Origin of the sequence: Streptomyces cucumeris (genome assembly GCF_024295805.1) — a bacterium.
Classification (GTDB): Bacteria; Actinomycetota; Actinomycetes; order Streptomycetales; family Streptomycetaceae; genus Streptomyces; species Streptomyces cucumeris.
In genome coordinates, this window is sequence record NZ_JANCLX010000024.1 from 1 (window position 1) to 57,671 (window position 57,671).

Consider the following 57,671-nt stretch of genomic DNA (forward strand, 5'->3'; position numbering starts at 1 on the left):
TACGAGCTGAGCGTGGCCCAGACCGTGCTGCGGGTCCACACCAGGGTCGCCGACCTCTACAACGACCCCATGGACCAGGTGGAGCAGCAGCTCCGCCTGACCATCGAGGCCCTGCGCGAACGCCAGGAGCACGAGCTCATCAACAACCGCGAGTTCGGACTGCTCCACAACGCCGACCTCTCCCAGCGCATCCACACCCGCAGCGGCCCGCCCACCCCCGACGACCTCGACGAACTGCTGGCCACCGTATGGAAGGAGCCGGGGCTGATCCTGGCGCATCCGCGCGCCATCGCCGCGATCGGCAGGGAGTTCAACAGCCGGGGCATCTGCCCGCAGAGCGCGGAGGTGAACGGCCATGCGCTGCCCGCGTGGCGCGGGGTACCGATCCTCCCGTGCAACAAGATCCCGGTGACCGCCAGCGGGGTCACCTCCCTTCTCGCCCTGCGCACCGGTGAGGAGAACCAGGGGGTCATCGGGCTGCACCGGACCGGAATTCCCGATGAATACCAGCCGAGTCTCTCCGTGCGGTTCATGGGAATCAACGAACAGGCCATCATCTCGTATCTCGTCAGCGCCTACTATTCCGCGGCCGTCATGGTCCCGGACGCGCTCGGAATCCTGGAGAACGTGGAAATCGGTCTCTGACGGGCCGCCACACCTTCCGGTGGCCCTCGTATACGTTCCCGAATACCTACCGAAATGAGTGATGAGCACAGATGACCACTTCCGTGGAGTCCGGTGAGCAGCCGCTGAGTCTGGGCACGGCCGCCGCACGGAATCTGGCGACGACGACCAAGTCCGTGCCGCAGATGCAGGCCATCTCCTCCCGGTGGCTGCTGCGCGTCCTGCCGTGGGTGCAGGTCTCGGCGGGCACCTACCGGGTGAACCGGAGGCTGAGCTACACGGTCGGCGACGGGCGGGTGGAGTTCATCAGCACCGGGTCGCAGGTGCGGGTCATCCCGCCGGAGCTGGGCGAGCTGCCGACGCTGCGCGGCTTCGAGGACGCCTCCGTGCTGGAGTCCCTGGCCGACGCCTGCGTCCAGCGGGAGTACGCACCGGGGGACGTGCTGGTCGAGGCCGGTCGCCCGGCTGATCAGGTGTACCTCATCGCCCACGGCAAGGTCCGGCAGATCGCTCCCGGCGCCTATGACTCCGATACGGCGCTGGCGGTCCTCGCCGACGGCGAGTACTTCGGTGACTCCGCCCTCACCGGCACCGAGCGGACCTGGGACTTCACCGTCCGGGCGGTCACCCGCACCACCGTGCTGACCCTTCCCCGGCGTGCCTTCCAGGAGGCGGCCGACCGTTCGGGGGCGCTGCGCGGCCATCTGGAGGAGCGGGAGAACCGGCCGGAGCCCGCGCGGAACCGGCGCGGTGAGGCCGATATCGCGATCACCTCGGGCCATGCGGGCGAACCGGTGCTGCCGGGCACCTTCGCGGAGTACGAACTGAGTCCGCGGGAGTACGAGCTGAGCGTGGCCCAGACCGTGCTGCGGGTCCACACCAGGGTCGCCGACCTCTACAACGACCCCATGGACCAGGTGGAGCAGCAGCTCCGCCTGACCATCGAGGCCCTGCGCGAACGCCAGGAACACGAGCTCATCAACAACCGCGAGTTCGGACTGCTCCACAACGCCGACCTCTCCCAGCGCATCCACACCCGCAGCGGCCCGCCCACCCCCGACGACCTCGACGAACTGCTGGCGCGGCGCCGCAAGACGCAGTATCTGCTGGCCCATCCGCGCACCATCGCGGCGTTCGGGAGGGAGTGCAGCAGCCGAGGGCTGTATCCGCAGGGCGCCGAGATCGGCGGGGTGGCCGTGCGGGCCTGGCGCGGGGTGCCGCTGCTGCCGTGCAACAAGATCCCGGTGAGCGAGACCGGCACCAGCTCGATCCTGGCGATGCGCACCGGGGAGGAGAGCCAGGGCGTCATCGGCCTCCACCAGACCGGGATCCCTGACGAGTACGAGCCCAGTCTGAATGTGCGGTTCATGGGCATCAACGAGCAGGCCGTGACCTCGTACCTGGTCAGCGCCTACTACTCGGCGGCCATCCTGGTGCCGGACGCGGTGGGTGTCCTGGAGGACGTCGAGATCGGCCGCTGAGCGGCGCGGCCGCCGCCGTCACCGCGGGCGGGGTCAGGGGCGGACGCTGCTGACCACGTCCGCGGTGGCGGCGAGCCCCTCGGAGATGGTGGGCGCCACGCTGCTGCTGGCCAGGTAGAAGCCGAGCGTCACACAGACCAGGGCATGGGAGATACGCAGCCCGCCGCTGCGCAGGAAGACCACCGCCAGAATCAGGAGCAGCAGGACCACGGAGATGGAAATGGCCATGGGAGCCTCCTCGGCCGCTACGGAGGATCGGAATCCGGCCGTCAGTGTGGCCCAGAATCGCTGATGACCCGCCGCACCACGGTGCTCCGGACGGGTGCCGATCTGCTGTTCGGGATCGCCGCGGCGGTCTCGCGGCCATGCGGCGGTCCGCCCCGGCGCTTGCGCGCCGGGGCGGACCGCTGTCGCACGGGGTGGTCAGCCGGTGGGCGCCGGGAGGTCCACCAGCCCGGCCAGGAGCTGACGGTGGCGGCCGGGGGTGCCCAGCGCGATCTCAGCGCTCTTGGCCCGCTTGAGATAGAGATGGGCCGGGTGTTCCCAGGTCATACCGATACCGCCGTGGAGCTGTACACACTCCTCGGCGGCGTGCACGGCCACCTCCCCGCAGTACGCCTGGGCGACGGCCACCGCCACCTCGATGTCGGGGCTGTCGGTGGCGAGCGCGTCGGCGGCGTGCCGGGCGGCGGCACGGGCCGAGACCAGCTCCAGCCAGAGCGCGGCCATCCGGTGCTTCAGCGCCTGGAACGAGCCGATGGGGCGGCCGAACTGATGGCGCTCACGGGTGTGACGCACAGCCTCGGTCAGACACCACTCGGCCACCCCCAGCTGTTCGGAGGCGAGGAGTCCGGCCCCGGTCAGCAGAGCCCGCCGCAGGGCGGACCTGGCCCGGTCCGCCTCAGCCACCCGGCGCGCGGGCGCCCGGTCGAGGGTCACCGTGGCCAGCGGCCTGGTGAGGTCCAGTGAGGTGAGCGCAGTGACGGTGACACCGGGATCGGTGGCGGTCACGGCGTAGAGCCCATAGCCGCCGGGACCGTCGGCGGGGACGAGCAGCAGCTCGGCGCCCAGCGTGCCCGCGACCCCGCGGACCTCACCGCTGAGGGTCCCCTCGCGCCCGCTCCGTACGGTGGCGGGCGGGAGCTCCTCACCCGGGGTGCCGGGCAGCGGAAGAACCAGGGTTCCGGTGGTCCGTCCCCCGGCGAGCTCCCGGAGCAGCCGCGCCACGGCGTCCTCGTCGGTGTCACAGCCGAGCAGGGCGCTGACGGCCAGCACGGCGCTGGTGAGGTAGGGCACCGGGGCCACGGCACGGCCCAGTTCCTCCATCACCACCGCGACCTCGCGTGCGGTGGCGCCCTGTCCGCCCAGCTTGTCGGGGACCAGGAGACCCGCCGTGCCCATCTCGGCGCCCAGTGCCCGCCAGACGGCGGGGTCGTAGGGACGGTCGCTCTCCGCCTGGGCGAGTACGGCCGGCGCCGGGCAGCGGTCGGTGAGCAACGACCGCACGGCGGCGCGCAGATCGTCCTCGGCCTCGGAGTAGAGCAGGTCCGGGGTGCTCATCGGGGCAGGTCCTTCCACGGGAGGTCCTTGTCGGTCCGCGGCTCGGGCGGCAGGCCCAGGACGCGTTCGGCGATGATGTTGAGCAGCACCTCCGAGGTGCCGCCCTCGATGGAGTTGCCCTTGGCGCGCAGATAGCGGTAGCCCGCCTCGCGTCCGGTGAAGTCGACGTGCTCGGGGCGGCGCAGGGTCCAGTCGTCGTAGCCCAGTCCCTCCTCGCCCAGCAGTTCCAGCTCCAGCGCGCTGAGTTCCTGGTTGAGGCGGGCGAACGCGAGTTTCATGGCAGAGCCCTCGGGGCCCGGCTGGCCGAGGGCGAGTTGCTGGCGCAGCCGCTCCCCCGCCAGCCGGGCCGCCTCGGCGTCCACCCACAGCCGCAGCAGCCGCTGATGGAGGTCATGGGTCCGCAGTTCGGGCCGGTCCCGCCAGGTCGTGGCGACCAGGCCGACCATGCCGCCCTCGCGGGGGATCCGGCCGCCGCCGATGGCGACCCGCTCGTTCATCAGGGTGGTCTGGGCGACCCGCCAGCCCTCGCCGACCTCGCCGAGGCGGTGGCTGTCGGGGATGCGCACCCCGGTGAGGAAGACCTCGTTGAACTCCGCCTCGCCGGTGATCTGCCGCAGCGGCCGCACCTCCACACCGGGGTCGGTCATATCGCAGACGAAGTAGGTGATCCCACGGTGCTTGGGCAGATCGGGGTCGGTGCGGGCGATGAGGATGGCCCAGCGGGCGAGGTGGGCACTGGAGGTCCACACCTTCTGGCCGTCGACCACCCAGCCGTCCCCGTCGCGCACCGCGCGGGTGCCGAGCGCGGCGAGGTCGGATCCGGCGCCGGGTTCGCTGAAGAGCTGGCACCACACCTCCTCGCCGGTCCACAGCGGGCGCAGCAGCCGAGCGCGCTGCTCATCGGTGCCGAAGCCGAGGATGGTGGGCGCGGCCATGCCCAGACCGATGCCGATGCGCCGGGGGTCGTTGTCGGGTGCGCCGGCGGCCTCGAGTTCCGCGTCCACGACGGCCTGGAGGGAGCGCGGGGCGTCCAGGCCGCCGAGCCCGGCCGGGTAGTGCACCCAGGCCAGCCCGGCGTCGAAGCGGGCGCGCAGGAAGTCCAGCCGTCCGGTGTCGGCCGGGGGATGGGCGTCGAGGAGCGCGCGGACGCGACGGCGCAGCTCGGGGGCGTCTACGGCGGTACGGTCCCGTGCGGTGGTCATCGGGTGCCTCCCGTGGTCCGGCCGGGGACGACGACCACACGGCCGGTGGTGACGCCCTCGGCGACGCGCTGGACGGCGTCGGCGGCGTCGGCGAGCGGCACCCGTTCGCTGACCAGGGGCCGTACGGTGCCCTCGGCGGCCAGTTTGGTCAGTTCGTCGTGGCAGGAGCGGACGGCGGCCGGGTCCTTGGTGTTGTACAGGCCCCAGTGGAGGCCGAGGATCGCGTAGTTCTTGACCAGGGCGTGGTTCAGGGCCGCCTGCGGGACGACACCGCTGGCGAAGCCGACGACCACGATGCGGCCTTCGAAGGCCACGCACTTGACCGACTTGGCGAAGGCGTCGCCGCCGACCGGGTCGTACACCACATCGGCACCGCGTCCGCCGGTGGCTTCCTTGACGGCGGCCACGAGGTCGTCGGTGCGGCGGTCGAGCACGAGGTCACAGCCGATCTCACGGGCCACCCGCGCCTTGTCCGCACCGCCCACGACGCCGATCACCCGGGCTCCTGCCGCCTTGCCGAGCTGGACGGCGGCGGTGCCCACCCCGCCCGCCGCGGCGTGCACCAGCAGGGTCTCGCCCGACCGCAGCGCCGCCCGGCGGTGCAGTCCGAACCAGCCGGTCTGGTAGCCGATGTGCAGTGCGGCGGCCTCGGCGTCGTCCAGCGCGTCGGGAGCGGGGAGCGCGTTCGCCGCGTCCACGGCGACCAGTTCGGCGAAGCCCCCCGCGGGCAGGGTCGGGGTGGCCAGGATCCGGGAGCCGACCTCGCCCTCGGCGCCCTCGCCGACGGCGACGACCTCACCGCACAGCTCGACGCCCGGGGTGAACGGCAGCGGCGGCCGGACCTGGTAGTGGCCGCGGCACAGCAGGGCGTCGGGGAAGTTGACGTTGACGGCCAGGACCCGCACCAGCAGCTGACCCGGCCCCGCCACCGGATCGGGGACCTCGTCCAGGCGCATGACCTCGCGCGGCTCGCCATTGTCGTGCACTCGCCATGCCTGCATCCGGTGGCCTCCAGAAGCTGTCGGTAGCGGCGTTCCCTACGCCCAGGCGGCACATACTAACCAGTCGGTACGACCCTGGAAACCGCCTGGTCCGATGCCGTCAGCCATCCTGGCGCTCCCGTCCGGCGCGGTGGGAACTCCTGTGCAACTCTGGAGGCACTCTTGAGCCCGGCACGCCAGCAGGTGAAAGTGGCGACATGCCGGTTCGCAGTACGGCGGGCCGGCAGCCGGAACGGGACGGGAGAGACGACTGTGCCCGACAGCAAGGCGATCAGCGAGGCCGAGATGGAGGCCCGGCTGCACGGCATCTGTTTCAAGACAGGGCCGCCGCGCCGCATCGGTGTCGAGCTGGAATGGCTCGTGTACGACCCGGACGACCCCGCACGACCCGTGGACACGGCCCGGCTGGAAGCCGCCGTCACCGCGCTGCGCGGACTGCCGCTCCGGTCCGCGATCACTTTCGAACCCGGCGGTCAGGTGGAGCTGAGCTCCCTTCCGGCCGACTCCCTCACCGCGTGCGTGGAGTCCGCCGCCGCCGATCTGGATCTCGTACGGACCCTCCTCGCCGGTCTCGGCCTCGGCATCGCCGGGCACGGACATGACCCCTGGCGGCCGCCGCGCCGGTTCCTCACCACGCCCCGCTACGAGTCCATGGAGACCTATTTCAACCGCCGGGGCCCGGCGGGGCGGTCCATGATGTGCAGCACCGCCTCGGTGCAGGTGTGCGTGGACGCCGGACAGGAGGAGCCCGGTCCGCTGGGCCTGGGACGGCGCTGGCGCCTCGCCCATCTGCTGGGCGCCGTGCTGACTGCCGCCTTCGCCAACTCACCGCTGCGCGAGGGCAGACCCACCGGCTACCGCTCCACCCGGCAGGCGCTGTGGGCCGCGATGGACCCCGGCCGTGTCCTCGCCCCGGCCGACGGCAGGGAGCCCCGCACCGCCTGGACTCGCTACGTCCTGGACGCGCCGGTGATGGCCGTACGGGCCGAGCACGGGACGTGGACCGTACCGGACGGACTGACCTTCCGGCAGTGGGCCCGGACCTCGCTCCCCCGGCCGCCCACCCTCGATGACCTCGACTTCCACATCTCCACCCTCTTCCCGCCCGTGCGCCCGCGAGGTCACCTCGAACTGCGCATGATCGACGCGCAGAGCGGCGACGACGGCTGGATCGTCCCGCTCGCGGTCACCGTGGCGCTCTTCGACGACCCCGAGGCCGCGGAAACGGTTTACCGCGTGGTCAAACCGCTCGCCGAGACCGCGGGCACCCGCCCCGCCCCCTGCAATCCGCTGTGGCTCAGCGCGACCCGGGACGGTCTGGCCGACCCCGAGCTGCGGACCGCCGCCGCGACCTGTTTCGCCACCGCGCTGGAGGCACTGCCCCGGCTGGGCGCCTCCCCCGCGGTCATCTCCGCGGTCGCCGACTTCACCGACCGCTATGTGGCCCGTGGCCGATGTCCCGCCGACGATCTTCTCGCCCCCGTCCCCGGGAAGGAGGAACGGCCATGACCGCTTCCGACTCCGACCTCCTCGACCCCGAGGCGCTGCGCCGGCGCGCCGAGACCGCGCTGCGCACCGCACGTGAACGCACCCACACCCTCACCACCTGCGTGGACGACCACGACCTCACCGCCCAGCACTCCCCCTTGATGTCGCCGCTGGTGTGGGACCTGGCGCATATCGGCAACCAGGAGGAGCAGTGGCTGCTGCGCGCCGTCGCCGGACGGCAGGCCATACGCCCGGAGATCGACTCGGTGTACGACGCCTTCGAGCATCCCCGCGCCGCGCGCCCCTCACTGCCGCTGCTGGCACCGGCCGAGGCCCGGGGCTATGTCTCCGAGGTACGCGGCCGGGTGTTCGACATCCTGGACCGGATCGAGTTGCGCGGCGCCCCCCTCGTGGACGCGGCGTTCGCCTTCGGGATGATCGCCCAGCATGAGCAGCAGCACGACGAGACCATGCTGATCACGCACCAACTGCGGCGCGGACCCACCGCACTGACCGCCCCGGAGCCGCCGGACACCACCGACGGGGCCGCGCTCCCCGACGAGGTGCTGGTCCCCGGCGGCCCGTTCACCATGGGCACCTCCACCGAGCCCTGGGCGCTGGACAACGAACGGCCCGCGCACCGGCGGCTGGTCCCGCCCTTCCACATCGACACCACCCCGGTGACCAACGGCGCGTACGCCCGGTTCATCGCGGACGGCGGCTACACCGAGCGCCGCTGGTGGACCGCGGAGGGCTGGGCACACATCCAGGAACACGGGCTGAGCGCCCCCCTGTTCTGGCGGCGCGAGGGCGGGCAATGGCTCCGCCGCCGCTTCGGGGTGACCGAACCGGTGCCCGAGGACGAGCCGGTGCTGCATGTGAGCTGGTACGAGGCGGACGCCTATGCCCGCTGGGCGGGGCGCCGGCTGCCCAGCGAGGAGGAGTGGGAGAAGGCCGCCCGCCACGACCCGGCGACCGGCCGGTCGCTGCGCTACCCCTGGGGCGACGAGGACCCCTCGCCCGACCACGCCAACCTCGGCCAGCGCCATCTGCGGCCCGCACGGGCCGGAAGCTATCCGCGAGGCGCCTCTCCGCTCGGTGTCCGGCAGCTCATCGGTGATGTGTGGGAGTGGACGTCGAGCGACTTCCTGCCCTACCCCGGATTCAGCGTCTTCCCCTACCCCGAGTACTCGCAGGTCTTCTTCGGGCCCGCGTACAAGGTGCTGCGCGGCGGCTCGTTCGCCGTGGACCAGGTGGCCTGCCGGGGCACCTTCCGCAACTGGGACCTGCCGATCCGGCGGCAGATCTTCTCGGGCTTCCGCACCGCCCGCGACGCCGACCCGGAGGCCGCGTGAGGGCCGTGGCCGCGAACGCGGCCCCCATCGCCGGGGGGTGGCGCTGATGTGCCGCCATCTCGCCTATCTGGGGCCGGAGACCGCCATCGGTGAGGTGGTGAGCGCTCCGCCGCACAGTCTGTTCACACAGTCCTGGGCACCGCGCCGGCAGGCCCACGGCACCGTCAACGCCGACGGATTCGGGGTGGGCTGGTACGCACAGGACGACCCGGTGCCCGCGCGCTACCGGCGCGCCGGGCCCATCTGGGGCGATCTGTCCTTCGCCGATCTCGCCCGGGTGGTGCGCACCCGGGCGCTGATGGCCGCCGTGCGCGACGCCACCGAGCCGAGCGCGGACGGGGAGGCGGGCGCCTCGCCCTTCGCCTCCGGGGTCTGGCTGTTCAGCCACAACGGCGCGGTGCGCGACTGGCCGGACTCCCTCGCGGAGGCGGCCGCGGCGCTGCCGCCCGCCGCCCTGCTGAACCTCACCGCGCGCTGTGACTCCGCGCTGGTGTGGGCGCTGGTACTGCACCGGCTGCGGCTGGGCCACGCGCCGGGCGAGGCGCTGGCCGGGGCCGTCGAGACGGTGGCCGCCGCCGGGCCCGGTTCACGGCTGAACCTGCTGCTCCTGGACGGATCGACGATCGCCGCCACCGCGTGGGGCGACACCCTGTGGTACCGGGCCGAACCGGGCCACGCGGTGGTGGTGGCCTCCGAGCCCTACGACGACGATCCGCGCTGGACGGAAGTCCCCGACCACACCCTGCTGACCGCCACCCGTACCGAGGTTCTCCTCGCTCCCCTCAAGGAGGCTTCCGCGTGAGCCCCTTCACCATGACCCGGACCCTGCCCGTGGACACCACGACCGCCGCACTGCGCGAGGACGTGACCGACGGGCTGACCCGCACCCCCAAGCGGCTGCCGCCGAAGTGGTTCTACGACGCCCGCGGAAGCGAGCTCTTCGAAGAGATCACCAGGCTGCCCGAGTACTACCCGACCCGCGCGGAGCGGGAGATCCTCATAGCCAGGGCAGCCGAGATCGCCGCGGTGACCGGGGCGAGAACCCTGGTCGAGCTGGGTTCCGGCTCCTCGGAGAAGACCCGTCATCTGATCCGGGCGCTGCCGGAACTGCGGGCCTACGTCCCGGTGGACGTGAGCGAGAGCGCCCTGGAACTGGCCGGGCGCGCCCTGCTCAGCGAGCATCCCGAGCTGACGGTGCACGCCATGGTGGCCGATTTCATGAGCGGGCTGACCCTGCCCGAGGACTGCCCCGGGCCCCGGCTGCTGGCGTTCCTCGGCGGCACCATCGGCAATCTGCTGCCGTCCGAGCGGGCGGAGTTCCTGACCGCGGCGAGCGCGCTGCTGGCCCCGGGTGACGCGCTGCTGCTCGGCACCGACCTGGTGAAGGACGAGGCCACGCTGGTCTCCGCGTACGACGATGCGCAAGGGGTCACGGCGGCGTTCAACAAGAACGTGCTCGCGGTGCTCAACCGGGAGCTGGGCGCGGACTTCAACCCGGCGGACTTCGATCACGTGGCGGTGTGGAACGCCGAGGAGGAGTGGATCGAGATGCGGCTGCGGGCCCGCAAGGACCTCACCGCCAAGATCCCCTCGATGGATCTCGCGATCCCGTTCACGGCCGGGGAGGAGGTCCGCACCGAGGTGTCGGCGAAGTTCCGGGAGGAGAAGGTGCGGGCCGAACTGGCGGCGGCCGGACTGGAGTCCCGGCGCTGGTGGACCGATGCCGAGGGGCGCTTCGCGCTGTCGCTGGCGGTCCGTACGTAGACGGCACGAGGTCCGTCGGCAAGCGGCGCGAGGGATCTCCTCCGGTGGCCGCCGCCCGTGTCCGGGCGGCGGCCACCGCCGTCCCGGGAGAGCACACCTAGGTCCTGTCCTGTCGATCTTCGTGGATCAGGCCGCGGCGTCTGGTGCCGTAGCTCGCAAGGCGGAGGGTCGTCCTTGTACTGGGCGTACTCGGATGATCCCGACAACGCGGCGAGGTGCGGTGCCAGGCGTCGCGGGCCCACGAAGATCGGCAGGACAGGGCCTAGGCCCTGTCCTGCCCGTCTTCGTGGATCAGGCCGCGGCGTCGGATGCAGGGGGGCACCTTTCAGCGTTGGCGTCACGGGCCCACGAAGACCGGCCGGGCAGGGCCTAGCGCGGCGGGGCGGTGCTGCCGCGGGGGGCCAGCCGCGGGACGTCGTCCTGCACCCGCACCGCCGCCTCCCCGTCCAGCAGCGCGATCAGCCGCTCCGCGGCGTGCCGCCCGAAGGCCGCGGTGTCGCGCACCAGCGCGGTCATCGAGGGGTGGGTGCTGCGGCACAGCACCGAGTCGTCCCAGGCCACGATGGACAGGTCGGCCGGGACGGACAGTCCGCGCTCGGCGGCGGCGGCGAGTCCGGCGACCGCCATCACGTCGTTGTCGAAGACCAGGGCGGTGGGCGGACGGTCACGGGCGAGTACCCGGCGGGTGGCCTCGGCCCCCTGGGCGTCGGAGTAGTCGGTGGTCACCGAGGCCACCTCGGTGAGCCCGCGGCGCTCGGCCTCGGCGCGCAGCGAGCGCATCCGGCGCCGGGTGTGGGCCAGTCCGGGCAGTCCGGCGATATGGGTGATCCTGCGGTGTCCGAGGCCGTGGAGATGGCCGACGATCGAGGCCATCGCGGCGGCGTCGTCCGCCCAGAGGTTGGAGATGCCGGGGTGGGCGGGGGGTTCGGCGGCCGGGTCGTCGGTCATGGAGCCGATCACCACGGCGGGCAGGCCCAGTTCATCGAGCAGATCCGGCCGCGGGTCGTCACGGCAGGGGTCGACGACGAGGACGCCGTCCACCCGGTGCTCGGCCCACCAGCGACGGTAGGTGGCGCACTCCGCGTCCAGGTCCTCCACCACCTGGAACAGCAGACCGAGACGGCGCCGGGAGAGCGCTTCCTGCACCCCGGAGACCAGTTGCAGGAAGAACGACTCCACGCCGAGGGTGCTGGCGGGCCGGGCGAGCACCAGGCCGACGGTGGCCGAGCCCTCACCGGACAGAGCCCGTGCGGCGGTGCTGGCCTGCCAGCCGAGTTCCTCGGCCACGCGCCGCACCCGGTCGCGGGTGGCCGCCGAGACCCCGGGGCGGTCGTTCAGCGCGAAGGAGACCGCGCTCTCGGAGACCCCGGCGCGGCGGGCGATGTCCTTCATCGTGGGGCGTCGGGCCGGTGTCCGGCGCATGGGCTTCCTCCCGCTCCCCCGGACCGTGCCTTCCGGGGAGATCACTAAAGCGCTTGAGCTGGATGAAGACTAAAGCGCATTAGTTCGCGACGGAAGTCTTGACGCAACTCCCTTTCCGGGTGCAGTTTTTGATCCGCCCCCTCGCATCCCCTCCCCTCCCCTTCCTGCTCCCACCGGACCCACTCCGGCTCATCGAAGGAGCTCGTCGGCCATGCCCATATCCCGTAGAACGACCGCCGCCATCCTCCCCCTGCTGCTCTCCTCCATGGCTCTGACCGGCTGCGGCGGCGGTGATGACGGAGGCGGGTCCCGTGCGGACGGCAAGATCGAGGGAAAGATCCGCTTCCAGACCTGGAATCTCCGGGCCAACTTCAAGGACTACTTCAACGGTCTGATCGACGCTTTCGAGAAGAAGTACCCGGACGTCAAGGTCACCTGGCTGGATCAGCCCGCCGAGAACTATGCGGAAAAGCTCAGCGCGGACGCCGGGTCGGGCAATCTCCCCGATGTGGTCAATGTGTCCCCCGACCTGGCGCATCCGCTGGCCAAGGCGGGGGTGCTGATGAACCTCGACCGGGAGAAGGCCAGTTCCCGCTACCGCTCCGAGTACACCCCCGAGGCATGGCGGGGCAATGCCCTCCCCGGTCTCGACGGGACCTATGCCTTCCCCTGGTACCTCAACACCGGCCCGATGTTCTACAACAAGGCACTCTTCCGGAAGGCCGGGCTGGATCCGGCCGATCCGCCGCGCAGCTACGACGAACTGTTCAGCGCCGCGGACACCATGGCCCGCGCAACCGACGGTGAGGTGGCGACCCTCGCGGGCACCCCGTCCGTCGAGGACTTCGGCCGGTACGGCGTACAGCTCATGAACGGCGACGCCACCGCCTTCACCTACAACGAGCGCAAGGGCGTGGAGCTGCTGACCCGGTACAAGAAGCTCTATGACAAGGGCGGACTGGACGGACAGGCACTCACCAACACCCCGGAGAAGGCCGGGCAGAAGTTCCTGGAGCAGAAGGTCGCGATGAACCCGGGCAGCGCCCATGACCTGGAGACCTTCAAACGGGACGCGCCCAGCCTCTACAAGAACCTCGGCATCACCGAGGCGCCCAACAACACCGGGAAGCCCAACATGTATGTGATGGGCCTGGCTGTGAAGGAGAACAGCGAGCACAAGGCCGCGGCCATCGCGTTCGCGCACTTCGTCACCGACGGCAGGAACCAGGAGTCCTTCGCGCACCAGGTGGCCATCTTCCCGAGCACCAGGGGATCACTGGACAAGCCCTACTGGACCCACGACGACGGCACCGACGAGGGCCGGGTGCGGGTCGCCTCCGCGAAGCTGCTCAAGGGCGCGGTGAACTACACACCCGTCGTGATGAGCGATGAGATGAAGACCGTGCTCCAGAACGAGGTGGCCAAGGCCCTCCAGGGCAAGAAGTCGCCCAAGGAGGCGCTGGACGACGCGGTGGCGCAGAGCAACAAGCTGCTCCAGCAGGGTTAGGGGCACCGGATGCGCCGCCACTCCACCGCTCCCGCCTCGCGGACGCACCGGGCAGCGAGCCCTTGGCTCTTCCTGCTCCCCGGGCTCGCCGTGGTCACCGCGTTCACCCTCTATCCCTTTCTGACCACCGTCCACCAGGCGTTCACCGACACCCGGACGCTCACCGGCGGCTCCTGGGTGGGCCTGGAGAACTTCCGGACCATGCTGGACGACGAGCAGTTCACGGTGGGGCTGCGCAACAGCCTGCTGTACGTGGTGATGGTGGTGCCGTGCACCGTGCTGCTGCCGCTGCTGCTGGCCCTGCTGGTGCGCAGGCAGATCCCCGGTGTCACCTTCTTCCGGGCCGCCTTCTACACCCCGGTGGTGGCGTCGGTCGTGGTGGTCTCCCTGATCTGGGCGTGGATGCTGGACGACCGCGGCCTGGTCAACGGCATCCTCACCTTCCTCGGCGCCAGTCCCGTGGCGTTCCTCGGCGACCAGTGGCTGCTGCTGTTCAGCGCCATGGCGCTGACGGTCTGGAAGGGATTGGGCTACTACATGATCATTTACCTTGCCGCCCTGGCGAACGTACCGCCCGAACTGCACGAGGCCGCCGCCGTGGACGGCGCGGGCGCGGTCCGCCGCTTCCTCAGTGTCACCGTCCCGGCCGTGCGCTCGACGATGGTGCTGGTCGGCGCGCTCTCCTCGGTGGCCGCGTTCAAGGTGTTCTCCGAGGTCTATCTGCTGGCCGGACCCACCGGCGGCCCGGCCGGACAGGACACCACGCTCGTGATGCTGGTGCAGCGGGTGGGCACCGGACTGAACGGACGGGTGGGCTATGCCTCCGCGCTCTCGCTCGTCGTCTTCGCCATCACCCTGGTGCTGATGCTGCTGGTGCTGCGCGCCGACCGCCGGGAGGAGCCGACGTGAGACGTGCGTCCGGCTGGGAGAAGGCACTGCGCTACCTGCTGCTGCTCGCCGTGCTGGCGCTGACCGTGGGTCCCTTCCTGTGGCAGCTGTCCACCTCGCTCAAGGGCACCACCGAGGACATCTACACCTCACCGCCCGCCTTCCTGCCCGAACACCCCACGCTCGACAACTACTCGGGGGTCGCGGACATCGTGCCGGTGTGGGACTACGCGCTGAACTCCCTCAAGGTGGCGGTGGCCAATGTGCTCACCAACTGCGTGGGCGCGGCGATGGCCGGATACGCACTGGCGCGGCTGCGGTTCCGGGGCCGGAAGGCGGCGGGGCTTGCGTTCGTGATGGCGCTGCTGGTGCCCCTGGAGTCCATCATCATCGCCCAGTTCACCACCATGCGGGAGCTGGAGCTCAACAACACCCTCACCGCCGTGGTGCTGCCGGGCGCGGTCAGCGCGCTGAACGTCCTGCTGATGCGCAACGCGTTCGCCGCCCTGCCGTACGAGGTCGAGGAGGCCGCGGTGATCGACGGGGCCAATGTGTGGCAGCGGTTCCTGCGGATCGGGCTGCCCTCGGTGAAGGGCACCCTGGCGGTGGTCGCCATCTTCGCCTTCATGGGTGCCTGGGACGACTTCCTGTGGCCGCTGATCGTGCTCTCCGACTCCGACAAGTTCACCCTGACCGTCGGGCTCAACTATCTGCACGGCACGTTCGCCAACAATCCACGGCTCGTCGCGGCGGGCACCATCATCGCGGTCGCCCCGCTGATCGTCATGTTCGCCTGTCTCCAGCGGTACTTCTTCCGTGGCGTCGGCGAGGGCGCCATCAAGGGCTGAAGGGATCGATCTTTCGTGCGCTTCGGCGTCAACTACACCCCCACGCGCGGCTGGTTCCACCACTGGCTGGACTTCGACATCGACGAGGTCCGCGCCGATCTGGACTCCATCGCGGCCCTGGGACTGGACCACATCCGGGTCTTCCCGCTGTGGCCGGTCTTCCACCCCAACCGCTCCCTGATCCGTCCGCGCGCGGTCGAGCAGCTGGTCCAGCTCGTCGACGCGGCGGCCGAGCGCGGTCTCGAGGTGAACGTGGACGGTCTGCAGGGCCATCTGTCCAGCTTCGACTTCATCCCCTCCTGGACCACCACCTGGCACCGCCGCAACCTCTTCACCGATCCCGATGTGGTCCGGGCCCAGGCGGAGTATCTGCGCACGCTCGCCGCCGCGCTCGCCGACCGGCCCGCGTTCCTCGGGATGACCGTCGGCAACGAGATCAACCAGTTCTCCGCCGCGCCCCATCCCGACCCCGACCACATCACCCCCGGACAGGCCGCGGCGTGGCTGCGCGGAATGCTCGACGCCTGTGAGAAGGGGGCACCGGGACGGACCCATCTGCACGCCTCCTACGACGCCGCCTGGTACCACGAGGACCACCCGTTCACCCCCGCCCACTCGGCCCGGCTCGGCGCCGCCACCGCCGTGCACTCCTGGGTGTTCAACGGCACCGCGCAGCGCCACGGGGCCGCGGGCGCCGCCACCGCACTGCACGCCGCGTACCTCATCGAGCTGTCCAAGGCATGGGCGACGGACCCCCACCGCCCGGTCTGGTTGCAGGAGGTCGGCGCGCCCGCGCCGCACATCCCGCCCGAGCGGGCCGCCGCCTTCACCGCGGCGACGGTCGACCGGGCGCTGGACTGCACCGATGTCTGGGGCGTGACCTGGTGGTGTTCGCACGACGTGGACCGCGGGCTCGCCGACTTCCCCGAGCTGGAGTACGGGCTCGGGCTGCTCACCAACGACCGCCGGGTCAAGCCCGCCGGTCGGGCGCTCGCCCGCTGCGTCCGGGAGTGGCGGGAGCGGGTTCCCGCCCCGCGCACCACCGCGCTGGTGGCGGAGGCCGGGGAGGAGTCCGCCCGGGGGCGTACGGGGTGCGCGCCGGGCGGGGTGTTCTTCGAAGCCTGGATGCGGGCCGCCGCGCAGGGACTGCGACCGGCCGTGGTGCTGGCCGAACGGGCCACGGACGCCGCGCACTTGGCGGCGCGCGGCATCACGGAGGTGCTGACGGTCGACGCCCTCGGATGAACCGCTCACCACCACCTGACCTCCCAGCGAAGGAGTCCGGCGTGTACGACAGATCCATACGACCCGGGACCGGGACCACCCACCCCGGCCGCCGCCGTGTACTGGCCGTGGGCGCCGCCACGGCGGCGGCCACCGCCCTTCCCCCGGCCGTCGCCGGCGCGGCGGGCCGGGCACGTGGCCGCACCGCCGCGGATCCGCGGCCGTACGCCTCGTACTGGTTCCCGGACAGCCTGCCCTCCGGCAGTCCGGGGGACGGTGTCGTCTGGCGCAGCCTGCTGGCGTGGACCCCGCGGTCCGATCCGGATCTCGCGTTCAACACCGCGACCGTCCCCCTTGCTTCCCGTTTCGCCCCGGTGGCGCCGAACACCACGGCGCGCACCGGTCAGGCACGGGTGTCCGCCCTGGCCGCGTTCGCCCCCACCGCGGGCAATCCCTCCCAGGGCTCCCCGACCGCCGACTTCTACGCGCTCACCCACTGGGCCTACCTGGATGAGCTGGTGTTCTGGGGCGGCTCCTCGGGCGAGGGGCTGATCCTCGCGCCCAACGCGCCCGTGGTGGACGCCGCGCACCGCAACGGGGTCCCCGTGCTCGGCACGGTCTTTCTGCCGCCGGTGGCCTACGGCGGGCAGCTCCGCTGGACGCGCGACCTGGTCCGGCGCGGGAACGACGGCGGGTTCCCGGTTGCGGACAAGCTGATCGAGGTGGCGCGGACCTACGGCTTCGACGGCTGGTTCATCAACGCCGAGACCGACGGCGGCGACGCCCGGCTGGCCACCGATATGAAGGACTTCCTGCGCCATCTGCGCGACCGCGCCGGGGGGCTGCGGATCACCTGGTACGACGCGATGGTCGACAGTGGCGCGGTGCGCTGGCAGAACGCGCTCAACGACCGCAACTCCGCCTTCTTCCGCGCCTCCGGCACCATGTTCCTGAACTTCGACTGGAGCGGGCCGGGACTGGCCTCCTCGGGACGGCTCGCGGAGGACCTCGGCCGCGACCGCCATGAGCTGTGGGCCGGGATCGACGTGGAGTCCCGTGGCTATGACACCCCGGTGGACTGGGACGCCGTCGTCCCCGCCGACACCGCGCACACCACGTCCTACGGTTTCTACCGCCCGGAGTGGACCTGGACCAGCCTCCCGTCGGGGCAGCGCGAACCGGGCGCCTTCCACGCCCGTGACGACCGCTTCTGGACCGGCGCCTCCCTCGATCCGTCGGCACCGGGCAGCGGCACCGGAGGGTGGCGGGCGCCCGCCCTCTCCGTGGCGGACCGTTCCACCGTCACCGCGCTGCCGTTCGCCACCTCCTTCAACACCGGCCACGGGCTGCGCTGGTACGAGGAGGGCACGGTGGTGTCGGACACCGCCTGGAACCATCTGGGACTCCAGGACCGGCTGCCCGGACGCCGCTGGGTGGTGCGCACCGGCGCCGCCCGCCCCGCCGTCACCTTCGACTTCGCCGACGCGTGGCGCGGTGGCAGCAGTCTGCTGGTGGACGGCGTCCTGGGCGCGCCGACCACGGTCGAACTGCACTCGGTGCGGCTTCCGCTGTCCCCCGCCACCGTGGTGGAACTGACCCATCGCGCCGACACCGGATCGGCTGCGGTCCGGGTGGAGCTGGCCGTGGCCGTCCGGGAGCCGGACGCACCGGGTGGCGCCTACGACTTCGTCCACGTCCCCGCGGGCACCCTGCGCGCGAGCGGTGGCTGGACCACCGCCACCGTGCGGATCGGACGGCGGCTGCGCGGGCTGCGGGCGGATTCGGTGCGCGCCTTCGGGGTGCGGCTGACCTCGCCCGGCGGGGGCACCGCGCGCTGGCGGCTGGGCGGACTCGCCGTACACGACGCGGCGCCCGCGGTGCCGGACGCGCCCGGAGCGCTGACGGTGACGGCGTCCCGGCCCGGCGCCGAGGCCGGCACGGCGGCGCTGCGGCTGGCCTGGGGGCGCTCGTCCGGGGCCGTACGCCACTACGAGCTGCACCAGGTGCTGCCGGACGGCGGCCGGCGCTTCCTCGGCGGTACGTGTGGCACCGCCTTCTACGTTCCCGCGCTGCGCCGGGCGGACGGCGAGACCGCGTCCCGGATCGATGTCCGGGCCGTGGACGAGCTGTTCCGCTCCTCCCGGCCCTCCTCCGTCCCGTTCGTCTGGTAGTCCCCCGTCCGCCCGCAGCCAAGGAGTACCGCCCCATGCACAGCGACCGTGCCGTCACCGAAGCCCGGCTGAAGCGCGTCCTGGAGGAGCGCATCCGCCCGGCGGTGTACCCGGAGTCCGTACCGCTGGAGACCGGCATCTGGAACGCCCCGGGCGAACCGGTGCCCGTGGCCGAGGGGCTGGCCGCTCCCCGCGGCCCCATCGAGGTCGGCGCGGCCTGGGGGCCGCCGTGGGGCACCAGCTGGTTCACGGTGCGCGGCACGGTCCCGGAGGCGTGGGCGGGCCGGACCGCGGAAGCCGTGCTGGACCTGGGCTTCGACGAGAACATGCCGGGATTCCAGTGCGAGGGGCTGGTCTACCGGCCGGACGGCTCCCCGGTGAAGGGGCTCAACCCGCGCAACCAGTGGGTGCGGGTGGGAGCCCCGGTGGCGGGCGGTGAGGAGGTGGTGCTGCACATCGAGGCCGCCTCCAACCCGGTCGTGCTGGACTACCACCCCTTCGTGCCGACCCGGCTGGGCGATCCGGCGACGGCGGGCAGCGAACCGCAGTACCGGCTGGCCCGGATGGACCTCGCCGTGTTCGACACGACGGTGTGGGAGCTGGTGCAGGACCTCGAGGTGCTGGGCGAGCTGATGGCGGAGCTCTCGCCCGACACCCCGCGCCGCTGGGAGATCCTGCGCGCGGTCGAACGGGCCCTGGACGCCGTGGACCTGCAGGACGTGGGCGGTACGGCGGCCCGCGCCCGGGAGCAGCTGGCGGAGGTGCTGGCGTCCCCGGCCCATGCCTCGGCGCACCGGATCAGCGCGGTGGGCCATGCCCATATCGACTCGGCGTGGCTGTGGCCGCTGCGGGAGACGGTGCGCAAGGTGGCCCGCACCACCGCGAACATGACGGCGCTGCTGGAGGATGAGCCGGACTTCGTCTACGCGATGAGCCAGGCGCAGCAGTTCGCCTGGCTCAAGGAGCACCGGCCGGAGGTGTACGCCCGGGTCAAGAAGGCCGTGGCCGAGGGCCGGTTCATCCCCGTGGGCGGGATGTGGGTGGAGTCGGACACCAATATGCCGGGATCGGAGGCGCTCGCGCGGCAGTTCGTACACGGCAAGCGGTTCTTCCTGGAGGAGTTCGGGATCGAGACCGAGGAGGTGTGGCTGCCGGACACCTTCGGCTACTCGGCCGCGCTGCCACAGCTGGTGAAACAGGCGGGGGCGAAGTGGTTCCTCACCCAGAAGATCTCCTGGAGCCAGACCAACGCCTTTCCCCATCACACCTTCTGGTGGGAGGGGCTGGACGGCACCCGGGTGTTCACCCACTTCCCGCCGATCGACACCTACAACGCGCAACTGTCCGGCAAGGAGGTCGCGCACGCGGTCCGCAACTTCCGGGAGAAGGGGTCGGCGGGGCGTTCGCTGGCTCCCACCGGCTGGGGCGACGGCGGCGGTGGCACCACCCGCGAGATGGTGGCCCGGGCCAAGCGGCTGGCGGATCTGGAGGGTTCGGCCACGGTCGCCTTCGAGCGTCCGTCGGCGTTCTTCGAGAAGGCCCGGGAGGAGTACGGACACGCCCCGGTGTGGATGGGCGAGCTGTATCTGGAGCTGCACCGGGCGACGCTGACCAGCCAGGCCAGGACCAAGCAGGGCAACCGGCGCGCCGAGCACCTGCTGCGCGAGGCCGAACTGTGGGCGGCGACGGCGGCGGTGCGGACCGGTTTCCGCTATCCGTACGAGGAACTGGACCGGCTGTGGAAGACGGTGCTGCTGCACCAGTTCCACGACATCCTGCCGGGGTCCTCGATCGCCTGGGTGCACCGGGAGGCGGAGCGCACCTACGCCCGCGTCGCCGAGGAGCTGGAAGGGATCGTCGCGCAGTCGCTCGCCGCGCTGGCCGGGGACGGTGACGCGGAGCTGGTGTTCAATGCGGCGCCACACCGGCGGGCCGGGGTTCCGGCGGGCGGCGCCGCACCGGTCCGGCCGGGCCCGGACGACGCCCCGGTGCACAGCGCACCGCGCGAGGGCGGCGGCTTCGTCCTCGACAACGGGCTGCTGCGGGTCGGTATCGACGGCCACGGGCTGGTGGTCTCGGTGTACGACCTCGTCGCGGACCGCGAGACGGTGGCCCCCGGAGAGGCGGCCAACCTCCTCCAACTGCACCCGGACTTCCCGAACATGTGGGATGCCTGGGACGTCGACCACTTCTACCGGAACACGGTCACCGATCTCCGGGACGTCCGGGAGCTGGCGTGGGTGGACGGTTCGGTGCGGGTGGTGCGCGTCTTCGGCTCCTCCCGGGTCGAGCAGCGGCTCACGCTCCCCGCGGGCGAGCGGCGGCTGGAGATCGACACCGAGGTGGACTGGCACGAGACGGAGAAGTTCCTCAAGGCGGCCTTCCCGCTGGACCTGCGCAGCGACCGGATCGCCGCCGAGACGCAGTTCGGCCATCTCCACCGGCCCACGCACACCAACACCAGCTGGGACGCGGCGAAGTTCGAGGCGTGCCAGCACCGTTTCGTCCAGGTGGAGGAGCCGGGGTGGGGCACCGCACTGGTCAATGACGCGACCTACGGCTACGACGTCACGCGGACCGCGCACACCACGACCGTCCGGCTGTCGCTGCTGCGCGCCCCGCGCTTCCCGGATCCGCACACCGACCAGGGGACGCACCGCTTCCGCTACGCGCTGGTGCCGGGGGCGACGGTCGGGGACGCGGTGCGGGAGGGGTACCGGATCAATCTGCCCGAGCGGCGGGTGCCGGGCGCCGCGGCCGTGGCGCCGCTGGTGTCGGTGGCGGACGACGCCGTGGTGGTGACGGCGGTCAAACTGGCCGATGACGGCAGTGGCGATGTGGTGGTGCGGCTGTACGAGTCGCGGGGCGGCCGCGCGCGGACCCGACTGACCGCCGGATTCCCGCTGTCCGGCGCCGTGTTCTGCGATCTGCTGGAGCGGCCGACCGGGCCGGCCGCCCCTGAGGGTGCGAACTGCCCGCTGGTACTGGGCCCGTTCGAGATCGTCACCCTGCGTCTCTCGCGCACCACCGAGTGAAATGATGTGATGCACATCACATACCGGAGGGAGGGTCGCAGCACAGCGCCACGCGGCCCTCTTTCCGGGTCAACTCCCTCTTGTTGTGGCCGAATCGGGCCCCTTATGTTTGGCGCGCCCGGCAGTCGCCGCACCGGCATCAGGAGAAGGAGCCGTCCATGCCCTTACGGGGACGCCACCGCCGTCCGAAGCCCCACCGGATCTCCCGCGCCTCGCTGAGTGTGACGGCGGGCGGCGCCGGACTCGCCCTGCCACTGGTCGGCGCCACGGGCGCGCACGCGGCCTCGGAGGGCACCTGGGACAAGGTCGCCCGGTGCGAGTCCACCAGTACCTGGGACATCAACACCGGCAACGGCTTCTACGGCGGACTCCAGTTCACCCAGAGCACCTGGAAGGCATACGGCGGCACCGCATACGCGGCACGGGCCGATCTGGCCACCAAGGACCAGCAGATCGCCGTCGCGGAGAAGGTCCTCGACGCCCAGGGGCCCGGTGCCTGGCCGGTCTGCTCCGGCAAGGCCGGGCTGAGCCGGGACGCCGCCGAGCCCCGGAGCGCTCCCGAGACCCTCAAGGCGGCCGCGCGGCAGACCGAGCGGAAGCAGCCCCCGCACAGCAAGCCCACACCCACCCGGCTGCCCGGCCAGGCGCCGTCCGGCTCCGGCCGCTATGTGGTGGTCGGCGGCGACTCGCTCTCCGGGATCGCCGACGACCACAACGTGCGCGGCGGCTGGCGGACCCTGTACGAGACCAACCGGCAGACCATCGGCGATGATCCGGACCTGATCCATCCCGGTCAGAAGCTGGCCCTGAGCGGCAGCGGCAGAGCCACGCCCGAGAGATCCGCACCGAAGGCGGACACCACGCCGAAGGCCAAGCCCAGGCCGAAGCCCGAGACCCACCACAAGGCCAAGCCCAAGCCGCAGCCGGAGAAGCAGCACCCCAGCCGCCAGCGGTCCACCGCCAAGCCCGCCACCGGTGCCGGGTTCAGCGCGCCGGTCAGCGGGGTCACCCCGACCACGGCGTACCGCGCCTCCGGGTCCAGCTGGTCCAGCGGACACCACACCGGCGTGGACTTCCCCGTGGGCGTGGGCACCTCGGTGAAGGCCGTCAGCACCGGCCGGGTGGTCTCGGCCGGCTGGGCCGACGCCTACGGGTACGAGGTGGTCATCCGGCACCCGGACGGCCGGTACAGCCAGTACGCCCACCTCTCCCAGCTGTCGGTGCGGGCGGGCCAGAGCGTCAACGGCGGTCAGCAGGTCGGCCGTTCCGGCTCCACCGGCAACACCACCGGTCCGCATCTGCACTTCGAGATCCGCACGGGCCCCGGCTACGGATCCGACATCAACCCGTTGGCCTATCTGCGCGCCCACGGCGTCCGGATCTGAGGCGGACGGCCGTCAGGGCGCCCCGTACACCGGCTCCGGGGGCTCGGCCGCGGCGAGCAGTTCCGTCACGGCCTCCCCCGCCCCGGCGGGGGACCAGCGGGCGCCCTTGTCGGCCGTCGGCCCCCGGCGCCAGCCGTCCATCACGGTGATCCGCCCGCCATCGGCCTCGAAGACGCGGCCGGAGACCCCGGCGCAGGCGGCGGAACCGAGCCAGACCACGAGCGGTGAGACGTTCGCGGGAGCCATCGCGTCGAAGGCTCCGGGCCGGTCGGGGGCGGCCATGGTGTCGGCGAAGGTGGCCTCCGTCATCCGGGTGCGGGCCGCCGGGGCCACCGCGTTCACCTGCACGCCGTAGCGCTCCAGTTCGGCCGCGGCGACCAGGGTGAGGCCGAGGATCCCGGCCTTGGCCGCCGCGTAGTTGCCCTGGCCGACACTGCCCATCAGCCCCGCGCCGGAGCTGGTGTGGATCACGCGGGCAACCGGTGCGCGCCCGGCCTTGCTTTCGGCACGCCAGTGCGCGGCGGCGTACCGCAACGACAGGAAGTGGCCGGTGAGATGGACACGGAGCACCGCGTCCCAGTCGTCCTCCCCGAGGTTGACGAGCATCCGGTCGCGGAGGAAACCGGCGTTGCTGACGAGGGTGTCGAGGCGGCCGTAGACGTCAAGGGCGGTGGCGATCAGGGAGGCCGCGCCGTCGGCCGAGGCGATGTCCCCGGTGTGGACGACGGCCTCGCCGCCGGCGGCCCGTATCTCCGTCACCACCTCCTGGGCCGGGTCCGCCGACCGTCCGGCGCCGTCGGGACCCGCGCCGATGTCGTTGACGACGACCTTCGCGCCCTCGGCGGCGAACGCGAGCGCGTGGGCGCGGCCGAGGCCGCGGCCCGCTCCGGTGACCACGGCGACGCGTCCCTGGCACAGTCCGCTCATCTCACTCCTCCTGGGTGGTGGTGCCCTCGGTGGGGCCCGATGGGGCGGCGTCCGCCGCCGCGTTCGCCGTGGCGGCGTCGAGGAAGGCCGGGCGCTCCCCGCCACCGTGCACGGCGAGGCTCGCCCCGGTGATGTAGCGGGCGAGTCCGGAGGCGAGGAAGACACAGGCGTCACCGGCCTCGGCGGGTTCGGCCAGCCGTCCGAGCGGCACGGTGCGCCCGACGGCTGCGATCCCGTCCGCGTCCCCGTAGTGCAGATGCGACCGTTCGGTGCGGACCATGCCGAGGACGAGGGTGTTCACCCGCACCGCCGGAGCCCATTCCACGGCCAGGGTGCGGGCCAGGTTCTCCAGGCCCGCCTTGGCGGCACCGTAGGCCGCCGTACCCGGTGAGGGCCGGGTGCCGCTGACGCTCCCGACCATCACGATCGACCCGCCGGTCTCCTGACGGCACATCAGCCCGTATGCGGCCAGGGCGACGGTCATGGGCGCGGTCAGATTCAGCTCCAGCACCCGGGCGGCACGGCGCGGACCGTCGGCGGCGATCAGACCGTAAGGGCTGCCTCCGGCGTTGTTGACCAGCAGGTCCAGGTGTCCGTGGGTGTCGCGCAGCGAGCGGAAGAAGCCCTCGACGGCGTCGGGGTCCGTTACGTCGAGCGGCTGGAAACGCGCGGTGCGCCCGGCGGCCCGCACCGGCCCGCCGGGGGCGCGTCGGGCACAGACCACCACCTCGGCCCCCGCGGTGAGCAGGGAACGGGCGATACCCGCACCCACCCCGCGCGTTCCTCCGGTGACCACGGCGACCTGCCCGGCGAGGTCGATGGTGACGGCCACATGACACCTCCCGCTGCGCGCTGTGCGCTGCTACCTTCTCGCCTAACAAATGTTTGGTGGAAAGGTAGCGGATCTGCTCATGGGTGTCTCCACCACCGCCCCGGAAGCGGGCGTAGCCGTCGTCACCGTGGACTTCCCACCCGTCAACGCCCTTCCCGTGCACGGCTGGTACGCGCTGGCCGCCGCCGTGCGCGGCGCGGGCGCCGACCCCGCGGTGCGCTGTGTGGTCCTCACCGCCGAGGGCCGGGGGTTCAACGCGGGCGTGGACATCAAGGAGATGCAGCGCACCGAAGGACACCAGGCGCTGCTCGGCGCCAACCGGGGCTGCGCCGAGGCGTTCGCCGCGGTCTACGACTGCCCGGTGCCGGTCGTCGCGGCCGTGCAGGGTTTCTGCCTCGGCGGCGGTATCGGTCTGGTGGGCAACGCGGACGCCGTCGTGGCGAGCGAGGACGCGGAGTTCGGGCTGCCGGAGCTGGACCGCGGCGCGCTGGGCGCGGCCACCCATCTGGCCCGGCTGGTGCCGCAGCATCTGATGCGGGCGCTGTACTACACCGCGCGTACCGCCACCGCCGAGGAGTTGCACCGGCACGGCTCGGTGTGGCGGGTGGTGCCGCGCACCGGTCTGCGTGCCGCGGCGCTGGAGCTGGCGCGGGAGATCGCGGCCAAGGACGGTGAGCTGCTGCGGCTGGCCAAGGCGGCCATCAACGGAATCGATCCGGTCGATGTGCACCGCAGCTACCGCTTCGAACAGGGCTTCACCTTCGAGGCCAACCTCGGCGGACTGTCCGACCGGCACCGCGACGCCTTCCTGGCACGGGGCGGTGAGCGGCGGTGAGCCCGGGCCTGGACAAGCGGATGAGCGCGGCGGAGGCGGTCGGCCGGATCGAGAGCGGTATGACGGTCGGCATCGGCGGCTGGGGTTCCCGGCGCAAGCCGATGGCGCTGGTACGGGCCCTGCTGCGGACCGATGTCACCGATCTGACGGTGGTCTCCTTCGGCGGGCCGGACGTGGGGCTGCTGACCGCCGCCGGGAAGATCCGCAAACTGGTGACCGCGTTCGCCACCCTGGACTCGATCCCCCTGGAGCCGCACTTCCGGGCGGCTCGCGAGAGGGGCGCCCTCGAACTGGTGGAGCTGGACGAGGCGATGGTCATGTGGGGGCTGACCGCCGCGGTGCACCGGCTGCCCTTCCTGCCCGTCCGCGCGGGTCTCGGCTCGGACGTGATGACGGTCAACCCCGGTCTGCGGACGGTCCGTTCGCCCTACGAGGACGGCGAGGAGCTGGTGGCGGTACCGGCGCTGCGGCTGGACGTGGCGCTGGTGCACCTCAACCGCGCCGACGCCGCGGGCAACGGTCAGTACCTGGGACCGGACCCGTACTTCGACGACCTGTTCTGCGAGGCCGCCGGCCACGCCTACCTCTCGTGCGAACGCGTCGTCGACACCACTGAATTCGCGGCGGCGGGCGGTCCGGGGACCCTGCTGGTCTCCCGGCACAGCGTGGCCGGTGTGATCGAGGCGCCGCACGGCGCCCACTTCACCTCCTGCGTCCCGGACTACGGACGTGACGAGGCGTTCCAGAGCGCATACGCCAAGGCCGCGGCCGACCCCGGGGCGTGGCGGGAGTTCGCCGCGCGCTTCCTGTCCGGGGACGAGGACGCGTACCGGGCCGCGGTGGCGGAGTTCGGGAGGGAGGGCCGATGGCCGCTCAGGTGAGCCGGGCCGAGTACTGCGTGGTGGCGTGCGCGGAGGCGTGGCGGGGCGACGGGGAGATCCTGGCCGCCCCGATGGGTGTGGTGCCCCGGATCGGCGCCCGGCTGGCCGGACTCACCTTCGAGCCGGGGCTGCTGCTGACCGACGGTGAGGCGATGCTCGTCGGCGACGATCCGGAGGTGGTGGAGGGCTGGCTGCCGTACCGCCGCCACTTGGCACTGGTCGCCGGCGGCAAACGCCATGTGATGATGGGCGCGAGCCAGCTCGACCGCCACGGCAACCAGAACATCTCCTGCGTCGGTGACTGGAAGCGGCCCCGGCGGCAGCTTCTCGGAGTACGCGGAGCACCCGTCAACACCCTGAACAACCCCACGAGTTACTGGGTGCCGCGGCACTCCCGGCGGGTGTTCGTGGAACGCGTGGACATGGTGTGCGGTGTCGGACACGACCGGGCCGCGGCGGCCGGGCCGTCGGCGACCCGCTTCCACGAACTGCGGCGGGTGGTGACCGATCTCGCCGTCCTCGACTTCGCCACGCCCGACCGCACGCTGCGGGTGCACTCGCTGCATCCGGGGGTCACCGCCGGGCAGGTGCGGGAGGCCACCGGCTTCCCGCTGACCGTCGCCGACGACGTCCCCCGCACCCGTGAGCCGAGCGCGGCCGAGCTGCGGCTGATCCGGGAGGTCATCGATCCGGAGGGGCTGCGCGAGCGGGAGGTGCCGTCCTGATGGACACCGCGCTGACCGCGCTCGCCGGGGTCCGCCACCCGATCGTCCAGACCGGGATGGGGTGGGTCGCCGGGCCCCGGCTGGTGTCGGCGGTGGCCGAGGCCGGGGCGCTGGGCATCCTCGCCTCCGCCACCATGTCCCCGGACCGGCTGCGGGCCGCGGTGCGGGAGGTCGCCTCGCGCACCGACGCGCCCTTCGGCGTCAATCTGCGGGCCGACGCGGGGGACGCCGGGGAACGGGTGCGGATCATCATCGAGGAGGGCGTCCGGGTGGCGTCCTTCGCGCTGGCCCCCACCCGGGAGCTGATCACCCGGCTGAAGGACGCGGGGGTGGTCGTCATCCCGTCGGTCGGCGCGCGGCGGCACGCGGAGAAGGTGGCGGCCTGGGGCGCGGACGCGGTGGTGGTGCAGGGCGGTGAGGGCGGGGGCCACACCGGCGAGGTGGCCACCAGTGTGCTGCTCCCCCAGGTCGTGGACGCGGTGGACATCCCGGTGGTGGCCGCGGGCGGTTTCCACGACGGCCGGGGCCTGATCGCCGCGCTCGCCTACGGAGCGGCCGGGATCGCGATGGGCACCCGCTTCCTGCTGACCTCCGACAGCACGGTGCCGGACGCCGTGAAGGCCCGCTACCTGGCCGCCGCGGTCACCGATGTCACCGTCACCACGGCGGTCGACGGACTGCCGCACCGGATGCTGCGCACCGAACTGGTCGACGCCCTGGAGCGCTCCGGGCGCACCACCGCCCTCGTCCGGGCCGTACGCCACGCCGCCGCCTTCCGTCGGCTGTCCGGGACGGGCTGGGTACGGATGGCGCGCGACGGGCTGGCCATGCGCCGCGGCCGGGAGCTCACCTGGAGCCAGGTGCTGCTGGCCGCCACCACCCCGATGCTGCTCAAGGCGGCGATGGTGGACGGCAGGACCGACACCGGGGTGATGGCCTCGGGCCAGGTGGCGGGGGTGATCGCCGATCTGCCGAGCTGCGCGGAGCTGGTGGACCGGGTGATGGCACAGGCCGAGGCGGTACGCGCCCGGCTGCCGGCCTAGGGTCGGGCCCGGCACCACCGGGCGGGAGCGGTCGTACAGTGGGGAGAAACGCGTGACGGCGCCATGTGCCGCCGCCGCGCCGGGGCCCGGTGGACCGGGTCCCACCGGCCAGACCAGGACGCGGGTATCGGAGGCCGTGATGGCCGACCCGAAGGGTTTCCTCACCACACCCCGCCGCCTTCCGCCACGCCGCCCCGTGGCCGAGCGGGTGCGGGACTGGGACGAGGTCTACGAGCCGGGCGGACTGCTGCCGATCATCGGTGCCCAGGCGGACCGCTGCATGGACTGCGGGATCCCGTTCTGTCACCAGGGATGCCCGCTGGGCAACCTCATCCCGGAGTGGAACGACCTGGTCTCACGGGACGACTGGGCACGGGCGATCGAGCGGCTGCACGCCACGAACAACTTCCCGGAGTTCACCGGGCGGCTGTGCCCGGCCCCGTGCGAGAGCGCGTGTGTGCTCGCCATCAACCAGCCCGCGGTCACCATCAAGAACGTCGAGGTCACCATAGCCGACCGGGCGTGGGAGAGCGGCCGCGTCCCGCACCGGCCCCCGGAGCGGCTGACCGGCCGGACCGTCGCGGTGATCGGTTCGGGTCCCGCGGGTCTCGCCGCGGCCCAGCAGCTCACCCGGGCGGGGCACACGGTGGCGGTGTACGAACGGGACGACCGGGCGGGTGGTCTGCTGCGCTACGGCATCCCCGCGTTCAAGATGGAGAAGCACCACCTGGACCGGCGGCTGGCCCAGATGAGCGCCGAGGGCACCAAGTTCCGCACCGGGGTGGGGGTCGGCACCGATCTGGACGCCGCCGAGCTGAGATCGCGCTATGACGCCCTGGTGATCGCGGTGGGCGCGCGGGCCTGGCGGGAGCTGCCGGTGCCGGGCCGGGAGCTGGCCGGGATCCACCAGGCGATGGAGTTCCTGCCGATGGCCAACCGGGTCCAGGAGGGCGACTACCTCCGGCCGCCGATCACCGCCGAGCACAAGCACGTCGTCATCGTCGGCGGCGGGGACACCGGCGCCGACTGTCTGGGCACCGTCCTGCGGCAGGGCGCCGCCTCGGTGACCCAGCTGGACATCCACCCCCGGCCGGGCGACGAGCGGGACGAGGGTGAGCCCTGGCCCATCTATCCCAGGATCTACCGGATGTCCGCGGCACACGAGGAGGCGCGGGAGCTCGCCGCCGCCCCGGAGGCGGATGTGGACGCCCGGGTGTTCTCGGCCACCACCGTCCGCTTCGAGGGCACCGCACCGGACGCGACGCGTCCGCACGGCAGTGTCCGGGCGCTGCGGCTGGTCGGGGCGGAGTGCGAGGGGCGGCCGGAGCCGGGCGGCGAACGGGTGCTCCCGGCCGATCTGGTGCTGCTCGCCCTGGGGTTCCGCGGTCCGGAGCACGACGGGCTCTTCGACCAGCTCGGGCTGACGGCCGACGCCCGGGGGAACATCGCCCGGGACGCGGACTTCGACGCCGGGACGGACGGGATCTTCGTGGCCGGGGACGCCGGCCGCGGCCAGTCGCTGATCGTCTGGGCCATCGCCGAGGGGCGGTCGGCCGCGGCGGCCGTGGACCGCTATCTGACGGGGTCCACGACGCTTCCGGCACCGGTCGGAGCGGGCGACCGGCCGCTCACGGCGTAACGCCCCGGCCGCGACCGGGGGCCCGGCACCACCGATGGCGCGATGTCTGCGTGGTGCGGAGCGGCACCCGGAATACTGGCGTCCATGATCTCGCAGCCGCCGCTCACGACCCTCGCCGACGGAGTCCACCTGTGGTCGCCCACACCGAGCACCGGATGGGGGCTGGCCAACTGCGGTCTGATCGTCTCCCCCGACGGCGAGGCCGCCTGGGTGGACACCCCCTACGACCGCCGGATGGCGCTGGACTTCCTGGAGCGCAGCCGGACCCTGCTGCCCGCGGGCGGCCGGATCGGACGGGTGATCGTCACCCATGCCAACGGTGACCACCTCTGGGGCGCGGAGGTGCTGCCGGACGACCCGGAGGTCGTGGCCACCCGTGAGGCGCTCGGCCATATCGCCTGGGAGCCCGCACCACGGCAGTTGCATGCCCTGGTGCACGGCGGCGATCCGGAGACCCCGCTCGGCTGGTATCTCAAGCGCCACTTCGGACGCTTCGACTGGTCCGCCACCGATGTGGTCGAGCCGACCCTGACGTTCACCGGTGAACTCGACCTGCGCATCGGCCAGGTACCGGTCCAGCTCTTCGCCCTGCCCTCCGCGCACACCACCGGCGATCTGATCGCCTATCTGCCGCGCCAGCGCGTGGCGTTCACCGGCGATGTCATCTTCGCCTCCGGCCCGGAGGACCCCGGTGACCACCCGGTGCACTGGGCGGGGCCGCTCGGCCAGGTGATCGCCGCCTGCGAACGGGTGCTGGCCACCGGAGCGGAGATCATCGTCCCCGGCCACGGTCCGGTACTCGGCCCCGAGGGCGTCCGCGCCCATATCCGCTATCTCGAACACCTCCGGGACCGCGCCCACGAGCTGCACTCGACCGGGGTCCCCGCCCTGGACGCGGCCCGCGCGCTCATCGCCGAGAACACCTTTCCGCTGCTGGGCCTGGCCGAGCGCATGGTCATCACGGTGGCCACCGAATACCGCCACCTCGAAGGCGCGGCGGACGGTCCGGACATCCTCGCCGTGATGGCCGATCTCGCCCAGGTCGCCTGGGAGCGCCGGGACATGACGGTGGCGGACTGACACCGGCCGTCCCGTCCGACGGGCCGTCCCGGTCGGGTCCGGGCCGCCGTCAGGGGCCGTGGAGTTCGGTCTCCCACGGCTCGAACGGCGGCTCGACCCGGTAGTCCGGGTCGCAGTGGGCGCGGATCCACTGGGCGGCCCGGACCTGCGCCTCTCCGTCGTTCAGCACCTGCCCGTCCTCGTCGACCTCCAGGACGTTGCCGTAGATCGCGAAGACCTGCTCCAGGGCGGAGCCGTACCGGAAGAGGGCCGGCCGGTAGTCGACACCGTCGAGCAGCTCGGTGTCGAGGGTGCCGTTCGCGAGGTAGAAGGCGAAGAACCGGAGCGAGGCACGGACATCGGCAGGAAGGTGTGGCATCCGCCCATCATGCGGGTCCGCCGCGTGGCCCCCGGCCCGGGGGTCCCGACGCCGCGTCGATCACCTCGTCCAGGACATCACGCGAGCGGACCAGATCGCCGATCATCCGGTCGATGCGGTCCCGTTCCCCGACGAGTTCCTCGACCAGCCGCTGGGTGGCGATCTCGGACGGGCCGCCGTCCCCGTCCCGCATACAGGGCAGCAGCCGGGCGATCTTCGCACTGTTCAGCCCCGCGGCCAGCAGCTCCTGGACGTGGACGACCCGGTCGACGGCCCATTCGCCGTACTCGCGGTGGCCACCGGGGGTGCGCTCGGCCCGCAGCAGACCCTGCTGTTCGTAGTAGCGCAGCGAACGCTCGCTCACCCCGCTCCGCCGGGCCAGTTCACCGATGCGCATACCCCGCCTCCCGCACCGCCGCGCGACGTACGGCGACTTGAATCTGACATGGATGTCAGCTTCTACCGTACCGGCATGACCCACACACCAGCGCAGTCCCCGCTCTTCACCCCTGCCCGCCTCGGCCCGCTCCCGCTGCCCAACCGCCTGGTGATGGCACCGCTGACCCGTAACCGGGCCGGAGCCGACGGGGTGCCGGGCACCATGATGACGGCGTACTACGCACAACGCGCCGACGCGGGGCTGATCATCGCCGAGGCGGCCACCCCGAACGCCGTGGGGCAGACCTATCCGAACATCCCCGGGATCCACACCGCCGCGCAGGTGGCCGGCTGGCGGCGGGTGACCGACGCGGTACGGGCCGCCGGTGGCCGGATGTTCCTGCAACTGCAGCACGGGGGACGGGTCGGCCACCCCGATACCCATGGCATGATCCCCGTCGCTCCTTCCCCGGTCCCGCTCCCGGAGACGGTGCACACCCCGCGGGGGCGTCAGCCCGCCGTGGTGCCGCGCGAGATGACCACCGATGACATCCGCGCCACCGTGGCCGACTTCGCCACCGCGGCGCGCAACGCCGTCGACGCCGGGTTCGAGGGCGTCGAGGTGCACTCGGCCAACGGCCACCTCCTCCACCAGTTCCTGTCCCGCAACACCAATCACCGCAGGGACGGCTACGGCGGCCCGGTGTCCGGACTCATCCGCTTCACGGTGGAGGTGGTGCGGGCCGTCACCGGGGCGATCGGCCCGGAGCGGACCGGTCTGCGGGTCTCCCCCGGGAACACCGTCAACAGCATCGAGGAGGGGGACACCGGGGCGATCTACCCGGCGCTGGTCCAGGAGCTGTCGGAAGCCGGACTGGCCTATCTGCACCTGGTGTTCGCCGACCCCGGCCGGCCGCCCTACCGGGAGATCCGGCGGATATGGCCGGGCACCCTCATCGCCAATCCCGCACTGGGGAAGGGCCCGTTGCCCGCCGACGGCGGCCGTCGCGCGGGCGAGCGGCTGCTGACCGCCGGAGCCGATCTCATCGCGCTCGGCCGCGCGTTCATCGCCAACCCCGATCTGGTGACACGGCTGCGCCTCGGCGCTCCCCTCAATCCGGTGCGGGACCGCTACGCGATGTACACGGGGGGCGCGACCGGCTACCTCGACTACCCGACGCTCGCCACCACTCCGGGCGACACCATGTCACCGTGCGGTGTGGCGCCCTGAACCGGGTGGCGGACACCGAGGACACCCTCCGGGGCCGGACTCCCGTTGTCGTACCCCGCCGATAACGTATGTGGTGCGGGGGAAGAAGACAGGCCACCTGCCGAGGGAGCGTCATGCTCCCCGGCCGGTCGGTCCTGTCCTGGTTCCCCGCGCCCTGTGAGTGCCGAGGAGAGGACCAGGCCAGATGACCGGTTTGCCGCACCGACCCGCGTTCGGGCCGCTGCTCGACCGCGGCCGTCCGCAGGACGTGGGGGCGCTGCTCGAACGGACACCGGATCTGCTGAAGCCGGTGGTGACCTCGGGCGAGCGGATCCCGGCGGCGCTGGTGGACGCGGTGGTGGCCGACGGCGGGCGGTGGCTGGAGCTGCTGGCCGGGAACCACGACGCGACCGCGGCCGATCCGGCGCTGCGGGCGCGGCTCGCGGCGTCCGGGCATCCGCTGGTGGCGGCCCGGGCGGTCCATGACGACGCCTGGACACTCACCGAGCTGCGCACCCTGCTGGCGGCGGCGGACCCGGCCGACCGCCTCTGGTTCGACAAGCCGGGCCCGGCGGCCGGGCTGCTGATGGTGCGTCCTTCCCCGGCCGGTCACCGGCGGCTCGCCCTGCGGGCCGCGGTGGTCTCCCCGTTCCCCGATGTGGTGGCGCACGCGCTGGACACCCTGCTGCCCGTCGGGGCGCTGACGCGTGGCGAGTCGCTGCGGGGCCTGCTCTCCGTCGTCACCCACGGCGGCCCGGCCCGGCTGGCGGAGCTGCTGGACACGAGAGGCCCGGAGGACGGGGAGACCGTCCGGCTGGGCCGCGCCGCCGTGGCCGGTCCGGAGGGTGTGGAGGCGCTGCGCGCCGCCGTGGCGGCCGCCGAGGGTCCGGCCGGACTGCTGGACGAGGTCTACGGCCCGGCGGAGAGCGTGCCGGAGGCACTGGGGCTGCGCACCGGACTGGACTGGGCGGGCCTGGTGCGCGCGCACCGCTCCCGGCCGCTGGCACCGGGCGTGGTGGCCGCGCTCATCACCAGGGACGAGTGCCCCGCCGAGGCACTGCCGGTGCTGTGCGCGGGACACCCCGACGCCGCGAAGCTGCTGACGGACCTCGGCCGGCCGGTGCCGCTCACCGTGCTCGACGCGCTGCCCGCCAAGGACACCCGGAAGCTGCTCCCTGTGCTGGTGCGCGAGGGGCTCGGCCGGACCGTGTCCGCCGATGATCTGCTGGGGCTGCGCCCGGCGATGGCGGCGCTGGCCCCGGTCCTCCCGGTGACGGCGACCCGTGAAGGGCGGGAGCGGGCCGCGGAGTTGACGGGGAAGCTCACGGCCCTGGTGGCGGAGAAGCTGGGCGACCAGGTGGCCGCCTGGCGTGTGGTGCGGGCGCGTCTCGCCCGGTTCCGGGGCACCGTGGCCGAGTTGCTGGACGACGCCATGGCCAGGGCGGCGCGCGGGGAGGGCGCCGACGAGCCGTGGCCGGAGGCGGCCGGGCGCCCGGCGTTCACCGAGGCGGTGACACCCAAGGGCGCCCGTGCGGCGTTCCTGATGCTGCTCGACGCCGCCGACACCGCGGCCCAGTGGCGTCTGCTGCCGCATCTGGACGCCCGTACCGCCTACGACCTGCTGGTGCTCGGCCGGTGGCGGGCCGAGTGGCTGGACCGGGCGCTGGCCGCCGGGGGACACGAGGAGCGGGTGCTGCTCGCCCGCCGCCGGGACCTTCCGGCGGAAGCGGTGACGGCGCTCGCGGCCCTGGACGATCCGGCGGTCAACGCGGGCCTGGTCTATCAGCGCACGGCCACCTGGGAGCAGCGGCTGGCGCTGGTCACCGGCAAGCCGTTCACACCGGGACGGACCGGGCGGCTGCCGGTCGACGAGGCGCTCCGCGCGGACCTGGAGCGCAGCACCCGCCGGGACCAGAAGGTGTGGTTCGCACCCTGGACCGCCAGTGGCGACCCGTGGATGACCGAATGGGTGCTGGCGCGGGTCGCGCTGAACTCCCTGCACCTCCAGTGGCGGTTCGCGCTCGGCCTGTGGGAGCGGCAGGGTCCGGAGAAGGTCGCGGAGCACCTTCCGGGCTGGTTCCGGCCCACCGTGTGCGACACGGTCGCGGAGCTGCTGGCGGACCCCGACCGGGATGCTGCGCTGGAGCGGCTGCGGGAGCTGGCGCGGAAGGCCGGTTCGGCCAAGCAGCTCGCTGGACGGCTCCGCCATCCGATGATCGACCGCGCGCTGGACTGGCTGCTGGCCGAGGGCTTCGTCTGGGACTGGGACACCCTGCTCGCCGAGCATCTGCGAGCCCCGCTGCCCGCCTACTACCTCTCGGAGCTGACCGAACTCGACGGCTGCCCGGAGCTGTTGCGGCTCGCGGTCGGACGGATGTCCCGGTCGGAGCAGACCGCCTACCGGAAGCTGGCGGAGGGCGGTGACCCCGCACGGGTACTGGCCAAGGCCACCCTCTCCACACCGGACGACGGGGTGTCCTGGGTGGAGCTGGCGATCCGGCGGGATCTGCTCACCCGTGCCGAGGTGGTGCACAGCGCCAAGCCCGCACGCTCGGTGCTGACCCTGGTGGACGAGGCGGAGCGGCGGGGCGAGGCGGACGGCGGCGGGAAGCAGGTGGAGGCGCTGGTCCATGAGCACCTGGACGGCGGGGCGGAGGCATGGACGCTGGTGCTGCGTCTGCTGCCGGATTTCACCGGCACCCTCCCCGAGCTGCTGCGGACCGCGGCCCTGGCCGCCCTCGCCCCCGCCGGGGCCGGAGCCGGCCGGGAGGGCGCGGTATGACGCAGGTGGCGGGGCGGAGCCGGCACACCCCGGCGCGCCCGGTGGTGGACTTGGCCGACCGGCGGGCCCTGCTGGCCTGTCAGGTGGACGATCCGGAGGTGGCGGAGGAGGGCCGCAGACTCAAGGAGGCGGCGCTGCTGGACTTCGGGGTCAAGGACAGCGTGGTGTCCTCCTGGCTGTTCGCCAAGTGTCACCACCAGATCCCCACCGCGGCGGTGGACACCGCGGCGGTGGTGGCCACCGGCGACGGCACCTGTCTGCTGCTGTACAACCCCGCGTTCTTCGTGGCCATCGGGGCCGGTGGAGTGCGGTTCGTACTGTTCCACGAGGCGCGGCATCTGATCCACCGCCATCTGTACGTGGAGGAGGAGCTGCGGGCCGATCCGGTCTTCGATCTGGCCGCGGAGGTGGCGATCAACCATGTGGTGCTGATCCGGCTGGGGCGTACCGAGCTGCCGACTCGCGCGGTGCCGGACGGCTCGGGAGGCACCCGGCGGGAGCCGGTGGGGGTCGATCCGCGCGAGGTGCACCGGATGTACCAGGAGGACCTGCGGGAGCAGGGTCTCCAGCCGCTGTCCTACGAGGACTTCACCGTGACGGACCTGACGGTCTACGGAGAGCTGAAGCGGATGCGCAACCCTCCGGTGCCCCCGGTGATGTGCGTCCACCTGGGCACGGACGGCGACGGGACGGGACGTGTGCCGATGGACCCGGAGACGGTGTCCTCGGTGGTGGAGGAGACACTGGCCGAACTGATGCGCCGGGCGCTGCGCGGCGAGGAGCTCGCCCGTGAGGAGCTGCTGAGCCTGGCGGACCGCAGCACGGACGGCGGCAAGCGGCTGGAGCGGATGTGGGGCCGGATGGGGCTCGGGGCGCTGCGCGGGGAGACCCAGCGGACCCGCCGGGTGGAGTGGTGGCGGCGCTGGCTCCACGATGTGCTGGCCTCCAAGCTGCGGGAGGGCGAGCGGCTGGTCTACCCGAAGAAGCAGGGCGCGGTGCTGCTCGCGCTGGGCCATGACCCGATGCTGTCCCGGCGCGGCGCCGAGCGCACCAAGGTGGTGGTCGTGGCGCTGGACACCTCGGCATCGATGCCCCAGGAGGTGGTCGAGTGGATCACCTCGCTGGTGGGCCGGACCGAAGGGGTGGAGAGCCACTGGCTGAGCTTCGACGGGACGGTGATGCCCTTCGTTCCCGGGGAGCGGGTGCACGGCGGAGGCGGCACCAGCTTCCAGTCGGTCGTGGACTACGTGGAGGGGCGGCTCCCGGTGAACGGACGCCGGTTCGAGGAGCGGGCCGACGCGGTGATCATGGTCACCGACGGCTACGCCCCCACCGTCACCCCGGAGCGTCCGGACCGGTGGATCTGGCTCATCACCGACGGCGGCGACGACTGGCCGGAGCGGCATGACCCGCCGATGGCCTGCCATCGCGTGGTCACCGGCGACGGCTGAACCTGCACGACCAGAACACTTCCCCGCGGCCGGGCGCCCGGGGTCGGCGAACAACGAACGACCGGAACGGGATGAGGGATCAGGCCACCGTGAGCAGTGTGGACACCACGACACCCGCGGGGGACGCGGCGACGGATCAGCGGCGGTCGGCGGGGCGGCGGACCACCGGCACCGGGTCACGGACCACCGATGCGAAGACCACCGGCGCCACGGGCGCCGGGGGCGGGAGCGGCAGGCGTGGCGCGCCGCGCTCCGACGGCGCCCGGACCGGCTGGCGGGCCACCGCCACCTACCCCGAACCGCCCCGGCGGACCGGTGCGGCCAAGGGCGGGCCCCGTCTCGAGCGGTTCATCAGCGCCATGATCACCATGGGGCAGACCGGGCAGGTCTTCGGTGAGCACGGCATCGGGAAGACATCGACGTTCCTGTCGCACATCCCGCGGGCGCATCCGGGCACCGAGGTCGTCCTGGTCCCCGCGGCCAATCTGACCCCGGACGACCTGCTGGTCAACGCGCCCGTCCGGGACGAGCGCACCGGGGAGCTGGTCCTCATCCAGCTCATCATGCGTCAGCTCACCCCGGGCAGGCCCTTCGTGCTGCTGATCGACGACTCGTTGCAGGCCGGGGAGACCATCCAGTCGCAGCTGATGCAGATCGCGTGCAACTGGACGCTGGGCGAACACGATCTGCGCGCGCTGGGCTGTGTCGGGGTCTTCCTCGCCGACAACGAGTCGCTGGCCGAGACCAGCGCTCGCCGCAGCGATCTGGCCGTCCTGGACCGGATGGTCACCCTGCGGATCACGGCCAATGACACCGCCTGGCGGGAGAAGCTGGCCGAGCGCTACGCGGACTGGGACCTGACCGAGGTGTTCCGGGTCTGGGCGGGGCTCTCCCCGTATCTGCGGTCGCTGCTGTCCCCCCGCACCCTCGAGCACATCCTGGACTGCGCCCGCGCCGAGTTCCCGCTCGTCTGGGGACTGCCCCTGGTGAGCGGCGCACGGCTGCGGCTGCGGGACCGCAAGGCCGACGGCACACCGGGACCGGACCGCACCACCGAGCTGCTGGACGCCATCGCCGGTGCGCTGGGCCGCCCCAACCCCGCCTCCGTTCCCGACCCGGTGCGCCGGATCCTGCGCGCCGCGGTCCGGGAGAACTGGTCCGTGCTGCTCCAGGGTCCGCCCGGCTGCGGCAAGACGGAGATCACCAAGGCGGTGGTGCGCGAGGAGACCGGCGCCGATCCGGTGTACTACTCCCTGCCGGTCACCAACGTCGAGGATCTGTGCGTCCCGGTCCCCACCCCCGATGGAACGCTGGACACCCTGCTCAGCCGGTCCCTCACCGGTCCCGAGCCCAAGGTGATCGTCTGGGACGAGTACAACCGGCCCAAGGACAAGGCCACGTTCGCCAAGCTGATGGAGATCACCCAGGAGTGGTCCCTCGCCGGGAGGCCGATCCCGGGGCTGCGCGCCCAGGTCGCGCTCCAGAACCCGCCGTACCATCTGGGCCGCAAGCTGTTGGTGAGCAGCAACAACGTGGCGCAGGCCAGCCGTTTCACGATCAGTTACGAAGTCCGGCCGGAGGACATACCCGCCAATGAGTGGCTGATCTCCACCTACGGGGAGGTGGCGGAGACGGTGCTCGACTGGTGGAAGAACGACATCGACGACGAGGGCCGGGACTGGATCACCAAGCGCACCCTGGAACGGCTGATCAAACTGCATCTGGCCGAACAGCCCCTGGAGACAGGGCTGATCTACCTCGGCGAGGGCGAGTACGCCCCGGTGCCGCTGTCCCGGCTCGAGGCCCGGCTCGCCGACGACGCCGCGCAACGGGTCATCGGGCTGCGGGAGATCGCCCGGGAGGTCGACCGCTGGGAAGCCCGGCTGGCCGCGGCGTCCGAGACCTCCGCCGAGGGCACCAATGACACCGATCTGGTGCACCAGGCATTCGCCAACGCCGAGGTGTCCCAGCTGAAGCGGCATGCCGAGGCGGTCGCACGGCTGCTGCGCCATCTGCCGCCCAAGCTGCGCGCCACCCATCTGGTCGGCCAGACCCCGGAGCGGCAGCGCTTCTGGGTCGCCGCCCTGGCGCGGATGGCCGAGCTGGGCACCGACTGACCGGGCCCGTCTCCCGCACTCCCCCACCCCTCACCTCTCCTCCTTCCCGTCCTCCGTCAGGACGGGAAGGAGACCGGACGATCGGAGCACCCCCGGCGTGGCGCCTCTCCCCGAAGCCGTACTGTCGGCCGTCCTCGGACTGGCCGGACGATCCCTCGCGCCCGGCCTGATGGCACGGTTGCGAGAGGAGGCCATCGCCGTGCTCCGCTCCGCGGTGCCCCTGCCCGGTCATGTGGTGAACCAGGTGATCGCCTCCGGCGACCGCGAGCTGCTGGTGGCCCTGGCCGAAGGAGCTCGTACCCGCCAGGTGCCGGTGCTGCTGCGGCTCGCGGCGCTGGGCGATCCCCGGGTGGCCCGGGCGCTCTACCGGCAGCGGCTACGCCATGACCTGGAGCAGGAGCTGCGCCGCGCGGTGCTCGCGGGCGCCGCGCGTCGCCTGGACGACCCCGGGTGGCACGCCCCCGACGGTCTGGTGAACGCCCTGCTGATCAACCCTCTGCCCCCTGATCTCATCCCGGCGCTCGGGGCCCCCTTCCCCGAGGTGGTGCGGCACGCCGTGGAGCTGGTCGGCGTCCAGGCCGGATTCCCCGGCCAGCTCGAGGCCTGTCGCGCGGTGCTGCGGTACGGAGGAGTGGACGAGCTCACCACCCTGGCCGCACTGCCCGCCCTGCGACCGGAGGTGGCGGAGCTGGCACGGCGGGCGGTGGCCGCACCGGACCCGGCCGCCGTACTGGATGCCTTCTCACTGGACCGGGCGGGCCGCCCCGCGGGCGCACCGGCCCTCATCGGCGAGGAGTTGGTGCGGCACCTGAGGGAGACGACGAGCCGGGCCCAGGTGTTCGCGCTGGACGGGGTCGACGTCGACTGGGAAGGGGTTCTGGCCGAACAGCGGGATGTGCCCTTCCCACCCGGGGCACTGGCCACCCTGGCCTCCCGCCCGGACTGTCCGGGAGAGCTGGTGAGGGCGGCGTACCGGGCATGCCGGGGATGGGCCGAGCAACCCCGCATCTCCTGGGCGCTGTTGCGCGCCATCGACTGGGCGGACGACCCCGCACCGCACGATCTGCCGCGGCTGCTCGAGCGCGGTGTCACCGACGGACGCTATCCGGCCGACGGCGTGCTGGCGGAGGTCCGGCCCGCCCGACTGGTGCTGACCGGGCTCCCCTTCCAGAAGGAGACGGTCCGTGCAGCGACGGCGGAACTGGTCCGCCCGCTCGGGGCGGACTTCGCCACCTGGCGCGCGCTGTACACGCTGCTGCCCCGGTTCGACGGCACGGCCACGGAGCTGGTGGCCGCGGCGGTGGCGCAGTCGGGCAGGCACCGGGGCAAGAGCTGGCCCCGGCCGCTGGGCCCCGAGTTCCCCGCCAAGCACCCCGAGGGCAGCCGTGCGGCCTTCCTCCACCTGCTCGCGCAGGCGTCGGAGGACGTCCGGTCGGCGCTGGTGGAGCATCTGGACCTCCGGTCCGTACAGCACATGCTGCTCTTCCACCCGCCGTCGCCCGTCATCCGCGACCGCGTGGTCGCGCTCCACGGCCGGTCGGTGCTGGCCGCCGTGGCGTCGCGCTGGGACCTGCCCGCGGAGCGGATCCGGGAGCTGATCGTGCTGGACGACCCCGAGATCAACACTTGTCTCTACGTCCACACCGATCTGACCGACGAGCAGCGCAGGGGCATCCTCGCGGGCAGGCGCTTCGGGACGGACGGGGAGCCGAAACCACTGGCGATCACCGACGAGCTGGTCCAGGAGCTCGAGGCCAGCGGACGCCGCCACTGGCTGCTGCCCATCACCGAGTCCGGCGACCCCCGGCTGGCCCGGATCCTGCTGGGCAAGGTCAGACTGCACACGCTCGCCGCGCAGTTGCTGCTCCTGGTCCGGGTCTGGGAGGAGCACGGCGCACCGGAGGTGGCGGCGCTGCTGGACGAGACCGAGTTCGGCGGCCGCGCGCGGCGCCGGCATCCGCTGCCCGCCACCGTGCACGAGCTGACCCGGAAGGCGCTGGAGTCACCGGACGGTCTGGCCGTGCTGCGCGAGGAGTTGACCCGCGAGCGGACACCCGCCACCTTGGCCGGGCTCCTCCGCGAGCTGAACGAGGGGAGCGCCGTACCGGTCGACACGGCGCTGGACCGGCTGGCCGAGGAACTCGGCCCCGCCTGGGAAGGACTGACCGCGGAGCACGACCGGGATCCGCTGCCGGACGACGTCCTCGTCCAGCTCGCGGGACGGGAGAACTGCCCGGAGGAACTGCGCCGCCACGGCACCCCGGCCCAGCTCCGGCTGCGGCACCACGCGCATCCGGATGAGCGCACCGGCCCCCGCCCCGGCGCCCTGGAACTGCTGCGTCACCACCCGCTCCCCCGCTACGCACCGGACGCATGGCTCGCCCTGGCACTCGACCATCAGCAGCTGTCCCTGCTGGACGTGGTGCGCGAGGGACGTCCCGCGCTGATCGCCGCGCACTGTCTGACCTGCCGGGCGTCGGCGGCACCGGACCGGGCGAACGTTCCGGCGTTCCGGGAGCTGAAGGAGCTGGCCGCCACCCATCTGGGTGATGATCCGGAGACCTGGGCGGTGGCGCTGCGGCTGCTGCCCGACTTCTCCGGCACCCTCCCGGAGCTGCTGGCCACCGCCGCCCTGGTCGTCACCTGACGCCCGGCCGACGTCTGGCCCCGAGCCCGGTTTCACATGAAACCACTCTGCATATCCTCATACATCACAGGAAACGGGGCCGCTCCGCTCACATGTTGACCATGTGTCCCGCCAGTCCGTGGACCGCTTCCTTGACGGCCTCGCTGAGGGTGGGATGGGCGTGGATATTGCGGGCCACCTCGTGCACGGTCAGATCCCACTGCTGCGCGAGGGTCAGTTCCGGGAGCAGCTCGGTGACCTCGGGGCCGATGAGATGGCCACCGAGCAGCTCACCGTGGCGGCCGTCGCTGATGAGCTTCACGAAGCCGACGGGTTCGCCCAGCCCATGGGCCTTGCCGTTGGCGCTGAACGGGAACTTGGCCACCCGGACGTCGAAGCCGCGCTCCCGGGCCTGGGCCTCGGTCCAGCCGAAGCTGGCGATCTGCGGCTGGCAGAAGGTGGCGCGCGGGATCATGACGTAGTCCAGCTCCATGGTCTCCGCCCCGGCGATGGTCTCGGCCGCGACGATGCCCATGGCCTCGGCCGCGTGCGCGAGCATCAGCTTGGCGGTGACGTCCCCGACCGCGAAGATATGCGGCACGCTGGTGCGGCAGCGGCCGTCGACGTCGATCGCGCCGCGCTCGGTGAGCCGGACCCCGGTGTGCTCCAGACCGTAGCCCTCGACCCGGGGGCGGAAGCCGATCGCCTGGAGCACCTTCCCGGCCTGGAGGGTCTGCCGCTGGCCACCGGTGGTGACCATGACCTTCACGGCGGGACCCGAGTCGTTGATCGCCTCGACCCGGGTGGAGGTCAGGACGTGGATGCCCAGCTTGCGATAGCGGCGCGCCAGCTCGGCCGAGACCTCCTCGTCCTCCAGCGGCACGATCCGGTCCAGGAACTCCACCAGCGTCACCTGCACCCCGTAGCTGTGCATGATGTAGGCGAACTCCACGCCGATGGCGCCCGCGCCCGCGATCAGCACACTGCCGGGCAGGTCCGGGGAGAGGATCTGCTCCTCGTAGGTCACCACGCGCTCGCTGAGCGAGGTACCGGGCAGCAGATTGGTGCCGGCCCCGGCGGCGATCACGCAGTGGTCGAAGCTCAGGTTCTCCACACGGCCGTCGGCGAGGGCGACCCGCATCGTATGGGGGCCGGTGAAGCTGCCCCGACCGTCGTACTGGGTGATCTTGTTCTTCTTCATCAGGTAGTGGATGCCGCGCACCCGGCCGTCCGCCACCTTCCGGCTGCGTTCGAACGCCGCCCGGTAGTCCAGTGTCACATCGCCGGTCAGCCGGAACCCGAAGGTTGCCGCCTCATGGGTGAACAGATGGGCGAGCTCCGCATTGCGCAGCAGCGCCTTGGACGGGATGCAGCCCACGTTCAGACAGACGCCGCCCCAGTACCGCTCCTCCACGATGGCCGCGGTCAGACCGAGCTGAGCGGCACGGATGGCCGCGACATAGCCGCCCGATCCCGCCCCCAGGATCACGACGTCGAAATGTGCGCTCATGCGTCGCACCTTAGACATTAGAGTCGGAGTATGGCTTCTGATGAGGGGTCCGTACGGGTGGACAGCTGGATCTGGTCCGTGCGGCTCACCAAGACGCGTTCGATGGCCGCCTCGGCCTGCCGCGCCGGTCATGTGCGCGTCAATGGCGAGCGGGTCAAGCCCGCCCAGGCGGTGCGCGCCGGGGACGAGGTACGGCTGCGCCAGGGCGGACGGGACCGGGTCGTGGTGGTCTCGCGCGTGGTGCGCAAGCGGGTCGGGGCGCCCGTGGCGGTGGAGTGCTACGTGGACAACAGTCCACCGCCGCCACCACGCGAGCACGCGGTGCAGATCGGACTGCGCGACCGGGGCACCGGACGGCCGACCAAGCGTGACCGCCGGGAGATGGAGCGGCTGCGCGGGCTGTGAGGCGCGCGGGAGGACCGTCGCCCCCGCTTACGGGCCGGGGCGGCTCGTCCGGCATGCGCCGGACGGGTTCAGTCCGCGGTGATCAGCACCGGTCCGCCGTACGGGTCGGCCGCGACGATCCAGTCGGTGGGGAGGTGGAGCGGCCGGGCGGGTGCCACGGTGCGCAGCACCCGCCGCCGGTACAGCGTCCGGCCGTCCTGGCGGACGGTGAGGGCCGGCCGGGTCAGGAAGGCGGCGGTGCGCAGGGTGAACCGCTCCAGCGGCGGACGGGGGCCGTCGGGGTCGATGCGGTTGGGGGCGATCCAGCGCAGGGGCGCGGCGACGCGCACCGGCAGCGGATCCGCGGGCCACGGTGCGTCGGCCAGATGGCGCAGGACGGGTCCGGCCGCGAACCGGCCGTCCAGGGCGGCCACATCGGCCGTCTCGACGGGGTGCAGCAGGTTGCCCACGGCGAACACCCCGGGCTCCGCGGTGCGGAACCCGGTGTCCACGGCGGGGCCGCGGGTGCCGTGGTCGAGGGCGATTCCGGCGCTCCGGGCCAGTTCATGGTCGGGGATCCAGTCGCCGGTGAACACCACGGTGTCACCGGGGATGACCGCGGTCCTGCCGTCGCGGTGGCGTACCCGCACCCCCTCCAGCCGTCCCCGTCCGGTCAGTCCGGTCACCGTGGTGTCGGTGAGCAGCGGGAAGGGGTGGCGCAGCCGGGCGCCGAGGTCGAACGCGCGGAAGGTCTGGTGGCTCGGGAGGTCGGTGACCATCGCCGCCACCTCCGCCCCGGCGTGACGGAGGGTGAGGACGGCGGAGTAGCTGATGTGTTCGGCGCCGATCACCACCGCGCGACGGCCCACGGGTCGGCGGTGTCCGTGGACGGCCCGCTGGAGCTGGCCGGTGGTGAGCACCCCCGCGGGCCGGTCTCCGGGCACCAGCCGGGCCGCGCGCGGGCGTTCTCGGGCGCCGGTGGCGAGGACCACGGCCCGCGCGGTGATCCGCTCCAGACCGCCGGGGCCGGTGGTGTCCAGGGTGCGCGGGCCCGCCCAGCCGGTGGCGGTGACACCGGTGCGCAGGGCGACCCCGGCGCGCAGGGCGGTGGCGATGAGGTGGCGGGCGTAGTCCGGGCCGCTCATGAGCCGACGCAGGTCCCGCAGGCCGAATCCGGTGTGGTGGCAGTGGCGGGGGACACCGCCCGCGTGACGTTCGCGGTCCAGTACCTCCACGCCCGCCCCCGCGGCGGCCAGCCGGGCGGCGACGGCGAGTCCGGCGGGTCCCGCACCGACCACCAGCACGTCGACCGTGCGCGGGCGGCGGCCGGGCGCGGCGGTGGGCTCGGAGTCGGCCGGGGTGGTCATCGCCGGACCTCCACGGACGGTGTGCCGGACGCGCCGTGCCCGTCGAACTGGGCGCGTACCTCGGCTCCGCAGGAGAAGCCCTGGCAGCGGCCGCCCAGCGCACGGGTGCGGCGCTGGAGGCCGCCGAGGGAGCCGGGCGGCACGGTGCTGGTGAGCGCGTCGCGGATCTCACCGCGGGTGACGCGTTCGCAGTGGCAGACGATCGTGCCGTAGGCGGGGTCGGCGGCGATGAGTTCGGCCCGCTGGTAGGGACGCGGGAACGCCTCGCCGAGGTTGGGCATCCGTACCGGTTCGAGGTCCCGCGCCGGGCCGGTGTCCAGACCGCATCCGGTGAGGAGTCCGGCCACATGGGCGGCGATCGCCAGGGAGGCGGTCAGTCCGGTGGAGCGGATACCGCCGACGGACACATAGCGCTGGGCGGGGTGGGCGCGGATCCGGTAGTCGCCGTGTTCGGTGGCGGCGCGCAGTCCGGCGTAGACCGCCGTGATCTCCTCGTCCAGCAGCTCGGGCATGATCCGCGCGCCCTTCTCGCGGAGGAGGGCGAGCCCTTCGACCGTCGAACCGGTGGCGCGCTTGTCGTGCAGGTCCTCGGCGGTGGGGCCGAGCATCACATTGCCGTAGACGGTCGGCGCGACGAGCACCCCCTTGCCGAGGGCCGTGGGCACAGGCAGCAGGATGCTGTTCACCAGGCCGCGGGCGAACTTGTCGAAGACGATGAGCTGGCCGCGGCGCGGGGTCACCGTGAAGTCGGTGTGGCCGAGCAGCCGGTCGATCGTATCCGCGTACAGGCCCGCCGCGTTGACCAGGTGGCGGGTACGCAGCGGACCACGGGTGGTGACCACCCGGTGGGGATCGCCGGGCACGATGTCCCGTACCGCGGAGTGCAGATGGAGGTGGACACCGGACCGCACCGCCTGCGTGGCGTAGGCGAGGGTGGTCGTCCAGGGGCAGATGATGCTCTCGCCGGGGACGTCGAGGGCGCCCAGGGCACCCGGTCCCAGACGCGGTTCCCGGGCGTAGACCGCGTCGGTACCGAGGATCCGGGTCTGGTGGTAGCCGTTGCGCGCGGCCTTGTCGGCGAGCGCCGGGAGCGCGGCGAGCTGTTCGGTGTCCCAAGCCACCAGGAGGGCGCCGAGTGGCTCGACCGGGATGCCCGTCTCGGCGGCGTAGGCGTTGAGCCGGTGGTAGCCGTCGCGCACCAGCCGGGCTTCGAGGGTGTCGGGGGTGGCGTCGAAACCGGTGTGCAGAATCGCCGTGTTGGCCTTCGAGGTGCCGTCGCCGACATCGTCGGACGCTTCGATGAGCGCGATCCGCAGCCGGTGTCCGGCCAGTTCGCGGGCGATGGCGGTGCCGACCACCCCGGCGCCGACGATGGCCACGTCGTAGACCTCGTCCGGGAGGTTCCCCGTGGTCGTGACGGTCATGCTGGTCCTTGCTCGCTTCCTCGCGGCGGCGGGTGTTCGCATGCGGGTGCGGGTCACCGGCGGTCCGGTGGCGATCTCATCCGGCACCGGGCGCGGTGGCCGGTGGTACGGGGTCCGGCAGCGCGGCCACGGCAGCGCGGAACCGCGCCAGCCGCTCGGCGGCCCGGTCGGGGCCGATCCGCGGCTCGTACACGGCCGACGGTTCCCAGGCCGGGACGGCCCGTTCGACCTCGAGACCGGGGTCGAGTCCCAGCCGGGCGGCGGCGGCCACGCCCAGCGCGGTGACATCGGGCAGCGCGGACACCTCGACGGGGCGTTGCAGCAGATCGGCCTGGGTCTGCATCAGGAGGGCCGAACGGGTCAGCCCGCCGTCCACCCGGAGGCTCGTCAGGGGCGCGCCCAGATCGGCGGAGGCGGCGGTGGCGATCTCGGCGACCTGGGCGGCGATGCCCTCGCACAGGGCGCGCACCAGATGGCCCGCGGTGGTGTCCAGACCCAGTCCGGTGAGCGATCCCCGTGCGTCACCGCGCCACCAGGGCGCGGCGAGTCCGGCCAGCGCGGGGACGAAGGTGACTCCCCCGGTGTCCGGCACGCTCGTGCCCACCGGATCGAGGTCCCCGGGGCCGCCGATGACACCCAGGTCGGTGAGCCAGCGCACCGCGGAGGCGGCGGTGTACACCTGTCCGTCCAGGCAGTAGCTGGTGCGCCCGCGGAGCCGCCACGCCACACAGCTCACCAGGCCGTGGCTGCCGCGCCGGGGCCGGGGACCGGTCTGGGCGAGGAGGAACGCGCCGGTGCCGTAGGTGCACTTGGCGGTACCCGCCCGGGTCACCCGCTGGGCCAGCAGGGCAGCCTGCTGGTCGACGAGCAGTCCGGTGAGCGGGAGCTCACCGCCGAAGGCGGTGGTGGTGCCGACCGCGGTGTCGGAGTCGACGACGCGCGGCAGCCGCTCGGCGCTCAGTCCGAAGAGGTCCAGGGCCTTCGGGGACCACTCCACCCGGTCCAGGTCGAGCAGTTGGGTGCGGCCCGCGGTGGCGGCGTCGGTGACGAACGCGCCGGTGAGCCGGTGGACCAGCCAGACATCGCTGGTCGTGACCACGCCCTCGCCGGTGAGATGGCGGCGGATCCACGCCATCTTGGGGGCCGCGAAGTACGGGTCGAGCGGCAGTCCGGTCAGTTCGCGCAGGGTGTCCGCATGGGGCGCAAGTCCGGCGCACACCGTCTCGGCCCGCCGGTCCTGCCACACCAGCGCGTCGGTCAGCGGTGTGCCGGTGACGGGGTCCCAGGCGAGCACCGTCTCCCCCTGGTTGGCCAGACCGACCGCCACGACCGGTTCACCCGCGTCGGCCAGTGCCCGGCGTCCGGCGTCGACGACCGAGCCGAACAGCGCGGCGGGATCGGCCTCGACCAGTCCGCCGGGGAGGAAGCGGGGGCGCACGGCGGCGGCACCGGTACCGATCACACCGCGCTCGGGGCAGACGACCAGCGCCTTGGTACCGGAGGTGCCCTGGTCGACGGCGAGCACCGGGCCGTCCGGAGTGACGGCCGGGGCGGCCGCACGGCGCTCTGCTGACGTCATATCCCGTTCTCCACAGGGGAGTTCGCCGATCGCGTTCGCTCGATCGAGACGCGCCGATCGACAGGCCGGTCGAAGGTGGTGATGGAGTGGTGGTCGCGGTGATCGCGCGTACGAGCCTGGTGGCAGCCGCCGGGTGGCGTCAAGGGCACCCGCGAACCGGCGCCATTTCTCCACACCACCGGCCCAGCACGGCCGGACGCGGGAGAGGCGGTCATGTACCGGACACGGACATGCCCTAGGATCCCCCACATCCATCAGACTGCCGAGCACACCCGGAAGCGGGATTCTCGGCGCACCCGGTTTTCATGACGCTCCATCAATTGTCGCTCACGACACGCACCTTCAGCAGGTCCCGTCAGCTCCGCACGAAAGTCATCCGATGGCCGAGGAAGAGTTCCGCCCCGTCTACCACCCGGCGGGTCATGACGACGGGTTGCGCATCGCCCTGCAGGACCTGAGGACCGGCCGCTGGATCTCGATGCGCAACCTGCTGGCGGAGACTCCGACCTGGGCCCTGTGGACCCAGCGCACCCAGGTGCTGGCCGCGGTGGCCGCCGGATCCACCGTGGTGGACACCTGGCGGGCCGAGGAACCGCGCAGCGTGGCGGCGCTGGTGATGCACACCCGGGTCGTGGTGGAACGGGCGGTGCGCGCCCACCGCGAGGGACACCGGCGCACCCAGGAGCTGTGGCAGGAGGCGTGGGAGTCCTGCCGGATGGCCGCGCACAACTCCGCGGCGGATCCGGTGCCCTGGGTGTGTCTGCTGGCCCTGGCACAGCTCGACACCCGGCAGCGGATGGCGGAGCACCGGGCGGATCCGCCGGGGCCGCTGCTCTTCCCCGGCCCCTGGGGGCTGCTGGCCGAGGCCGACCGGCGCGATCCGTACAACCGCGAGGCGTACCACCGGATGCTCCAGTTCGTGTACATGCGGCGGGCGGGCGGTTCACTCGCCGAGGCGGTCAACTTCGCCCAGTGGGTGGCCTCGGGCGCGCCCGAGGACTCGCCGCTGCACGTCCTGCCGCTGTATGTGCACGTCGAGCGGTACCGGGAGGAGCGCGGTTTCGAGAAGGCACTGGACCTGCACTGGGCCACCGAGGACGCGACCCGGGACGCCAACCGCGCGCTGCACGGGTGGTTCGACCACACGGACCCGACGACGGGGTCCCTGCTGGACCTCAACCATCTGGCGCACGCCCTGTGGGGCGCACTGCAATTCCCGGACGCGGCAAGGGTGTTCGAGGCTCTGGGGCCGTACTTCACCACGCTTCCCTGGGCCTGCCGCACGCCCGACCCCTCGGACCGCGCGCCGGCCGAGGACACCTTTCTGCGCGCCCGGACCCGCTGTCTGGCGGGCGCCCGGGGGCCGAGACCCGGGCCGAACGGCTGAGCGCCACCGCTCGGTCCCTCCACCTTCCGTCGAACGTTCTCCGCTTTCCGATTCCGGAGGTAGCTTCATGTCCACGGCACGGTCGCAGTCGGGGCCCGCCCCGCGGCGGGACGAAGAGCAGCGGCTGCGGGAGCTCGGCTATCAGCCGGTCCTGGCCCGCCGGATGGGCGGCTTCGGCAACTTCGCCATCAGTTTCTCGGTGATCTCGATCCTCTCCGGCTGTATGACGCTGTACGGCTTCGGCATGGGCACCGGCGGTCCGGCGGTGATGCTGTGGGGCTGGGCCGGGGTCGGTCTGTTCGTCCTGTGCGTCGGGCTGGCGCTGGCGGAGGTGACCAGCGCGTACCCCACCTCCGGGGCGCTGTACTACATGGCCGACCGGCTGGGCGGCCGGGCCTGGGGCTGGTACACCGGCTGGCTCAATCTGCTGGGCCTGCTGGGGGCGATCGCCGGGATCGACTACGGCGCCGCGCTGTTCACCGGGGCGCTGTTCCAGCTCCAGTGGGGCTTCGATCCCACCCCGGAATCCACCATGCTGATCTTCGTCTGCATCCTGGTGCTGCACGCGGTGCTGAACCTCTTCGGGGTGCGGCTGGTGAGCCTGCTCAACTCGATCAGCGTGTGGTGGCACCTGGGCGGTGTGGCCGTGATCGTCGGGGCGCTGGCGATCGTCCCGTCCCACCACCAGTCGCCGGAGTTCGTCTTCACCGAGTTCGTCAATGACACCGGCTGGTCGAACCCCCTGTACGTGGCGGCGATCGGGCTGCTGCTCGCGCAGTACACCTTCTCCGGGTACGACGCCTCCGCGCATCTGTCCGAGGAGACCTCCAACGCCTCGGTGTCCGCCGCACGCGGGATCGTCCGGGCCATCTGGGTGTCCTGGGCCGCCGGTTTCGTCCTACTGGCGGGGCTGACCTTCGCCATCCAGGACTACGCCGGGGCCCAGGACAGTGAGACCGGAGTGCCCCCGGCGCAGATCCTCATCGACGCCCTCGGCACCGGCGGAGCCACCGCCATGCTGCTCGTCGTCATCGTGGCGCAGCTGTTCTGCGGCAACGCCGAGGTGGCGGCGGCCAGCCGGATGGTGTTCGCGTTCAGCCGGGACGGGGCGCTGCCGGGGTCCCGGCTCTGGCAGCGGGTCAGCTCCCGTACCCAGACCCCGGTGCACGCGGTGTGGCTGTCGGTGGCCGTCGCATGTGTCCTCGCGCTGCCTTCGCTGTACTCCAAGACCGCCTATGGCGCGGTGACGGCCATCAATGTCATCGGCATCACTCCCGCCTACGCCATCCCCATCTTCCTGCGGCTGCGCGCCGGGGACCGTTTCCGTCCGGGGCCCTGGCAACTGGGCCGCTGGAGCAAGCCGGTGGGCTGGGTGGCGGTGGTGTGGGTCGCCTGTGTGACGGTGCTGTTCTGTCTGCCGCAGTCCAGCCCGGTGACGGTGGACTCGATGAACTACGCCTCCATCGCTCTGGCCGTGGTGCTGCTCCTGGCCACCGTCTGGTGGTTCATCGCCCGGCGCTCTTACCAGACGCCCACCGGCTACGGAACCGCCCGTGAGCAGGCGGAGATCGCGGAGGGCATCGTCTGAGCGCTCCGGATCCCGGTCCGCCGTCCGCGGTGCCGCCGCGCCGCCCCCTCCGGTTCAGTCCGGACGGCGCAGCGACACCGCGGGCGGGCGCTCACGCATCGCACCGTAGGCGAGGAAGTACGCGGGGGCCCGCTTCAGCCAGGGCGCCTTGGTGAGGAGGTCGGCCAGCCGCAGGGCGCGTACCTCCTTCCCGGCCGGTGAACGCCCGCTGAGCAGCGGTTCGATGACCCGGGCGTGGGCCGTCCGCTGGAACGCCTGGGTCATGGCCGTGGTCGGCCAGCGGCGGCGCTGCACCGCACGGACGTCGCCCAGCCCCACCCTGCCCTCACGGAGCGGCTCGACGAGGTGGCGGGCGGCGGCGACGGCGTCCTCGACGGCGAGGTTGATCCCGATCCCGAAGACCGGGGACATGGCGTGCGCGGCGTCGCCGATGCACAGCAGCCCGGGGCGGTGCCAGCGGCGGAGCCGTTCGATCCGGACGTCCAGCAGCTTCACCTCGTCCCAGGACTTCAGTTCCGGTTCACGGTCGGCGATCCACGGGGCCACCCGCGCGAACTCCTCCAGGAACCGGTCGAGACCGTCGGCGCGGCGTTCCTCGTCGGCACCCTTGGGGATGAGGACGGCGCACTGCCAGTAGTCACCACGGTCGATCATCGCGGTGATGAAGCGGTCGCCCGCGGTGCCCACCACGCCCTGGGGATCGGACTCGCGCCGCGGCAGCCGGAACCACCAGGCGTCCATCGGGCAGGGGAAGGAGCGCAGTCCCAGTTCGGGCAGGGCCCTGGCCAGCGAACCCCGGCCGTCACAGGCCACGGTGAGATCGGCGCGCAGTTCACCGGTTTCGCCGTCCGGGGTGCGCTCGCGATAGCGCACCCCGGTGATCCGTCCGCCCTCGCGGAGGAAGGAGGTGGCCTCGGTGTTCATCCGCAGCCGGAAGGAGGGCTCCCGCGCCGCCTCGTCGGCCAGCAGGTTGAGCAGATCCCACTGCGGCACCATGGCGACGTAGTTGTACGGGCCGGACAGCGCGCTGAGGTCACCCACGGTGAACAGTTCGCCGTCCGGTCCGATGGGGAGCTGGACGGTGTGCACATGCCGCTGGGGCAGCGCCGCGAACCGCTCCGCCAGCCCCAGATCCTCCAGCAGGGCCAGGGTGCTCGGGTGGACCGTGTCACCACGGAAGTCGCGCAGGAAGTCCCCGTGTTTCTCCAGGACGGTCACCTCGACGCCGGCCCTGGCCAGCAGCAGACCGAGGACCATTCCGGCGGGGCCACCGCCCACCACACAGCATGTGGTCCGTTCCATCGCATGCGCTCCCTTCGGTGTGTCAGGAGACAGGGCAACACCTCAGGATCGGTACCCCGGGGAGCCACGCCCTATCACCACTCGTCACGGGGACGGACGGACCAGTGAAAACACTGATGCGCGGCTCCGGGTGCGCCCTGTCCTTGAGACGTCCCGGTCTTCCGTCCGTATGTCCGCCTGACGGTGTGGGGCGCAGAAGGAGGTTGTATGGCAGCCGAGTACGAACCCGGCCGGCGGACCGGCCGCCGGACGGACCGGCCGGACGGCACCTACCGTTCGGTCCCCGCGCCCGGACCGGCCCCGGCGCCCCGCGGTGCCCAGGGTCCGGGCGCGGGGACCGGCCCTCCGGTCGAGGGGTGGATGGAGGATCTGCATCTGTTCCGCCCGCCCGGTGACCCGCTGCCGCCGGGCGCCCATCAGGTGGCCGAGGCCGACACCCAGGAGATGGAGCTCCGGCCCGGGGGCCCGGGGTCCTGGGACGCGGCGTCCACCGCCGCCCTGTCGATGCCCGAGCCCCTTCCGTTCCCCGGGCCCGGCACGGGCGCGGTGGTGCGGCGCCGCTCCCGGGCCGCGCTGCTGCTGGTGGGCGGGTTGAGCGCGGGGGTCGCACTGACGCTGGTCCTGGTGCTGCCCCGGGACGCGGCGACGGGCGCGGCGCCCCCGGTGACGGGCGGGGTGAGTTCACCCCCGGCGGCCGGGGGCGGCGCCGCTCCCCCGGTGCCCGCCACACCCTCGGCACGGACACCGGACGGGCAGTGGCAGCAGAACGCCCATCCGAACATCCTGACGCTCGGGGACAGCGGTCCGCCGGTCACCGAACTGCAGAACCGGCTGCTGCGGATCCCGGACGTGTACCAGGGCGGACAGGTCAACGGGCAGTACGACCAGAGCCTGGCGGAGGCCGTGTCCCGCTTCCAGATCCTGAACGGGATCCGCGGGGACGCCAACGGGGTGTACGGGGACGCCACCCGGCGCATCCTGGAGTCGCGCACCTGAGCCATCCCGTCCGTCAGACGGCGCCGAAGACCTGGGTCCAGTAGGTACCGGCCCGGCTGCCGATGGCGTAGCCGACGCCGATATGGGTGAAGTCGGGCTTGAGGATGTTGGCCCGGTGGCCCGGACTGTCCATCCAGCCGCGGACGACCTCCGCGGCGGAGCGCTGGCCGCAGGCGATGTTCTCGCCGATGCCCCGGTGGCCGGCGCCGGCGGCCCTGGCCCGGTCCCAGGGCTCTCGCCCCTCGGGCCCGGTGTGGGAGTAGAAGTCGCGCGCGACCATGTCGTCGCTGTGCCGCTGGGCGGCCGTGGTCAGCCGTGGCTCTGCGGCGAGCGGGGCAAGCCGGGCGGCGGCCCGCTCCGCGTTGGTGAGCGCGATGACCTCGGAGGTGAGCCGCTCCAGACCGTCCGAGGTGAACGGCTTGGCCCACACCGCCGTCCAGAAGACATCCCCGCCGGGACCGACCGCCCGGCCGAGCCCGAGGTGAGCCACCGCCGGGTCACCGAACGGTCCGCGGCGCTCCGCCCCCGACAGGCAGTAGTCCACGAACTCCTCGGGGGTGCGCGGTCCGGAGACCAGATGCTCCTCGACCGTCAGACAGCGGTAGCCCGTGGCGGCGATGCGCTGGAACAGGGAGACGCCGTCCGGTCCCTCCACGGCGAGCCGCCCGGCCGACGCCATGGCCGCGGCATGTGCCTCGGCAGCGGCGGTCAGCCGGGTGTCCAGGGTGAGCAATGGCGCTCCGGCCCGCGCCCGGGCTGCATTCACCACCGCCACTGGCCCTCCCGCCGCGGCACCCGGCTCCTGCGCCGGGGGCGGAGCAGGAGCCGGTGCGGTGGGCGGGGGCGGTTCATCGGCGACCTCGACCCCGAAGTCCCGTGCCACTCCGGCCAGTCCGTCGGCGTACCCCTGGCCGAGGGCGCGCACCTTCCACCGGTCGCCCCGCCGGTAGACCTCGGCGAGCAGCAGCACGGTCTCCTGGGCGGGGCGCGGCGGGGTGAACCGAGCGAGCGGCGCGCCGCCGTCCGCCGAGACGGTCAGCGCGGGCACCGGCAGCCGGCCGAGCGGGGTGGCGGGGTCGGCGGGGCTGATGACGACGGTGATCCGCTCGGCGTCCGGGCGCAGCCGCCGGGGGTGAAGGGTGAGGGTGTCGCCGTGCAGCCGCGCGCCGGGCGCGGAGGGCTGGTTGAAGAAGACGAAGTCGGCGTCGCCCGCGACCCTTCCGTCCGCACCCGTGATCAGCGCGGACAGATCGAACGGGCCGGGCACCCGGATCGTCAGCGCGCCCTCGGGCAGCGCCAGATTGCCGCCGGGGACCAACTCGCCCATGTCCGCTCCTCACCACCGGGTTCATGGGGGCAACGCCCCGGCCGGGCCAGTGGTTCCACGACGAGGCCGCGCCCGCCCCGGCCGTGGGGCCGGGACAGGCGCGGGGGCGGCGGTCGGTCGCCGTTCCGGTCAGACCGGGACCGCGACGTACTTGTACTCCAGGAACTCGTCGATGCCGACCCGGCCGCCCTCACGGCCGAGTCCGGACTGCTTGACGCCGCCGAAGGGGGCGGCCGGGTTGGAGACCAGTCCGGTGTTGAGGCCGACCATGCCGACCTCGAGCCGTTCGCTCATGCGCAGCGCGCGGTTGAGTTCCCGGGTGAACACATAGCCCACCAGACCCCATTCGGTGGCGTTGGCCGTGGCGACGACCTCGTCCTCGTCGTCGAAGGTGAGGATGGCCGCGACCGGTCCGAAGATCTCGGTCTCCATCAGCCTGCTCGCGGTGTCCACCCCGGTGAGCACCGTGGGCGGGTAGAAGCAGCCGGGCCCGTCCGGGGTGCTGCCGCCGACCAGGACCTCCGCGCCGCGGGCCACCGCGTCGGCGACCAGCTCCTCGACCTTCTCCCGGCCCGCCCGGTCGATGAGGGGACCCACGTCGACACCGGGACGGCTGCCGGGGCCCACCTCGAGGGCGCCCATCCGGCGGGCCAGCCGGTCGGCGAACTCGGCGGCCACGGACCGGTGCACGAAGAACCGGTTGGCCGCGGTGCACGCCTCCCCCATGTTGCGCATCTTGGCCATCATGGCGCCCTCGACCGCGACATCGAGGTCGGCGTCGTCGAAGACGATGAAGGGGGCGTTGCCGCCGAGTTCCATCGAGGTGCGGACGACGGCGGGCGCGCACTGGGCCAGCAGGGTACGGCCGACCTGGGTGGAGCCGGTGAACGAGAGCTTGCGGATCTGCCCGCCGGTCAGCAGCGGCTCCACCACCTCCCCCGCCCGCGAGGTGGTCACCACGTTCAGCACACCGGGCGGCAACCCGGCCTCCTCCAGGATCCCGGCGAGCGCGAGACTGGACAGCGGGGTCTGGGGCGCGGGCTTGAGCACCATGGTGCAGCCCGCCGCGATCGCCGGGCCGATCTTGCGGGTGCCCATGGCGAGCGGGAAGTTCCACGGGGTGATGAGGAGACAGGGACCGACGGGCCGGCGCATGAGCAGCATGCGGTTCCTGCCGTCCGGCATCGTGGCGAAACCGCCGTCGATCCGGACGGCCTCCTCGGAGAACCAGCGGAAGAACTCGGCGGCGTAGGCGGCCTCACCGCGCGCCTCGGCCAGCGGCTTTCCCATCTCGGCCGTCATCAGGGCGGCGAGCGCGTCGGCCCGCTCCAGGATCAGTTCATAGGCGCGGCGCAGGATCTCACTGCGGGCCCGGGGCGCGGTGGCGGCCCACTTCTCCTGGGCGTCCTCGGCGGCGGCCAGCGCCCGCCGGCCGTCCGCGGGGCTGGCGTCGGCGACCTCGCACAGCGTCTCGCCGGTGGCCGGATCGTCGACCGGCATGGTCAGGCCACCGGCCGCGTCGGACCAGGATCCGGCGATGTAGAGCTTCTTGGACACCGTGGCGAGCACATCGGCCGCGGCGGGGAACGAGGGGGTGGACATGGCGGCAGTCTCCTTCGATCCGGGGCGCGTCAGGAGCCCGTACCGGCGCTGACGGCGGCGGACCAGGCACGCAGACCCTCGTCGATCGCCGCTTCGTCGACGACCAGGGCGGGGATCATCCGGACCACATGGTTCCAGGCTCCGCACAGCAGCAGCAACAGTCCCTCGTCCACCGCGGCCTTCTGCACCCGGGCGGCGGTGGCCGGGTCCGGCTCGCCGTCCTCGGTGACGAACTCGCTCGCCTGCATCAGACCGAGGCCGCGGACATCGCCGATGGCCGGGGTCTTCGCTGCCAGGTCCTCCAGGCCGCCGCGCAGCCGCGCGCCCATGGCCTCGGCGTTGGCGACGAGGTTCTCCTCCCGCACCACGTCGAGGGTGGCGGCCGCGGCGGCGCACGCCACCGCGTTGGCCCCGTAGGTGCCGCCCTGGGAGCCGGGCCACGCCTTGCTCATCAGCTCCTCGGAGGCCGCGATGCCCGACAGCGGGAAGCCGCTGGCCAGGCCCTTGGCGGTGACCAGGATGTCGGGGCGGACACCGAAGTGGTCATGGCCCCAGAACCGGCCGGTGCGGCCGACACCGGTCTGCACCTCGTCCAGGATGAGCAGGAAGCCGTGCCGGTCGGCCCGCTCGCGCAGGCCCTGGAGGAAGCCCTCGGTCGCGGGGACGTAGCCGCCCTCGCCGAGCACCGGTTCGACGATGACCGCGGCCGTGTCATCGGGGTGGGAGATGCTCTGCAGGACGTAGTCCAGCTCGCGCAGGGCGAACCGCGTCGCGGTCTCCTCGTCCCATCCGTACCGGTAGGCGGTGGGGAACGGGGTCACCACGACCCCGCTCATCAGGGGCGAGAAGCCGGAGCGGAAGCGGGTGCCGGAGGTGGTCATGGAGGCGGTGGCGACGGTACGGCCGTGGAAGCCGCCGTGGCAGACCAGGACGTTCGGCCGGCCGGTGGCCTGACGGGCGAGCCGCAGGGCCGACTCGACCGCCTCGCTGCCCGAGTTGGCGAAGAACAGACTGTCGAGTCCCGGGGGCAGCACCTCGCCCAGCTTCTCGACCAGCCGCCGCAGCGGCGGGTGCATCACGGTCGTGTACTGGCCGTGGATGAGGGTGCCCACCTGCTCCTGCGCCGCGGCGACGACCCGCGGGTGGCAGTGGCCGGTGCTGGTGACACCGATGCCCGCGGTGAAGTCGAGATACCGCCGGCCGTCCTCGCCATGGACGTGGACGCCCTCCCCACGGACGGCTACCACCGGAGTGGCCTGGCGAAGCTGCGGCGACAGATTGGTCATGTTCTCTCCCACACCCAACAGGTCGGCGATTGCGCGGACCCTTCGAGACTGCGGGAGCGGACCGGGCGAGGACAATGATC

General features: G+C 72.6%; 44 protein-coding genes and 1 pseudogene. 28 read left to right on the top strand and 17 right to left on the bottom strand.

Annotated features, from left to right (window positions below):
* Positions 1 to 645: family 2B encapsulin nanocompartment shell protein (locus NMK44_RS28630; RefSeq protein ID WP_302888755.1), on the top strand; the 645-nt coding region annotated here is incomplete at its 5' end.
* 71 nt (positions 646 to 716) lie between these two features.
* The gene (locus tag NMK44_RS28635; protein ID WP_254748414.1) at positions 717 to 2,105 is read left to right on the top strand and encodes a family 2B encapsulin nanocompartment shell protein; all 1,389 of its coding nucleotides are present in this window, start codon (positions 717 to 719) and stop codon (positions 2,103 to 2,105) included.
* A gap of 33 nt (positions 2,106 to 2,138) precedes the next feature.
* On the opposite strand, the gene NMK44_RS28640 is transcribed toward NMK44_RS28635, so the two are convergent.
* The 4 genes from NMK44_RS28640 to NMK44_RS28655 all read right to left on the bottom strand — a co-directional run bounded on the left by NMK44_RS28640 (position 2,139) and on the right by NMK44_RS28655 (position 5,868).
* Complete coding sequence (locus NMK44_RS28640) at positions 2,139 to 2,333, bottom strand: hypothetical protein (protein ID WP_069860708.1); 195 nt, start codon at positions 2,331 to 2,333, stop codon at positions 2,139 to 2,141.
* 195 nt (positions 2,334 to 2,528) lie between these two features.
* The gene (locus tag NMK44_RS28645) at positions 2,529 to 3,665 is read right to left on the bottom strand and encodes an acyl-CoA dehydrogenase family protein (RefSeq protein ID WP_254748416.1); all 1,137 of its coding nucleotides are present in this window, start codon (positions 3,663 to 3,665) and stop codon (positions 2,529 to 2,531) included.
* Entirely contained in the window at positions 3,662 to 4,867 is a 1,206-nt protein-coding gene (locus NMK44_RS28650; protein WP_254748418.1) for an acyl-CoA dehydrogenase family protein, read from the bottom strand. Before NMK44_RS28650 ends, NMK44_RS28645 begins: the two co-directional genes overlap by 4 nt.
* Positions 4,864 to 5,868, bottom strand: coding sequence for an NADPH:quinone oxidoreductase family protein (locus tag NMK44_RS28655; RefSeq protein ID WP_254748420.1), 1,005 nt, complete (start codon positions 5,866 to 5,868; stop codon positions 4,864 to 4,866). Before NMK44_RS28655 ends, NMK44_RS28650 begins: the two co-directional genes overlap by 4 nt.
* Before the next feature lie 252 nt (positions 5,869 to 6,120).
* On the opposite strand from NMK44_RS28655, the gene egtA reads away from it, so the two are divergent.
* Genes egtA through egtD form a run of 4 tightly spaced genes read left to right on the top strand, consistent with a single transcriptional unit; the run spans position 6,121 to position 10,475 of the window.
* A complete protein-coding gene (egtA, locus tag NMK44_RS28660; RefSeq protein ID WP_254748422.1) occupies positions 6,121 to 7,377 on the top strand; it encodes an ergothioneine biosynthesis glutamate--cysteine ligase EgtA in 1,257 nt (418 codons plus the stop codon).
* A complete protein-coding gene (gene egtB, locus NMK44_RS28665) occupies positions 7,374 to 8,711 on the top strand; it encodes an ergothioneine biosynthesis protein EgtB (RefSeq protein ID WP_254748424.1) in 1,338 nt (445 codons plus the stop codon). Before egtA ends, egtB begins: the two co-directional genes overlap by 4 nt.
* Before the next feature lie 46 nt (positions 8,712 to 8,757).
* Positions 8,758 to 9,513 (top strand): ergothioneine biosynthesis protein EgtC, encoded by a 756-nt coding sequence (egtC, locus tag NMK44_RS28670; RefSeq protein ID WP_254748426.1) that lies wholly within the window; start codon positions 8,758 to 8,760, stop codon positions 9,511 to 9,513.
* The gene (egtD, locus tag NMK44_RS28675) at positions 9,510 to 10,475 is read left to right on the top strand and encodes an L-histidine N(alpha)-methyltransferase (protein WP_254748428.1); all 966 of its coding nucleotides are present in this window, start codon (positions 9,510 to 9,512) and stop codon (positions 10,473 to 10,475) included. Before egtC ends, egtD begins: the two co-directional genes overlap by 4 nt.
* A gap of 369 nt (positions 10,476 to 10,844) precedes the next feature.
* Here egtD and NMK44_RS28680 read toward each other — a convergent pair whose 3' ends face one another.
* Complete coding sequence (locus NMK44_RS28680; protein WP_254748430.1) at positions 10,845 to 11,897, bottom strand: LacI family DNA-binding transcriptional regulator; 1,053 nt, start codon at positions 11,895 to 11,897, stop codon at positions 10,845 to 10,847.
* A 211-nt stretch (positions 11,898 to 12,108) separates the two neighbouring features.
* Here NMK44_RS28680 and NMK44_RS28685 point away from each other — a divergent pair, with 211 nt between their 5' ends.
* From NMK44_RS28685 to NMK44_RS28715, 7 genes and pseudogenes are all read left to right on the top strand, one after another.
* Positions 12,109 to 13,404, top strand: a complete 1,296-nt coding sequence (locus tag NMK44_RS28685; RefSeq protein WP_254748432.1) for an ABC transporter substrate-binding protein — start codon at positions 12,109 to 12,111, stop codon at positions 13,402 to 13,404.
* A 9-nt stretch (positions 13,405 to 13,413) separates the two neighbouring features.
* Positions 13,414 to 14,313, top strand: a complete 900-nt coding sequence (locus NMK44_RS28690) for a carbohydrate ABC transporter permease (protein ID WP_254748434.1) — start codon at positions 13,414 to 13,416, stop codon at positions 14,311 to 14,313.
* Positions 14,313 to 15,140: pseudogene (locus NMK44_RS28695) on the top strand (carbohydrate ABC transporter permease); the annotation flags it as partial. The gene NMK44_RS28690 and the pseudogene NMK44_RS28695, both read left to right, overlap by 1 nt.
* 15 nt (positions 15,141 to 15,155) lie before the next feature.
* Entirely contained in the window at positions 15,156 to 16,385 is a 1,230-nt protein-coding gene (locus NMK44_RS28700; RefSeq protein ID WP_254748438.1) for a glycoside hydrolase 5 family protein, read from the top strand.
* A gap of 41 nt (positions 16,386 to 16,426) precedes the next feature.
* Entirely contained in the window at positions 16,427 to 18,535 is a 2,109-nt protein-coding gene (locus tag NMK44_RS28705; protein WP_254748440.1) for an endo-beta-N-acetylglucosaminidase, read from the top strand.
* A 35-nt stretch (positions 18,536 to 18,570) separates the two neighbouring features.
* Positions 18,571 to 21,570 carry an alpha-mannosidase gene (locus tag NMK44_RS28710; protein WP_254748442.1) on the top strand — a complete coding sequence of 1,000 codons (3,000 nt, stop codon included), beginning with the start codon at positions 18,571 to 18,573 and terminating at the stop codon, positions 21,568 to 21,570.
* A 158-nt stretch (positions 21,571 to 21,728) separates the two neighbouring features.
* Positions 21,729 to 22,955: a transglycosylase family protein gene (locus tag NMK44_RS28715; RefSeq protein WP_254748444.1), complete on the top strand. Its 1,227-nt coding sequence runs from the start codon at positions 21,729 to 21,731 to the stop codon at positions 22,953 to 22,955.
* A gap of 12 nt (positions 22,956 to 22,967) precedes the next feature.
* Here NMK44_RS28715 and NMK44_RS28720 read toward each other — a convergent pair whose 3' ends face one another.
* Complete coding sequence (locus NMK44_RS28720) at positions 22,968 to 23,882, bottom strand: SDR family oxidoreductase (protein ID WP_254748446.1); 915 nt, start codon at positions 23,880 to 23,882, stop codon at positions 22,968 to 22,970.
* 1 nt (position 23,883) lies between these two features.
* Entirely contained in the window at positions 23,884 to 24,714 is an 831-nt protein-coding gene (locus NMK44_RS28725) for an SDR family oxidoreductase (RefSeq protein ID WP_254748448.1), read from the bottom strand.
* A gap of 79 nt (positions 24,715 to 24,793) precedes the next feature.
* Here NMK44_RS28725 and NMK44_RS28730 point away from each other — a divergent pair, with 79 nt between their 5' ends.
* The 6 genes from NMK44_RS28730 (at position 24,794) to NMK44_RS28755 (ending at position 30,917) form a co-directional block, all read left to right on the top strand.
* Positions 24,794 to 25,549, top strand: coding sequence for an enoyl-CoA hydratase family protein (locus NMK44_RS28730; RefSeq protein WP_254748450.1), 756 nt, complete (start codon positions 24,794 to 24,796; stop codon positions 25,547 to 25,549).
* A 20-nt stretch (positions 25,550 to 25,569) separates the two neighbouring features.
* Positions 25,570 to 26,430: a CoA transferase subunit A gene (locus NMK44_RS28735; RefSeq protein ID WP_254748635.1), complete on the top strand. Its 861-nt coding sequence runs from the start codon at positions 25,570 to 25,572 to the stop codon at positions 26,428 to 26,430.
* On the top strand, positions 26,415 to 27,155 hold the full coding sequence (locus NMK44_RS28740; RefSeq protein ID WP_254748452.1) for a CoA-transferase subunit beta: 741 nt from the start codon (positions 26,415 to 26,417) through the stop codon (positions 27,153 to 27,155). Before NMK44_RS28735 ends, NMK44_RS28740 begins: the two co-directional genes overlap by 16 nt.
* Positions 27,155 to 28,198 (top strand): NAD(P)H-dependent flavin oxidoreductase, encoded by a 1,044-nt coding sequence (locus NMK44_RS28745; protein ID WP_254748454.1) that lies wholly within the window; start codon positions 27,155 to 27,157, stop codon positions 28,196 to 28,198. The genes NMK44_RS28740 and NMK44_RS28745 overlap by 1 nt, the downstream gene beginning before the upstream one ends.
* 139 nt (positions 28,199 to 28,337) lie before the next feature.
* Positions 28,338 to 29,837: a glutamate synthase subunit beta gene (locus NMK44_RS28750; RefSeq protein WP_254748456.1), complete on the top strand. Its 1,500-nt coding sequence runs from the start codon at positions 28,338 to 28,340 to the stop codon at positions 29,835 to 29,837.
* Positions 29,838 to 29,921: 84 nt separating this feature from the next.
* Positions 29,922 to 30,917 carry an MBL fold metallo-hydrolase gene (locus NMK44_RS28755; RefSeq protein ID WP_254748458.1) on the top strand — a complete coding sequence of 332 codons (996 nt, stop codon included), beginning with the start codon at positions 29,922 to 29,924 and terminating at the stop codon, positions 30,915 to 30,917.
* 49 nt (positions 30,918 to 30,966) lie between these two features.
* Here the strand turns inward: NMK44_RS28755 and NMK44_RS28760 are convergent, their stop codons facing one another.
* Both NMK44_RS28760 and NMK44_RS28765 read right to left on the bottom strand, forming a co-directional pair.
* Positions 30,967 to 31,275: a DUF7677 family protein gene (locus NMK44_RS28760; protein WP_254748460.1), complete on the bottom strand. Its 309-nt coding sequence runs from the start codon at positions 31,273 to 31,275 to the stop codon at positions 30,967 to 30,969.
* Between the two features lie 7 nt (positions 31,276 to 31,282).
* The gene (locus NMK44_RS28765) at positions 31,283 to 31,672 is read right to left on the bottom strand and encodes a MerR family transcriptional regulator (RefSeq protein ID WP_254748462.1); all 390 of its coding nucleotides are present in this window, start codon (positions 31,670 to 31,672) and stop codon (positions 31,283 to 31,285) included.
* Positions 31,673 to 31,747: 75 nt separating this feature from the next.
* Here NMK44_RS28765 and NMK44_RS28770 point away from each other — a divergent pair, with 75 nt between their 5' ends.
* The 5 genes from NMK44_RS28770 (at position 31,748) to NMK44_RS28790 (ending at position 41,860) form a co-directional block, all read left to right on the top strand.
* The gene (locus NMK44_RS28770; protein WP_254748464.1) at positions 31,748 to 32,884 is read left to right on the top strand and encodes an alkene reductase; all 1,137 of its coding nucleotides are present in this window, start codon (positions 31,748 to 31,750) and stop codon (positions 32,882 to 32,884) included.
* Positions 32,885 to 33,068: 184 nt separating this feature from the next.
* Positions 33,069 to 35,645: a hypothetical protein gene (locus tag NMK44_RS28775; RefSeq protein WP_254748645.1), complete on the top strand. Its 2,577-nt coding sequence runs from the start codon at positions 33,069 to 33,071 to the stop codon at positions 35,643 to 35,645.
* Positions 35,642 to 37,096 carry a DUF2201 family putative metallopeptidase gene (locus NMK44_RS28780; RefSeq protein WP_254748466.1) on the top strand — a complete coding sequence of 485 codons (1,455 nt, stop codon included), beginning with the start codon at positions 35,642 to 35,644 and terminating at the stop codon, positions 37,094 to 37,096. Before NMK44_RS28775 ends, NMK44_RS28780 begins: the two co-directional genes overlap by 4 nt.
* A gap of 359 nt (positions 37,097 to 37,455) precedes the next feature.
* Positions 37,456 to 39,213 (top strand): ATP-binding protein, encoded by a 1,758-nt coding sequence (locus NMK44_RS28785; protein WP_254748637.1) that lies wholly within the window; start codon positions 37,456 to 37,458, stop codon positions 39,211 to 39,213.
* A gap of 97 nt (positions 39,214 to 39,310) precedes the next feature.
* The gene (locus NMK44_RS28790; protein WP_254748468.1) at positions 39,311 to 41,860 is read left to right on the top strand and encodes a hypothetical protein; all 2,550 of its coding nucleotides are present in this window, start codon (positions 39,311 to 39,313) and stop codon (positions 41,858 to 41,860) included.
* A gap of 88 nt (positions 41,861 to 41,948) precedes the next feature.
* Here the strand turns inward: NMK44_RS28790 and lpdA are convergent, their stop codons facing one another.
* On the bottom strand, positions 41,949 to 43,349 hold the full coding sequence (gene lpdA / locus NMK44_RS28795) for a dihydrolipoyl dehydrogenase (RefSeq protein ID WP_254748471.1): 1,401 nt from the start codon (positions 43,347 to 43,349) through the stop codon (positions 41,949 to 41,951).
* A 30-nt stretch (positions 43,350 to 43,379) separates the two neighbouring features.
* On the opposite strand from lpdA, the gene NMK44_RS28800 reads away from it, so the two are divergent.
* Complete coding sequence (locus tag NMK44_RS28800; RefSeq protein ID WP_254748473.1) at positions 43,380 to 43,754, top strand: RNA-binding S4 domain-containing protein; 375 nt, start codon at positions 43,380 to 43,382, stop codon at positions 43,752 to 43,754.
* 68 nt (positions 43,755 to 43,822) lie between these two features.
* On the opposite strand, the gene NMK44_RS28805 is transcribed toward NMK44_RS28800, so the two are convergent.
* The 3 genes from NMK44_RS28805 to NMK44_RS28815 form a co-directional block, all read right to left on the bottom strand.
* Positions 43,823 to 45,100 (bottom strand): NAD(P)/FAD-dependent oxidoreductase, encoded by a 1,278-nt coding sequence (locus NMK44_RS28805; RefSeq protein ID WP_254748475.1) that lies wholly within the window; start codon positions 45,098 to 45,100, stop codon positions 43,823 to 43,825.
* Entirely contained in the window at positions 45,097 to 46,524 is a 1,428-nt protein-coding gene (locus NMK44_RS28810) for an NAD(P)/FAD-dependent oxidoreductase (RefSeq protein WP_254748477.1), read from the bottom strand. The genes NMK44_RS28805 and NMK44_RS28810 overlap by 4 nt, the downstream gene beginning before the upstream one ends.
* 76 nt (positions 46,525 to 46,600) lie before the next feature.
* Complete coding sequence (locus tag NMK44_RS28815) at positions 46,601 to 48,103, bottom strand: FGGY family carbohydrate kinase (protein WP_254748480.1); 1,503 nt, start codon at positions 48,101 to 48,103, stop codon at positions 46,601 to 46,603.
* Positions 48,104 to 48,482: 379 nt separating this feature from the next.
* Here NMK44_RS28815 and NMK44_RS28820 point away from each other — a divergent pair, with 379 nt between their 5' ends.
* On the top strand, positions 48,483 to 49,490 hold the full coding sequence (locus NMK44_RS28820; RefSeq protein WP_254748482.1) for a hypothetical protein: 1,008 nt from the start codon (positions 48,483 to 48,485) through the stop codon (positions 49,488 to 49,490).
* A 67-nt stretch (positions 49,491 to 49,557) separates the two neighbouring features.
* On the top strand, positions 49,558 to 51,078 hold the full coding sequence (locus tag NMK44_RS28825) for an amino acid permease (RefSeq protein ID WP_254748484.1): 1,521 nt from the start codon (positions 49,558 to 49,560) through the stop codon (positions 51,076 to 51,078).
* A gap of 54 nt (positions 51,079 to 51,132) precedes the next feature.
* Here NMK44_RS28825 and NMK44_RS28830 read toward each other — a convergent pair whose 3' ends face one another.
* Complete coding sequence (locus NMK44_RS28830) at positions 51,133 to 52,380, bottom strand: FAD-dependent oxidoreductase (RefSeq protein WP_254748486.1); 1,248 nt, start codon at positions 52,378 to 52,380, stop codon at positions 51,133 to 51,135.
* A 207-nt stretch (positions 52,381 to 52,587) separates the two neighbouring features.
* Between NMK44_RS28830 and NMK44_RS28835 the strand changes: the two genes are divergently transcribed.
* Positions 52,588 to 53,376, top strand: coding sequence for a peptidoglycan-binding domain-containing protein (locus tag NMK44_RS28835; protein ID WP_254748488.1), 789 nt, complete (start codon positions 52,588 to 52,590; stop codon positions 53,374 to 53,376).
* 13 nt (positions 53,377 to 53,389) lie between these two features.
* On the opposite strand, the gene NMK44_RS28840 is transcribed toward NMK44_RS28835, so the two are convergent.
* From NMK44_RS28840 to NMK44_RS28850, 3 genes are all read right to left on the bottom strand, one after another.
* Positions 53,390 to 54,703, bottom strand: a complete 1,314-nt coding sequence (locus tag NMK44_RS28840) for a CAP domain-containing protein (protein WP_254748490.1) — start codon at positions 54,701 to 54,703, stop codon at positions 53,390 to 53,392.
* 129 nt (positions 54,704 to 54,832) lie between these two features.
* Complete coding sequence (locus NMK44_RS28845; RefSeq protein ID WP_254748493.1) at positions 54,833 to 56,305, bottom strand: NAD-dependent succinate-semialdehyde dehydrogenase; 1,473 nt, start codon at positions 56,303 to 56,305, stop codon at positions 54,833 to 54,835.
* Between the two features lie 29 nt (positions 56,306 to 56,334).
* Positions 56,335 to 57,591 (bottom strand): aspartate aminotransferase family protein, encoded by a 1,257-nt coding sequence (locus NMK44_RS28850; RefSeq protein ID WP_254748495.1) that lies wholly within the window; start codon positions 57,589 to 57,591, stop codon positions 56,335 to 56,337.
* Between the last annotated feature and the right edge of the window lie 80 nt (positions 57,592 to 57,671).

Excerpts from the sequence above, each read along its gene's own strand:
- NMK44_RS28635 (WP_254748414.1), top strand. The coding sequence starts at position 717 with ATGACCACTTCCGTGGAGTCCGGTGAGCAGCCGCTGAGTCTGGGCACG.
- NMK44_RS28640 (WP_069860708.1), bottom strand. The coding sequence starts at position 2,333 with ATGGCCATTTCCATCTCCGTGGTCCTGCTGCTCCTGATTCTGGCGGTG.
- NMK44_RS28645 (WP_254748416.1), bottom strand. The coding sequence starts at position 3,665 with ATGAGCACCCCGGACCTGCTCTACTCCGAGGCCGAGGACGATCTGCGC.
- NMK44_RS28650 (WP_254748418.1), bottom strand. The coding sequence starts at position 4,867 with ATGACCACCGCACGGGACCGTACCGCCGTAGACGCCCCCGAGCTGCGC.
- NMK44_RS28655 (WP_254748420.1), bottom strand. The coding sequence starts at position 5,868 with ATGCAGGCATGGCGAGTGCACGACAATGGCGAGCCGCGCGAGGTCATG.
- egtB (WP_254748424.1), top strand. The coding sequence starts at position 7,374 with ATGACCGCTTCCGACTCCGACCTCCTCGACCCCGAGGCGCTGCGCCGG.
- egtC (WP_254748426.1), top strand. The coding sequence starts at position 8,758 with ATGTGCCGCCATCTCGCCTATCTGGGGCCGGAGACCGCCATCGGTGAG.
- NMK44_RS28680 (WP_254748430.1), bottom strand. The coding sequence starts at position 11,897 with ATGCGCCGGACACCGGCCCGACGCCCCACGATGAAGGACATCGCCCGC.
- NMK44_RS28685 (WP_254748432.1), top strand. The coding sequence starts at position 12,109 with ATGCCCATATCCCGTAGAACGACCGCCGCCATCCTCCCCCTGCTGCTC.
- NMK44_RS28690 (WP_254748434.1), top strand. The coding sequence starts at position 13,414 with ATGCGCCGCCACTCCACCGCTCCCGCCTCGCGGACGCACCGGGCAGCG.
- NMK44_RS28710 (WP_254748442.1), top strand. The coding sequence starts at position 18,571 with ATGCACAGCGACCGTGCCGTCACCGAAGCCCGGCTGAAGCGCGTCCTG.
- NMK44_RS28715 (WP_254748444.1), top strand. The coding sequence starts at position 21,729 with ATGCCCTTACGGGGACGCCACCGCCGTCCGAAGCCCCACCGGATCTCC.
- NMK44_RS28720 (WP_254748446.1), bottom strand. The coding sequence starts at position 23,882 with ATGAGCGGACTGTGCCAGGGACGCGTCGCCGTGGTCACCGGAGCGGGC.
- NMK44_RS28730 (WP_254748450.1), top strand. The coding sequence starts at position 24,794 with ATGGGTGTCTCCACCACCGCCCCGGAAGCGGGCGTAGCCGTCGTCACC.
- NMK44_RS28735 (WP_254748635.1), top strand. The coding sequence starts at position 25,570 with ATGAGCGCGGCGGAGGCGGTCGGCCGGATCGAGAGCGGTATGACGGTC.
- NMK44_RS28740 (WP_254748452.1), top strand. The coding sequence starts at position 26,415 with ATGGCCGCTCAGGTGAGCCGGGCCGAGTACTGCGTGGTGGCGTGCGCG.
- NMK44_RS28745 (WP_254748454.1), top strand. The coding sequence starts at position 27,155 with ATGGACACCGCGCTGACCGCGCTCGCCGGGGTCCGCCACCCGATCGTC.
- NMK44_RS28750 (WP_254748456.1), top strand. The coding sequence starts at position 28,338 with ATGGCCGACCCGAAGGGTTTCCTCACCACACCCCGCCGCCTTCCGCCA.
- NMK44_RS28755 (WP_254748458.1), top strand. The coding sequence starts at position 29,922 with ATGATCTCGCAGCCGCCGCTCACGACCCTCGCCGACGGAGTCCACCTG.
- NMK44_RS28760 (WP_254748460.1), bottom strand. The coding sequence starts at position 31,275 with ATGCCACACCTTCCTGCCGATGTCCGTGCCTCGCTCCGGTTCTTCGCC.
- NMK44_RS28765 (WP_254748462.1), bottom strand. The coding sequence starts at position 31,672 with ATGCGCATCGGTGAACTGGCCCGGCGGAGCGGGGTGAGCGAGCGTTCG.
- NMK44_RS28770 (WP_254748464.1), top strand. The coding sequence starts at position 31,748 with ATGACCCACACACCAGCGCAGTCCCCGCTCTTCACCCCTGCCCGCCTC.
- NMK44_RS28775 (WP_254748645.1), top strand. The coding sequence starts at position 33,069 with ATGACCGGTTTGCCGCACCGACCCGCGTTCGGGCCGCTGCTCGACCGC.
- NMK44_RS28780 (WP_254748466.1), top strand. The coding sequence starts at position 35,642 with ATGACGCAGGTGGCGGGGCGGAGCCGGCACACCCCGGCGCGCCCGGTG.
- NMK44_RS28785 (WP_254748637.1), top strand. The coding sequence starts at position 37,456 with ATGATCACCATGGGGCAGACCGGGCAGGTCTTCGGTGAGCACGGCATC.
- lpdA (WP_254748471.1), bottom strand. The coding sequence starts at position 43,349 with ATGAGCGCACATTTCGACGTCGTGATCCTGGGGGCGGGATCGGGCGGC.
- NMK44_RS28800 (WP_254748473.1), top strand. The coding sequence starts at position 43,380 with ATGGCTTCTGATGAGGGGTCCGTACGGGTGGACAGCTGGATCTGGTCC.
- NMK44_RS28805 (WP_254748475.1), bottom strand. The coding sequence starts at position 45,100 with ATGACCACCCCGGCCGACTCCGAGCCCACCGCCGCGCCCGGCCGCCGC.
- NMK44_RS28810 (WP_254748477.1), bottom strand. The coding sequence starts at position 46,524 with ATGACCGTCACGACCACGGGGAACCTCCCGGACGAGGTCTACGACGTG.
- NMK44_RS28815 (WP_254748480.1), bottom strand. The coding sequence starts at position 48,103 with ATGACGTCAGCAGAGCGCCGTGCGGCCGCCCCGGCCGTCACTCCGGAC.
- NMK44_RS28820 (WP_254748482.1), top strand. The coding sequence starts at position 48,483 with ATGGCCGAGGAAGAGTTCCGCCCCGTCTACCACCCGGCGGGTCATGAC.
- NMK44_RS28825 (WP_254748484.1), top strand. The coding sequence starts at position 49,558 with ATGTCCACGGCACGGTCGCAGTCGGGGCCCGCCCCGCGGCGGGACGAA.
- NMK44_RS28830 (WP_254748486.1), bottom strand. The coding sequence starts at position 52,380 with ATGGAACGGACCACATGCTGTGTGGTGGGCGGTGGCCCCGCCGGAATG.
- NMK44_RS28835 (WP_254748488.1), top strand. The coding sequence starts at position 52,588 with ATGGCAGCCGAGTACGAACCCGGCCGGCGGACCGGCCGCCGGACGGAC.
- NMK44_RS28840 (WP_254748490.1), bottom strand. The coding sequence starts at position 54,703 with ATGGGCGAGTTGGTCCCCGGCGGCAATCTGGCGCTGCCCGAGGGCGCG.
- NMK44_RS28845 (WP_254748493.1), bottom strand. The coding sequence starts at position 56,305 with ATGTCCACCCCCTCGTTCCCCGCCGCGGCCGATGTGCTCGCCACGGTG.
- NMK44_RS28850 (WP_254748495.1), bottom strand. The coding sequence starts at position 57,591 with ATGACCAATCTGTCGCCGCAGCTTCGCCAGGCCACTCCGGTGGTAGCC.